The following is a 42431-nucleotide window of genomic DNA, read 5'->3' as shown; positions in this document are numbered from 1 at the left end:
CCCCCACCCCCCCCATGTCAGTCTGCCCTTTTTGCTCCCCAGGAATTCGGAGATCGCGATCTTGGCCTTCGCCCCACCGGCAGCCCCCGCCGCGCCCTTCAGTGCAGCTGCCCCAGCCAATACTGCCATCGCCGCACCGGCCATGCCGTTCAACAGCGCGCGGCCGTTGCCGCCGGCGGCCCAGGACGCCTTGCCTGCTTCGGATTCCGCCTTCTGGCTCAGGTAGCCGCCCAAGTCGCCCACGCCCTTGAACAGCAGCTGCCCACCCAGCTGCATCACCTCGGCACGCTCCTGCATCTTGCGCAGGTCAACGGCCGACAGCGCACTGTCGGTATCAAACCCGGTCGCGGTCCGATCAAGACCGGCCAAGGCACTCTCATTGCCATCGCGTACCACCACGGTGCCGGCGGCGATGTCCGAGTGGGTGGTGCTGCTGTCGTTCTTCTTCGTGCCGCCCAGCAGGCTCAGCCCCGCGCCGGCCGCGCTCCCCAGCGGGTTACTGATGCCACCGCCGCTGCTCATACCGGTGCCGATGCCACCGCCACTGGTCTTGGCGCGGGATTCGTTCTCGATGTCGACAACGGTCAGGCTGCCGGTATCCAGGCGGTTCTTCGAGGCATCGGCGGTGCTGCCGATCACACCGCCTTCCAGGTGCGTATTGCCGCCTACAGTGATGTTGAAGCCACCACTGCCGGCAACGATGCCGCTCTGTTCCTGCACGCTGCGCAGGTGGCTCTCGACCTTCTGCTGGCCGATGTTGACGCTGCCGCGGCCGCTAGGGATGCCCTGAACAAATCCCGAGACGGGCCATTGAAAGCTGATGGACGGGTGTCGCTGCGCTGTACGTCATTGATTTTCCGTCCCGTCAGATGCGCAGCGGGCCGCAAAAGTGATCGCGCCAGACTAGGGGCGGAATTGTTCAGAGGATCCCTAGCTTCTACATGTTTCTCACCCTTGTTATTTCCCTCTTAGCCATGACCCTATTTTTCTGTGAAACTTTTTTGTCGAAGGCAACAGAATTCAAGTCATCGATAATTAGTTCAACGTCTTGCTTAGCCAAGAATGGAACCCAAGAAAGCGCCAACCCTATCCAGTAGTCAGAGTCATGATTCAAGCCAATTTGAACCAAAAGAGGATATGGGAAATTCCGACCCAAATCCGAAATTACATTTTCAAATGGAAACTCAAGAAGAGTAATCGCACGCCTGAGCGCCTCCTTTCCCTCAAGGGAAAATGATACTGATGGCCCCTCAAGTCGCCACACCCCCATCCCGTCACTAAAAATGACGAGACCGTTACCCAGGATTTTTTTCTCCGGCGGAGTATTCATAAATTACATTCCAGCACCATGCTTAATATCAATCCCATAATTTTTCATTGCCTGTTCAAACTGAGCGCGAACCTCCGGACTCCAGTTCATCCAGTAGTGCCCGCTATGCTCATTGGTTATTATCTCGCCATTCTTGCCCCTGGAGAACATGCCCCCTACTAGCTCCTGGGGGTTCCCACCAATACTAGCGCCCAGCTGCTCATGAGGGGAGCCGCCCAGATTCGCCTTAGGCTTACCCACTGCAAATTTGTTTGTTTTCGGATCGAAAACAAACTCGATCGCCTTACTTCTTGTGCCAGGGAAATAGTTTTGGATTGCTGTAGACGATACAGAGCCCGGCTCCAAGGCTAGAACACCATCTACCGGGCCAGATCCCTTCCAGCTCGGACTACTCTTAACTGCTCGCTCAGTCGTCTCAGCCGCTGCATTCTGCACCGACTTCAGGATCTCCTCCGATCTGAGCACACCCTGCTTGGTCGCGGCCCCGGCGATCTCCGCGCCCACTTCACCAACGATCTTCGCTCCAGGCAACCGGATCGGGATCAGGAACGACGCTGCGCCGATGGCAGCACCATTGCCGTCGCCCTTGGCTACGCTGACGATCACGGTACCAGCGGCGCCAATGTCGCCACTGAAGGTCCCCATCATCGTCCAGCCGTCACCACCCCGGATCTTCGTTCCGCGGAGGTTGTTCAGATCATAGAATTTGAGCTGCAGGGCATCCTTGGATACGCCGGAGGACTGCAGGGATCCGATGACCTGCCCGTACAGCGCATCGTTGTTGAGAAGCTCGTTGCCATAGAGATTGAAGTTGTTGTACTCAGCTTCCGTCGCGGTGAACCCGTACGTCCCACCCATCTTGCTCAGGAACGCGGTTGCTTCGAGATCAACGTTCTCGTTGCCCACCAACCGGTTGACCTTTGCATCAACACGCGCGGCACCTTCCGTGGTCAGCCTGCGTACCGCCTCTGCTTCGCTGATACCTTCCTGGGCGGCGAACGCGGCAGCATTCATGTTGATCCACTTCACCTCGTCCGGGTGCAGCTGCCGATTGAACCGGTCCCCGGTCACCGCAATGTTGGCGCCCGTGCTTCCACCCAGAGCACCGCCCACCATCGCGCTGCCCACTTCCATCAGCGACTGGTAGTCCTCCCAGCTCAGGCTGCCCTTGTTGTTCTCGAGGAATTCCGAGATCGCGATCTTGGCCTTCTCCGCACCAGCAGCACTCACCGCGCCGTTCAGCGCATCCGCACCACCCAATGCGGCCATCGCTGCACCGGCCATGCCGTGCAGCAGCGCGCGGCCATTGCCGCCGTCGGCCCAGAACGCCTTGCCTTCTTCGGTCTCCGCCTTCTGGCTCAGGTAGCCGCCCAAGTCGCCCACGCCCTTGAACAGCAGCTGCCCACCCAGCTGCATCACCTCGGCACGCTCCTGCATCTTGCGCAGGTCAACGGCCGACAGCGCACTGTCGGTATCAAACCCGGTCGCGGTCCGATCAAGACCGGCCAAGGCACTCTCATTGCCATCGCGCACCACCACGGTGCCGGCGGCGATGTCCGAGTGGGTGGTGCTGCTGTCGTTCTTCTTCGTGCCGCCCAGCAGGCTCAGCCCCGCGCCGGCCGCGCTCCCCAGCGGGTTACTGATGCCACCGCCGCTGCTCATACCGGTGCCGATGCCACCGCCACTGGTCTTGGCGCGGGATTCGTTCTCGATGTCGACAACGGTCAGGCTGCCGGTATCCAGGCGGTTCTTCGAGGCATCGGCGGTGCTGCCGATCACGCCGCCTTCCAGGTGTGTGTTGCCGCCTACGGTGATGTTGAAGCCACCGTTGCCGGCAACGATGCCACTCTGTTCCTGCACGCTGCGCAGGTGGCTCTCGACCTTCTGCTGGCCGATGTTGACGCTGCCGCCGCTGCCATACACGAAGGTGCCGCCAGCCTGGGTCTGCTTGCTGGCGTAGTCGTCGGTGTCCTGCTCGCTGATGATGGACAGGTTGCCGCCGATGCTGGCCACCACCTTGTCACCACTCAGCTGGGCACCCTGCAGCGTGGTGTCCTTGCCACTGATGACGGTCAGGTTGCGGTCGGCGTCCACCACGGTTTCAACATGCGTGGTGCCGTTGCCGCTGCCCTTGCCCTTGGCGGTGCTGGCCGACACGTACCAACCGGTCTGCGCGCCGATGCTGAAACCGATCTCACCGCTGCCGCTCTTGTTCTTCGACGACTGCGTGTGGTCTTCCGCTTCGCTGCGCAGGGTGATGTTGTCCCGCGCGGCCAGCGCCACGTTGTCACCCTTCACCTGGCTGCCGATGATGTTCAGGTCACCGCCGGTGGCGACGATGCTGACGTCGCCCTGGCTGCGGATGGTGCTGCCCACCGCCGACTGGTCGTGGCTGGTCTGGCTGGCACTGGAGCTGGAGGCGCCGATGCCGATGCGCAGGCTCACGCCGTCGGTGGCGCCGGAAGCGCCTTGCTGCATGGCGCCGCCGACGCCAGCGGCGGCATTGGCCGCCTGCACCGCGTACAGCGCCTTCAGGCGATCATCCTGCGCATTGCCGGCCGCCTTGGCCGCACCGTAGGCGGCCAGGGCGGCATCCACCACACCGCCGGTCAAGCCGACGTTGATACCGGCACTCTTCTGCTTGGTGCTCTGGTGTACGTCAGTGGTGCCCTGTGCCGCGTCGATCACCACCTGCCCGCCCACCAGCTGCGTACCGGTCTTCGACAGCACGTCCGAACCGGTGATGTGCAGCGTGTTGCCGGCGCTCAGGTTGACCCGGCCATCGGTTGAGCCGATCAGGCTGCCCTGTGGCGCGCTCTGCTCGATCTCCAGGCCCTTTTCCAGCTTGCTCTGGCCGATGGTCAGGTTGAAGCCACCACCGCCGAACACGCCCGAGCGCTTGACGGTCTTGTCATGCTCTTCGCTGTGCGTGGAGGTGGCCGTGCCGATGGTGAGGTCGCGGGTGGCGGCCACCACCACATCACCGGTGGCAGCCACCTGCGCCGCCTGCGCGACGACGTCACGTCCGGCGCCGATGGTCACCGTCTCGCCGCTGAGCGTGGTGCCCACCACCAGACTGTCCCGGGTTGCGTCGTAAGTGGTGGTGGTCTTGCTCGACAGCAGGCCCTTCTTCCTGCGCGTGGTTTCCTGCTCCCAGCTGTGGTCCTCCTGCGCCGCCAGCAGGTTCACGTCGCGCGTAGCGGCAATGCTGATGCCGCCGTCGGTGCTGCCCACCTGCGTGGCAGTGAGGTTGGCATCGCGCCCGGCCACCAGCGCGATGTCACCGCCGGCCTGCAGCGAAGTGCCGTGCACGGTCCGTCCATGCTCTGCGTGGTCTGCGAGAAACGCTTGCCACGGCTCTGCTGCTGGCTGGTGTTGGTGGTGGTTTCGGCCTGCAGGTTGAGATCGCGCCCGGCCACCACGGCCAGGCCGTCGCCGGCCTTCAGCTGCGCGGCCTGCAGGTTCACGTCCTGCCCGGCCTGCATGCCCAGCGAGCCAGCGGCCTCGATGCCGCTGGCGTTGAGGGTTTCGCGCGTGTAGCGGTTACCGCCCCAGCCGCCCTGTTCGGTGGTGGTCAGTGCGTTGAGGCTGATGTCGTTGCCGGCCGTGGCGTGGACGCTGCCGCCGGCCTTGGCGGTCACTGCCGTCAGGTTCAGATCGTGGCCGGCGTCCAGCGACAGGCCGCCGCCCACGTCCAGCGTGGTGCGACGCAGGCTTCCATCACCCTGCATCTGCGTGGTGAGGTTGAGGTCGCGGCCGGCCTCCAGCGCCGCGTTGCCGCGGGCACGGGTCTGCGAACCGACCAGTGCCAGGTCACGTCCGGCTTCCAGCGCCAGGCTGCCGCCGCTGCGGATGCTGGCCACGTCGATGCCGCTGACACTCTTCAGGTCGCGGCCGGCCACCAGGGCCACGTTGCCGCCCTGGATCAGGCCGCTGTTGTTGAGGATGTCCTCCACGGCGGTGATGCGGGCATTGCCGCCAGCGGAAATGCCACCACGGTCGTTGAGCAGGCTGCCGGTATCGATGGTCAATCGATCATCGGCGCGGATCATGCCCTGGTTGGACACATTGCCGGCGCGGATCTCCACCGACTCGCCGGCGATGGCGGCGCCCCCCAGCTGCAGGCGGTTGGCGGTGGCCTGGGACAGGTACACCACCGGCACCAGCACCTTCTGGCCGTCCACTTCCTGGGCGACCATCCACACGATGTCTTCGTTGAGCGCGGCCACCTGTTCGGCCGACAGCGCCACGCCCACGCTCAGCTGCTGGCGCGCGGCTTCGCTCACGCCGGCATCCATCATGGCGCGGTACTGGCCCATGCCATCGCCCTGGTCGGCATCCAGGTAGCGACGCCCGGTCAGGCCGGTGATCTGTTCCATCACCAGGCGCTGCTCGTAGAAGTCGTCACCCATCCGACGCAGCTGCTTGTCGGGGTCCAGGTTCAGGCGCTGGAACATGTAGTCCGAGCCGATCCACTGCCCGAAGTTGGCGAAGCGCGGATCGGTTTCCACCAGCCAGCGCTGGTTGCCCGGATTGACCGTGTACAGGCCGCCACTGGGCAGCGACAGGCCCGGCAGCGGATTCTGCGGGCTGCCCACCACCTGCGGCGGCGGCACCGTGGTGACACGGCCAGGGCCCGGAGAGCCGGTATCACCGGCCGTGACCGCACCCTGCGCCTGCGCGCTGGCAGGCCCGGTGGCCACGCCCTGCTGTGCACCCGGTGCGCCAGCATTGCCGCCGACCGCGCCGGCGCCCTGCTGCTGGCCCAGTTCGGGTGCGTAGGCGTTGTTGCCCTGCCAACCGGCAACGTCCAGCGGTGTGCCACCGCTGTGCGCGGTGACCACGGCGTTGTTGACCTCGCGCGCTTCGATCTGCACCTTGCGGCCGGCGGTGATGCTGGCATTGCCGCCGGCCAGCGTGACCTGCTTGGTGACCGTGCTGGTGCCCAGCGCGCGGCTGCCGCCATAGATCTCGAAGTCGCAGCGGCTGGGGCAAGGCCGGTAGGTGTAGTCGATGGTCGACGTGCGCTGGACCACCTTGTAGCCGGCCAGCGCCTCGTTGTTGACCACGCCGGCCCAGTCATTGGGGTCTTCGCTGTTGGACGAGCCGCGGCCGTTGATCGAGAGGTTGCGACCGGCGGCGATGGCCGAGTTCCGGTTGTCGACCGAGCCGCCGGACATCTGCATGTCGCGACCGGAAATCAGCTGCGATGCCGCGCTGGCGGCGATGACGGTGGTGCCTTCCAGCACCAGATCCTTGTGCTCGGTCCAGACTTCCAGCACGGCACAGTCGCCCGGGCACAGCTTGCCCGGCGGTGCGGGGCCGTCGATGCCGTCGACCCTGAACGTCCCGCTGTCCGGGTCGGCAGCGCCTTCGTTGCCGCTGTAGACCTTGTGCTGGGTGACCAGCACACGACGCTCGTTGGCCACGCCCAGTGCAGCCAGGATCAGATCGTTCTCGGCCTGGATGCGCCCGGAACGGTTGCGGATCTGCTGGGCGTTGCCGCCGTTCCAGCCCTGCAGGCGGATGTCGCCCAGGCTGAAGAGCTCGCCGTCGAGGTTGTCGATGTAGTTGGCATACAGGTTGATGCGGCCGGTGGCCGCCATCAGCCCTTCGTTGTAGTCGCGTGCGACCAGCGTGTCGCCCAGGTCGCGGCCGTTGGTGATGCGCGAGGCGCGCAGTTCCAGCGCGTTGCCCATCACGGTGCCGGTGTTGGTGATGTTGGCAGCCGACACCTCCACCGTATCGCCGTCCACGCGACCGGCATTGCTGAGATCGCCGGCCGTACTCAGCGCGACACGACCACTGCCATTGCCTGCCGTGGCGTTGAACTGCCCACCAGCGGTGTTCTCGATCCGCGCCGCCGAGACTTCAAGCGTGCCCTTGCTCTCCAGGCGCCCCTGGTTGACCAGTGCGCCAGCCACGTCCAGCTTCAGCAGCCCGTTGCTCTCCAGGCGCTGGCCGTTGCCATGCACGTAATCGCCCGCCAGCGTCAGGCGCAACTCGCTGCCGCCGAACAGGCGGCCGATGCCGCTGAAGGCCTGCAGGCGTGCGCCGAGTGCTTCATAGGCGCTGATCTCGCCGCCGCCATTGGCCAAGCTGCCCAGCGTCAGCTGGCTCTGGCGACTGAGCAGCCGGCCGTTGCTGTTTTCCAGCGCGGCAAGATCCAGGCGCAGCAGGTTGCCTGCGCTGAGCTGGCCACCAACGTTGAATACCTGCGCGCCTGCGCGCTCCAGGTACAGGGTATTGGCGGCGTGGACCATGCTACCTGCGTTGTCGAGCGATGCGGTCTGCAGGCGCAGGTCGGTTCCGGCCACCAGCTTGGCCTGGCCGCCTTCGGCTCGGTTGTCCACGCTGCCTGCGGTCAGCGTCAGCGCACCACCGGTACTGCCCAGGGTGCCGCCACGGTTGTCCAGCGCAGCGGCCGATTCCAGCGACAGCTGCCCGGTGCCGTTGGCAACGATGCGGCCGCCACGGTTGCCCACTGAGGCAGCGCGGATGTTCGCAGGGCCCTGTGCTTCGATGTTGCCCTGGCTGTTGTCCAGTGCCTGGCGGATCTGCAGATCCAGCGAGGTGCCGCCGTGGACCAGGCCACGCTGGTTGGCCAGCGCACCGGCCACGTCGAGCGCGAGTTCCTGGCGGGCGTACAGGTTGCCATCCACGTTGCGCAGGTCGCCCGTGCGGCTGGTCACGCGCGCATTGCCCTCGGCGCCCAGCAGGCCATTGCTGTTGTCCAGCTGGGAGGCCAGCACCTGCAGCTGGCCGGCGCCACGCTGCACGATGGTGCCAGTGCGGTTGTCCAATGCCCCGGCAGCGTCCACGGTAAGGTTGCCGCCAGCATCGAGCCGGCCACCGGTGTTGACGATCTCCGTGCCGGCTACGCGTGCCCCGCTGCCTGCGGTGAGCGTACCGCCGCTGTTGTCGAGGCGACCGGCAACGGCCACGTCCGCCTCGCCGTTGCCGACGATCAGGCCTGCATTGCTGTTGTCCAGCGTGCCGGTCTCGATCTTCAGCACACCCGTGCCCGCATGCTCGATGCGGCCACCCTGGTTCAGCAGCTGCGCAGCCTTCAGGTGGACACTGCCAGCATTGGCGGCGATGCGCCCGCCGGTGTTGCGCAGGGCACCTGTCAGGCCAAGTTCAAAGGGATCGGTGCCGGTCTGCAGCAGTTCGCCGGTGCTGTTGTCCAGCGCGGCCGCCAACAGGCCGATGCGCGTGCCCTGCAGGCTGCCCGCATTGCGCAGCAGGTCGGTGGCACGCAGGTCGAGCAGACCGATGGCGGTCAGGCTGCCGCCGATATTGCGCCACTCACCGCTGCGCGCCTGCGCCAGCAGGGTGCCACCGGACCAAACCTGGCCACCCTCCAGCAGCAGGCTGTCGCCCAGCAGGTGAACCTGCTGGCCGGCGTTGATCTGGCCGGCGTTGCGCAGCTGCTGACGCGCATCAAGGGTGACGCTGCCGGTGCTGCCGACCTTGCCGTCGGCCAGCAGGCCCGCCACGATCACGCCGCTGTTGTCGATCTGCCCCGCCCGCAATTCGATGTCACCCGAGGCCAGCACGCGCCCGCGATTGCTGGCCTGGGCGGCCTACAGCGTGACCGTGCGCGCCTGAACGTCGGCCGCAGTGCGCAGTGCCTGCGCAGCCTGCAGCGACAGCGCGCCGCTGGCGAACAACGCCGCCTGGTTGTCCAGGTCGCCGTCGCTGCGCACCTGCAGATCAGCGGCGCTGTCGATCGTTCCCTTCAGCGTCACGCCGGCATCGGCGGACAGCACGACGCCCTGCTGCGCAAAGGCCTTGCCCGACTGCTCCAGGCTGCCGCCCGCGTGCGCGGTCAGTGTGCCGGCCGCCAACGTGCGCCCGCCCAGCACCAGGGCTTGGTCACTGCTGAGCTGCACGTTGCCGCGCTCGCTGCCCAGTTCACCCTCGCTGCGCAGTGTCCGGCCCCGCACCTGCAACGCCTGGCCGGCCACCAGGCTGCCCTGGTTGTCCAGCGAGTCGCGCACGGTGACATCGACATCGCTGACGCCATAGAGGTCGCCACGGTTGTCGATCACATCGGCCTTGGCCGTCAGTGCTCCCTTGGCGAACACGTTACCGGCGTTGTCTAGCGTCACCGCATCCAGCTGCAGCGACTGCGCACTGGACAGGTTGCCGCCGGCGCGGTTGTGCAGCGCGTCGGTGCGCACGTCAAGCGCGCCATCGCTGGCGATCACGCCGGCATTGTCCAATGTGGTGGTGCGCAGCTGTGAGCGGTCGCGACCGTAGATCACACCACTGTTGCTCAGCTCAGTGGCGCGCAGATCCATTGCCTGCTGGCCATGCAGGCGACCGTCGTTGATGACCTTCTGCACGTCCACGGCCACCACGCGTGCCAGCGCCGTGGCGGCCGCCTGCTGCCGCAGAACGCTGCCCTGAAGGGTCAGGGTGCCGCCGGCTTCAAGCCGGTTGCGGTTGTCGAGCGTGGCAACGGACAGACGGGCATCGGCTGCGCTGCCGATGATGCCGGCGTTGTGCAGCACATCGGCGTCGACCTTCAGGCCCTTGCCCCCCTGGATGCTGCCGGTGGTGCCATTGTCGATGCGTGCGTTGGACTTCAATGCCAGCAGGTCCACCGCCTGCAGCGTGCCGCTGTTGCGCAGACGATCGACCGCCAGCGCGGCCTGGCGGGCCTCAAGGGTGCCTTGGTTGTCCACGCCGCCGGCAGACAGTTCCAGCGCCTGCTCCGAGAGGATGCGTCCGGCGTTGTCCAGCTGCTGGCGCGCCTGGATCTTCAGCAGCCCGCCCGCAGACAGCTCGGCACCCTTCAGCTGGGTGATGCGGTCGGCCGCTGCACGCAGGTTGGCACCGGCACCGATGATGCCCTCGTTGTCGATGCTGGCCGCATCGAGTTCGACGTCGGCGTCGCTGTACAGCTGGCCGGCGTTGTGCAGCTGCGCGGCCTGCATCCGTACGCCCTGGTTGCCCAGCAGCAGGCCGGCGTTGTCCACCTGGCGGGCCTGCACGTCCAGCGCCTGTGCGCCCAGGCGCGCGCCCTTGTCCTGCGCCAGCGTGTCGGCGCGCACGGCAAGCCCGGCGCCTGCGGTCACCTGTGCATGGTTCTGCACCTGTGCGGCAGCCAGCGCGATGCTGCCCGCGCTCTTCGCCGTGTCAGCCAGGGTCAGCGTGCCACTGGCGTCCAGCTGCATCTGTGCGGCCTGCGCGCTGCCGGCCAGGTCCAGATTCTGGTTGGCGCGTACGGCCAACGCAGCGCCCGCCGACGTGGAACCGGCAAGCGACGCCTGCCGGGCACGAATCTGAAGATCTCCCTGCGCGTACTGGGTACCGTCGGCCTTCAGGTCACCGTCGGTTTCGATCTGCAGGCGGCCTGCAGCCGCCGTGCGTCCGCTCAGGCGGACATCGCCGGCCTGGGTCAGGATGAAGTCGCCTGCGTCGGCCACCATCTGGCCCGTGCTGCGCACACCCACGCCGGCCTCGGTGCCGACCAGGCGGATCTTGCCTGCGTACATGCCACCGAGGGCGGCAACATCCAGGCCGAACTGCGGGCGTTCGCCTTCTCCGCTGATCGCCTGCGTCGCCAGGGTCTGGGCATCGATCTGGTTGGCGCCGGTGACCACGTTCACCTGGCGCGCCCAAAGGCCCGCGTTGAGCTGCACGGCGCGCGCCAGCAGGTCGACGCCTTCCAGGTTGCCGGCATCCAGGCCGTTGCCTTCCAGGCGGATCGTTCCGCGGGACACCCGGAACGCAGACAGGCTGCCATCGTTGCCGAACACCGGGGTGCCGGTGGTCAGCGTGCCACGGGTGGTATTGATGAAGCCGCAGCCATCGTAGGTGATGCCATTGGGGTTGGCGACGATCACCGCCGCCGAGCGCCCCGCCACCTCGATGTGGCCCTGCAGGCGCGATGCGTTGGTGGATGTCACCTCGTTGAGGATCAATCGTGCCGACTGGCCCGGCTGCAGATTGCCGTTGCCCTGGATGTAGCCACCCAGCTGGGTCTGCACGGTGCTCGCGCTGTTGTTGAGGATCTGCCCCTCGCGCCCGACGTTGTAGTCCTGGAAGCGGTTGTGCGATACGCCGCCCGCGTTGGGCCGGTTGATCTGGATGACCGGCACGCCGTTCGCCGCCTGGTCGGCCCGCGCCTGCTCGCCGGCCTGTACCTGCACCTGGGCAAACGAGCTGCCCGGGGCCAGGAACGCCAGTGCCAGGGTGGCGCTCGCCATCGCGGTGCGCAGGCGCGTGGCCCAACCGGCGCCCGAAGTGGACAGGGACAGACTGCGGAATACGTTCTTCATGCCAGGTGCTTCCATCAACCCAGGGGGGAACTGCACACACAACAACCCGATCACGTCGCCACGTGGCGACGGTGCTTCCAGTCGAATCAGAACTGCCAGGACGCGCGGAATCCGATCACGTGACCGCGTGCCTCATGCTTGAGCCAAGCCGGGCGGCTCATCGGTACGCCGACGAAGCCATCCCACGCCAGTCCGCCCAGCTCGCCACGTGCACCCAGGTGGGCGCCGCTGAGGGTTCCGCCGCCGATACCCTGGCGGTCGTCGCGCTCGATGTGGCCGATATCGATGCCCACATAGGGCGCGATGGCGCGCTGTGCCATCCAGCTGATGCTGTTGCGCCAGTAGCCGCCACGGCTGCCGCCGAGTGGCACCTCGCCATCGAAGCCGTTGACGGTATAGCGGCCACCGACGCTGATGAACTCCGAGCCGTACAGCGTGTCCTTGCTCCACTGGTAGCGGAGCGCGGTGTTCCATGCCAGCGGACGCGGCCCGGATGTCAGGGCGCCACCGGCGCCGATATCCAGCGTGGTCAGCCCATAGCGGAACGTCGGCGCCAGGTCATCACGGCCCACGGCGTCATCATCGCCTCCCAGCCACGGCACGCCGCGGCGGTGCGCCAGGCGGATATCGGCCTGGACCCGCCCCAGGTACTGGCGGTGCAGCAGCGCCAGCTCGACCGAGGTGGTACGCCGGCGCTGGCCTTCGATCTCCACGCCTTCCACGTAGCTGTGCGACGACCGTTGCGCCACGCGCAGCTCGATGCCGCTGCGATAGCTCTGACCACGCACCAGCAGCCGTTCCACGGCCAGGTCGACGTTGCTGGAGGTGCCGGTGCTGGCGAACGTGTCGGCGTTGCTGGCGATGGTCTGCTTGTAGCGCGAGCTGTAGGTACTGGTGCTGAAACGCCAGTTGCCCACCGGAACCGACCACGACGCATTGAAGCCGTGGGTACCCCGGCCCTTGTCGGCACTGCCGTCGCTGCTGACGCCAACGCTGAGCAGGTCGTTGACGCGAGCCAGGTTGTCTACCCACGCGGTCGCGCCGACCTGCTGCTTTCCGGTCGCACGGCTGCTGGCATCATCCAGCGACACCGAGGCACGCCATCGCTTGCCGTGGCGGATGCTGATGACCACGTCCGACTCGCCGGGCCCTTCGCCCGGCACCAGCTCCATGTTCACGTCCTGCGACGGAACGCGCTTGAGCTGCTCCAGGCCCTGTTCCAACGCGCGCAGATTAAGCACGTCCCCCGGCCGCGCGGGAAACGCACTCTTCCACATCGAATCGGGAACCTCTTCCGCGTTGAAGCGGATCTGCCGGATCACGCCCGGCACCAGCTGCAGGCGCAGGGTTCCGCTGCCCAGGCTCTGCTCGGGCAGGCCGATGCGCGTGGTCACGTAGCCCTTGGCCAGCGCCAGATCCGAGGCACGCCGCACGATCAGCGCGATGCCCTGCTGGCCCACGCAGCGGCCACGGTAGCGGTCGAGATAGCGCTGCAGGAACGCGAACTGCGCCAGATGCGCACCGTCGAGCTGCAGCTGCTGCAGGGTGAAGCACGGTTCTTCGTCCGGCAGTGCCAGCGAATGCAGATCGGTGGCAGCGGCCGGCTGTTCGCGTGATACATCCGGCAATGCCTGCCGCTGCTCACGCTCGCGTGCCTCGCGCTCGGCGCGTTCGCGCAGTTCCTGCTGCTCGGCGAACGAGGGACTGGCCGACTGCGCATGCACGACGCCGATCAACAACAGCCCCGCAGTGCCCAGAACGGCACGCATGCTGAATCCTGCTTTTCTGTTACCCATCAACGACTTCCTTGTCCAGCATTGGTACAGACCTGAAGCTGTGAACAGACATCGTGCAGAGAGAACGTGCGGCCAGCACCGAGTCGACCGCCAACCGCTATCGGCGGGAGTGCGCGGAACTTTAGGGTCTTTGCATCCGTGCACCCATTGCGGCGATGCAGCCGAGCACCGCGCGCTGAAGGATGGGCATCCTTCAGCTGCCGTCATGCGATGTCAATCGCTCCCGTCGTCACGGCACCCGTGCGCACACCCATGCCCGCACGTCCCTGGCACCCGCCAGCCGCAACGTCTCGGCGATTTCCATCACGGTGCTGCCGGTGGTCATCACATCGTCCACGACGGTCAGCCGTGTCGGTGGCGACAAGCGCGTGCCGAATGCGTCAAAGAGATTGTCCCGGCGCTGCTCTGCGCTGCGCTCGGACTGCGGCGCGGTGTGGCGTCGTCGGTACACCCCCTGCCAGACCGGCATCGGCAGCAACCGGCACAGCTCGCCGGCCTGGTTGTAGCCGCGCTGGCGCAGGCGCCGCCCATGCAGCGGCACCGGCACCAGCGGCGCGCACGACCAGGGCGGTGGTGCGCGCTGCATCAGCTGGGCAAGCAAGCGCCCGGCCGCCAAGTCCTGGTGGAACTTGTAACGCACCAGCAGCTGATCGACGGGTGGAAGGTACAGCAGGCTGGCATGTGTGGCGGCCTGCGGCGGCGCCTCCTCGCGGCAGCTGCCGCAGACGATCAGGGCGGCGTCCGGCAACGGCAGCGCGCAACGCAGGCAGGCGCGGCCGGCCCAGGGTAGTTCGGCGAGGCAGGCGCAGCACAGGTCGAGATCATCATGGCCCGGATCGCCGCATACCAGGCAGCGCAGTGGCAGCAGCACGCGAAGCGCCGCCTGCAGGAGGCGAGTGGACTTGAACAGGACCGGCATGCACTACAGCGTGATCGCACCCCGGCCCTGGGGCCATCAGACGCTCGCCCTTCAACCCGTAGGCATCCTTACCCGTTTACGGATCACTTCACCTCGTGGGCGCCGGCGCGGCATCCACCCGCGTGCGGTACACCATGTACGGCGCCTGCCGCCGATCAACGCCGCCATTGAATCCGGCCTGCCGGTGCAGCTGGTTGGCGGTGAAGTACAGATAGCCGCCCGGCCCCATCGACAACGTATCCGGCCACAGGATGCGCGGGTCGTGCACCACGGTCGTCCAGCGTCCGTCCGCATCACGGGCATGGATGGCGTTGTGCTCGTAGTCGCTGGCATACAGCCGGCCGTTGGCGTCCATTTCCATGCCATCGGAGGCGCCCTTGTCGCAGAGGTCGACCACGGCTGCCGCCAGTGCCGCTTCACTCACCTTGGGGTCGCGCAGCAAGGCAGTGGGTACGCTGTACAGATGACGGCTGGACAACGGGGTGTAGAACAGCGTGCTGCCATCAGGCGACAACGCAATGCCATCGGCGGCTACGGTGAACGGCTGCGTCGAACCATCCGCATTGCGCAGCCGCATCTGCTGTCCTTCCACGATCGGCACGAAGGCCGGATCGGCCGAGGTGGACACATGCCCGACCAGGCGCTTGGATGCAGCCCCCGTGGCGAGATCGATCACGATGATGCCGCCGATACCGCTCAGCGACGAGTCGGTCACGTAGGCCACGCCCTCGCGGCCAACACGGAAATCGAAGCGCACATCGTTGACATAGGTGCGCGCGTCGATGACGTTGGCCGGGAACACCAGCGTCTTGGCCACGGTGTTGGTGGCAAGGTCGATCGCCACCAGTTTGGCACCGCCGGCCTGCGGTGCGGAGAATCCGGGCGCTGCAGTGTCCAACACCCAAAGCCGGCCTTGGCCATCGGCCACCACGCTCTGCACGCTGATGAAGTGTGCAGCCGGGTCGGCTCCGTCCGCGCTGTTGATGCGCGCATCCGGATAGGGAACGGCGCGGCCGTCGCGCCATTCGGCCACGCTGTAGCTCACGTCATCGCCCCAGCGCGGGAAGTTGACGAAGATGCGCCCGGTTTCTGATACCGCCACGCTGGTGGGCATGGCACCTTCGAAACGCGCCACCGGTTCGAGGGTGCCGATGCTGCGCTCGCTGGGCAGCATGGGCGCGCCGGACATCGCCAGCGCGGGGGAACTGGCCAGGGCCAGGACGGCAGCCGCCAGGCTGCGGATACGGCAGTTGATCATGGTGCTCTCGATGCGGGTCCGGGTGCAGCCCCGGTGTCGATGCATCTTCAGCGGCGCGCCGCGCATGGGGTAGACGGTGCAGCGCGGAATCAGCTTCACTGCTGGAGTGAAGATTCGAGATGATTGGTCCTGTTGATCAAGGCAATCAGTGAGGCCTATCAGCTGGCTCTGTTTTCGGCACCATCAACATCTCCGCCAACCCGCGGTAGATCGGCACGCGGCACACCAGCCCGGACACGCCGCGCGCGATCAGCACCGTGGCCAGGATCGGCAGCAGCAGATCACCGCTGTCGGTCAGCTCCAGCGAGATCACCGCCGAGGTCAGCGGGGCCTGGGTGACGCCGGTCAGGTAGGCGCACATGCCCAGCAGCACGAACGCGCGCGGGTCCACGCCCGGCATCAGTACGGCCAGGTTGTGGCCAAGGCCGGCACCGACCGCCAGCGCCGGCGAGAACAGGCCGCCGGGAATACCGGCTACGTACGATGCGAGGTTCGCCAGCAGCTTCATCAGACCGAACTCGTGGCCCACCATCGCCTGCCCCTGCACCAGGCTGCGCGCCTGTTCGTAGCCGGTGCCGAATGCGCCTTCTCCGAACGCCAGGGCCAGCAGCACCACCACCAGCCCGCAGCCTGCGGCCAGCAACACGGGATGCCGCTGCCGTAGTTGCCCGAGCCAACGGGGGCGCCCCGCCGCACTGGCCAGCACCGCGCGCGCGAACAATCCGCCCAGCAACCCGGCCACTACGCCGCACAGCAGGATCGCCAGCCAGCCCTGGCCGAGCGGCAGGCGCGCGCTCACATGGCCGAAATAGGTGTAGTTGCCCAGCAGGCCCAGCGACACCACGCCACCGACGATCACTGCGGTCAACAGGGTGCCGGAGAAGCGATGTTCGAAACGGCCACTGAGCTCCTCGATGGCGAACACGATGCCCGCCAGCGGCGTGTTGAATGCCGCGGCGATGCCCGCTGCACCACCCGCCAGCAGGAAGTGCGAGAGTTCGCGTGGATCCTTGAAGCCGAACCAGCGGCCGAACAGATACATCAGGCTCGCGCCCACATGCACCGTGGGACCTTCGCGCCCAACCGACGCGCCGCCGAGCAGCGACAGCGAGGTCAGCAACAGCTTGCCGGCCGAAACCGCTGGGGAAAGGTTGGTTTTCCGGAACGGCTCATCGGGCTTGTCCAACGCAGCGATGACCTGCGGAATGCCGCTGCCCCGCGTGGGCTTCAGCACGCCACTGGTCAGCCAGGCCAGCAACGCGAAGATGCCGGGCGTGAGCAGCAGGGCCCACCACGGCGAGCGCGCGGTGATGCGCTGGAACAGATGGAAGGCCGCGTCGCTGGCCTTGGCGAACAGGATGGCCACCAGCGCTACGGCCACAGCCCCGCCCCAGAGCGCGGCACGGCGGCGCCAGGCCTCACTGAGAACCAGCGCGGTGATGCGGCCGCGGAGGCGATGGAGATCGGTCATGCGGGCAGTTTGGACGCTGCGGAGGAAGGCGGACAGCGGCTACTGTGGCTGAAGGCCTTGCAGGATGCGGTGAAATGCCCCGACGTACATCGCTGGACGCGCAGGCGCTCCCGCCACCGGCGCTTTTGCACCCCGCACTTCCAGTACGCCGCGCGCGACCCGTTCGCGCACACGCTGGGCGTAGAAGACATCAGCAATGCCGGGGTGGCGCTGCGGGTCCAGCGACATCGCCATCCCCTCGATGCAGGCGATGTTTCGGAACTGTCCATCGCAGTGGGAACGCAGTTGCGCATCGATCCGGGCGATTGCCTTCGTCGGTCAGCGCGGCGGTGCTTTGCCGCTACTGGTCGGTGAGAGGGACATCGCTGTCAGGGCCTTCGTCCGTATCACGCAGGCAACCGTTTATCGCCAACAAGCGAACCAAGACATAGTGACCGAATGCTTCAAGCTCCTCCTTCGGCAGCATCGCCGGATCGAGCTCCCCCGCCGGGTAGTCCTTGAAGGTCACGAAGGTGTGATTCTTCCACTGCCCCGGCGCATCGGCCTGACGCAGATCATCCAGCACCACGCGCAGGCCGCCGTCAGGTAGTTCGGCCAGGCTGCACAGCACCGCGTCGCGGCGGATCGAATAGGACTGGTAGCTGTTCATGGCATGTGTTCGCGCGTCCGTATGCAGCAATGAACTTACACCGTAACGCCCGTTCATGGCGGCCGTTCAATGTAAACCTTTACCTATAAAATTAAGTTGACAGCGCTCACCAGCCCACCCACACTGCCGCCCTCGCTCCACTCGTACCCAAGGTCCGCCATGGCTGCTGCCATCCGCCACGACTGGCAACACGACGAACTGCAGGCGCTGTTCGATCTGCCGTTCCCCGAGCTGCTGTTCCGCGCCGCTGCGGTCCACCGTGAGCACTTCGACCCGGCCCAGGTACAGGTCTCCACGCTGCTGTCGGTAAAGACCGGCGGCTGCCCTGAAGACTGCGCGTACTGCCCGCAGGCACAGCGCTACACCACCGGGGTGGACGCGCAGAAGCTGATGGACACCGACGCGGTGCTGGCCAAGGCGCGCCAGGCCAAGGCCGCCGGTGCGTCGCGCTTCTGCATGGGCGCGGCGTGGCGTTCGCCGAAGGACCGCGACATTCCGAAGGTGGCGGCGATGATCGCCGGGGTGAAGGCGCTGGGCCTGGAAACCTGCGCCACGCTGGGCATGCTCAGCGGCGAGCAGGCACGTGCGCTGAAGGACGCCGGCCTGGACTACTACAACCACAACCTCGACACCGCGCCGGACTACTACGATTCGATCATCCACACGCGCCAGTACCAGGACCGCCTGGACACGCTGGAGCACGTGCGCGAGGCCGGCCTGAAGACCTGCTGCGGCGGCATTGTCGGCATGGGCGAGACGCGCGCGCAGCGCGTCGGCCTGCTGCTGGCGCTGGCCACGCTGCCGGCGCATCCCGATTCGGTGCCGATCAACAGGCTGGTGCAGGTGGCGGGTACCCCGCTGCATGGCAGTGCCGAGCTGGACCCGTTCGAGTTCGTGCGCATGATCGCGGTGGCACGCATCGCCATGCCGCGTTCGATGGTGCGGCTGTCGGCCGGGCGCGAAGCCATGAGTGACGAACTGCAGGCGCTGTGCTTCGTGGCCGGTGCCAACTCGATCTTCTACGGCGACAAGCTGCTGACCACCGGTAACCCGGAGAGCGAGCGCGACCTGGCCCTGTTCGCGCGGTTGGGCCTGCAACCGATGGCGATGCAGGTGGACGCCGAGGGCCACGACCACGGTGGCACCGTGCACGCCGATATCAGCGCCGAAGCGCCCGGCTGTGGCTGTGCTCACGCGGCCTGAGACAGGCCGCAAGCAGGCGTCGCGGCAACGCGCTACCCTAGCCGCCCCGTCGCCGCATTCAGCCGCCATGGCCCGCCCCGACCTGACCGCCCGCCTCCACGCCCAGCGCGCCCTGCGCGATGCCCAGGGCCGTCGCCGCACGCGGCGCACGGTCAACCGCCGTGATGGCGTGCGCCTGGAAGTGGACGGCCAGTGGCTGACCGGCTTCTGCAGCAATGATTATCTGGGCCTGGCCCAGCAGTTCAGCGTGGTCAACGCGCTGCAGGATGCCGCCGCACGCGAAGGCACCGGCGCGGGTGCATCGCACCTGGTCTGCGGCCACCACGCCCTGCATGACGCGCTGGAGCGCGAAGTGGCGGAGTGGCTGGGCTACCCGCGCGCGCTGCTGTTTAGTAGTGGCTTCGCCGCCAACCTGGCCGTGCAGCAGGCACTGCTGAGCGAAGAGAACGACGTCTGCGTGCAGGACAAGCTCAACCACGCCAGCCTGCTCGATGCGACGCGCCTGGCCGGTGCGCGCCTGCGCCGTTATCCGCACCTTGATGCCGAAGGCGCGATGCGCCAGCTCAAGCACGCGCCCGACGGCGCGGCGATGCTGGCCACCGATGGTGTCTTCAGCATGGATGGCGACATCGCACCGCTGCGTGCATTGTCGCTTGTGGCACGCCTGCAGCAGGCGCTGTTCTATGTGGACGATGCGCACGGCGTAGGCGTGGTCGGTGACGGCCGTGGTGCCGTGGCCGCCGCCGGGCTGGGCGTGGACGATGTGCCGCTGCAGCTGGTCACGCTGGGCAAGGCACTGGGCGGTTCCGGCGCGCTGGTGCTGGGCCGCGACGATCTGGTCGAGCACCTGGCCGAAACCGCACGCCCCTACATCTACACCACGGCGATGCCGCCACCGCTGGCCGCCGCTGCACTGGAAGCGGTGCGCCTGGCACGCCGTGACAACTGGCGCCGCTCGAAACTGACCGACCTGATCGCGCTGTTCCGCAGCGAGGCACGCCGCCATGGCCTGGACCTGATGGCTTCGGAAACGCCGATCCAGCCGCTGCTGTGTGGTGACGATCACCGCGCTGTGGCGATGTCCAAGGCACTGGAACAGGCCGGTTGGCTGGTCGGCGCGATCCGTCCGCCCACGGTGCCCGAAGGCAAGGCGCGCCTGCGTGTCACCCTGTCCGCCCTGCACACGCCGGAACAGGTGCGTGGCCTGGTGGACGCGGTCGCCAGCGCGCGCGATCGCGTGGATCTGGCGGTGCGTGACGCCGCGCCACCGCCGTTGCCTGTCTTTGCCTGAGCCAGCTGTCGTTTTCCCATGCATATCGACGTCACCGGCCAGGGGCCGGACCTGGTACTGATTCATGGCTGGGCCCTGCAGGGCGGTGTGTTCGCACCGTTGGTGCAGCGCCTGGCCGAGCGGTTCACCCTGCATCTGGTTGATCTGCCGGGCCATGGCCACAGCCGCGAAGACACCACACCGTTGCGCCTGCCATTTGTGGTCAACGCCATTGCCGCGGCCACGCCGCCGGCGGTGTGGTGCGGCTGGTCACTGGGCGGGCTGTTCGCACTGCACGCCGCCGCGACGCTGCCGAAGGTGCGCGGGCTGGCGATGATCGCGGCCACGCCGCGCTTCGTGCGCGGCCACGACTGGCCGCATGCGGTGGAGCCGGCGGTCTTCGAGCAGTTCGGGCGCGAGCTGGCGACCGATTTCGGTGGCACCCTGGAACGCTTCCTGGCGCTGGATGTGATGGGCTCGGCGCACGCCCGCGAGGAGCTGCGCACGCTGCGTCAGCGCCTGGTCGAGCGCGGCGCGCCCACCGAACGCGCTCTGCTGGAAGGCCTGCGCCTGCTGGAAAGCACCGACCTGCGCGGCGCACTGCCGACGCTGGCCAGGCCCAGCCTGTGGATCGCCGGCCAGCGCGACCGGCTGGTGTCTCCGGCGGCGATGCAGGCCGCTGCGGCATTGGCCCCGGGTGCGCAGGCGCTGACCATCGCCCATGGCGGCCACGCGCCCTTCCTCGGCCATGCCGACGAGGTGGCCAGCGCCCTGCAACACTTCGTTGCCGGCCTGTCACCGGCCGATGGCGGACAATGAGCGCCTTCCTCCATTCCACGGGATTGACGCATGGATCTGGGTATCAACGGCCGCTGGGCACTGGTCTGCGGCGCAAGCAAGGGCTTGGGCCTGGGCTGCGCGCGTGCGCTGGTGCGCGAGGGCGTCAACGTGGTGATCGTGGCCCGTGGCGAGGAGGCACTGCAGGTTGCCGCCGCAGAGCTGAGCGCCCTGCCCGGTGCCGCTGAGGTGCGCGCGGTCGCCGCCGACGTCACCACCGACGCCGGTCGTGCCGCGGCGCTGGCCGCGTGCCCGCAGGTGGACATCCTGGTCACCAATGCCGGTGGCCCGCCGCCAGGCGACTTCCGCACTTTCGAGCGCGACGACTGGATCGCCGCGCTGGACGCCAACATGCTGGCGCCGATCGCGCTGATCCGCGCCACCGTGGACGCGATGATTGCGCGTGGCTTCGGCCGCATCGTCAACATCACCTCGTCGGCGGTGAAAGCGCCGATCGACATCCTGGCGCTGTCCAACGGTGCACGCAGCGGCCTGACCGGTTTCGTCGCCGGCCTGTCGCGCCGCACCGTCGCGCACAACGTCACGATCAACAACCTGCTGCCCGGCCAGTTCGACACCGACCGCCTGCGCGCCAACTTCGCCCACGCTGCGGGCAAGGACGGCGATGCCGGCGCAGTGGCCGAACGCCGCCGCCAGCAGATTCCCGCCGGCCGCTTCGGCACGGCGGACGAATTCGGCGCCGCCTGCGCCTTCCTGTGCAGCGCACACGCCGGTTACCTCACCGGGCAGAACCTGCTGATCGACGGCGGCGCCTACCCCGGTACGTTCTAAGAGACTTTCGCAATGCCGTCCCACTTCGATGCCCGCCATGTCCGCCGCGCGTTCGCCCGCGCCGCCGCCAGCTACGACGCCGCCGCCGCCCTGCAGCGCGAGGTGCAGGCGCGGCTGGTGGAATCGCTGGACTACCTGGAAGCACGCAAGCCCGAGGTGGTGCTGGACATTGGCGCCGGAACCGGCCACGCCAGTGCGCTGATGAAGAAGCGCTGGCCGAAGGCGCAGGTGATCGCGCTGGACGTGGCACTGCCGATGCTGGACCAGGCCAAGCGGCAGGCCGGTTGGTGGAAGCCGTTCCAGCGCCTGTGCGGCGACGCCGCCGCGCTGCCGCTGGCCGACAACAGCGTGGACGTGATCTTCAGCAACCTGTGCCTGCAGTGGGTGGACGATCTGCCGGCGGTGTTCGCTGGCTTCCGTCGCGTGCTCAAGCCCGGTGGCCTGCTGCTGTGTTCCACCTTCGGCCCGGAAACCCTGATCGAACTCAACGAGGCCTTCGCGGCCGCCGATGACCGCCCGCATGTGAGCCGCTTCGCGCAGATCGCCCAGTTCGGCGATGCGTTGATGATGGCGGGCTTCCGCGACCCGGTGCTGGACCGCGATCTGTTCACCCTGACCTACGACGACCTGCCCTCGTTGATGCGCGAGCTGCGCGCGATGGGCGCGACCAATGCGCGGGTGGATCGCCGCCACACGCTGACCGGGCGTGGCCGTTTCGCTGCGGCGGCAGCGGCGTATGAACCGATGCGCCGCGCCGACGGCAAGCTGCCCAGCAGCTGGGAAGTGATCTATGCCCATGCCTGGGCACCGGACCCGGGCGCACCGATCCGCGAAGGCGGGCATGACGTGGCCTCAGTGCCGGTTTCGGCGATTCCGATCCGGCGCAAGCAGACCTGATCGCCTGGTAGTGCCGGCCGCTGGCCGGCAACCTCACGTTTCCATGATGGGCATCTGCCGGCCAGCGGCCGGCACTACCGAATGGTAGCCGCCCAAATCAGGCTCCCGCCTCAGGTATTGGCCGGCGAACTCAGCGGCGGCCGCACCAGGTCGCGGTGGAAGAAGTAGATTTCCTGCACCAGGAAGCGCCAGCTGGTGTGGAAGCTGCGGAAGCGCGTGCTGGGCGTGGACGAGGCCAGTGCATCGATGCCCAGCGCCTTGCTCAGGCGCAGCGCGCGCGCCATGTGCAGCGGGTCGCTGACGATGATCACGCGGTGCAGGTTGCGCTGGTCCATCAGCCGCTTGGCTTCCACCAGGTTCTGCACGGTGTTGCGCGAGGCAGTCTCGATCAGGATCGCATCGTCCGGCACGCCGTGCTTGAGCGCATAGCGCCGCGCCACCTGTGACTCGGAAAAGCGCGCGCCGGTACCACCATAGCCTCCGGTGAAGATCAGCAGTGGCGCGAACCGGGCCTCATAGAGATCCAGCCCATGACGGATGCGTTCTTCGAATACCGGCGACGGCTTGGCGTCATAGGCCGCCGCACCGAGCACGATGATGGCGTCGGCCTTGGCCGCCTGGTCACGCTCGCCGACCCAGACGATCCAGGCAGTCACGCCCAGCAGCCAGATCACCAGCAGGACAAACAACCGCCACAGCCAGCCCAGCAGGCCAGTGCGATGCCGGTGCCGGTCGCGGCTCACGGCGCGCCCCAGCGCAGTGCGGGAAGGTCGACGTTGCCGCCGGACAGCACCAGGCCCACGCGCAGGCCGGCAAAACGCTGCGGCTGCGCCAGCACCGCGGCGAGCACGGTCGCCGATGACGGCTCGACCACCTGCTTGAGGACCTCCCACAGCAAGCGCATCGCCGCCACCGTCGCCGCGTCATCGACCACGATCACCTCGGCGTTGGCCGCGCGCAGCAGCTCGAAGTTGGGCGCGCCGATCAGGGTGCGCAGACCGTCGCAGATCGTGTCCGGGGTGAACGGCCCCTGGCGCTCGCCAGCGGCCAACGAGCGCGCGGTGTCGTCCGCGCCGGCCGGCTCGGCCAGCACCAGCCGGGTCTGCGGGCTGGCGAGCTGCAGGGCCCGGGCGGTACCGCTGGCCAGGCCACCGCCGCCCACCGGTACCACCAGCACGTCGAACGGGCCGTCGCTATGCAGCAGCTCCAGTGCTGCGGTGCCCTGCCCGGCCATCACCGCCGGGTCCGCATAAGGATGGACCAGGGTCGCGCCGGTATCAGCCTGTACTTTGGCGCAACTGGCCTCGCGGTCAGCGACGGTCGGCGGGCAGCGCCAGAGCGTGGCGCCATGGCGGGCGATGTTGGCCAGCTTGGCCGCCACTGCACCTTCGGGCACCACCACGTGGCAGGGAATGCCACGGGTGCGCGCGGCCAGGGCCAGGGCGGCGCCGTGGTTGCCGGAGGAATGGGTGACCACGCCAGCGCCGGCGCGATCGGCATCCAGCGACCACACCGCATTGCAGGCGCCGCGGAACTTGAATGCGCCACCGCGCTGCAGATGCTCGGCCTTGAACGCCAGCTGCGCGCCGGCCAGCGCATCCAGCGTGCGCGAGCGCAGCACCGGGGTCACGCTGGCGTGCGGCGCGATCCGCGCAGCGGCAGCCAGGACATCATCGGCACGGGGCAACAGTGAATCGCTCATGACGCAAGATTAACGTATGGCTCCCTGCTGGCGACCCCGGCACAGGTCATGCCAGCATGGCAGCCTTCACCTCCATTCATCCTGGACAGTGAAGTTAAGGGCCGATTCAACGCCTGCGCATGAAGCTCACTGTACAACCCGTCCTCTGGGGGGACCCACGATGAAAACGCGCCTGATGCTTGCCGGTGGCCTGATGCTGGCCCTGACCGGCTGCACCACCTACGACTATGTCGGCGGTGGCCGCAGCGGCAGCTACTACCACGGTGCGCCGTCGGTGGAGTACCGCTACCCCGCCGGCTATCCCTACAACTACGGCTACCCGTACTACGGCGGCTATGGCGGCTACTACGGCGGCTATGGCAATCCGTACTACTCGCGCCCGATCTACCGCCCGCCGCACAACCACCGCCCGCCACCGCGCCCACCCGGCAACGGCGGCGAGAACCGCCCACCGCCGCCGTCGCGGCCGTCGTACAACGGCGGTTCGCCGTGGCGGAACATGGACTCGATGCGCCGCCCGCCGCAATCGAACAGCCAGCCCTCTGCGCCCCCGCCGCCGGCCCGTCCGGCTCCGGCGCCGAGTGCGCCAAGAATGAACGGTTCCCCCTGGCGCAACATGGATCGTGGGACGCAGCGCACAGTTGAGCGCTGAACCGTATTGCATTTCACACGGTCCAAGCCGCACTCTACGGGGCCAGTGACGGCCCGCGTCACAAAGTGACAAAAACGACACGGGCCGCCGCAAAAAGCTCTACGTCGATATCCGACAGGAACATCTGGATCCCCCCTGTTCCGGCCCTGTCGGATGTCGGCACCTCTGAAGGCAGACGGCCCCGCAGTGCGGGGCCGTTTGTTTTTGGGGCACGTTGTTCTGGTGCCGCCGCCACGGCATCCACGCATGCGTGGATCTACCCAAGGCCCGTCATCAGTAGATCCACGCCATGCGTGGATGGAGCTCTCCCGATAGCCTCCAGAAAAAAACAGGGCCGCGCAGTCCCCCGACTGCCGGCCCCCTGCTCCCCCACCGTGCGCCTGTACCGGCCCCTGTTCCAATTCCGGTCACGGGCGCCTGCGGCGCCAGCCACGGTGGGTGCTATTGGGTTATCTGCAAAAATCCTGCCAACTTTAGGGCTGATTTCGACGGAAGCCGGCCGGCGCCGACGTCGCGGCCCCGAATGGCGCTAAAATCGCCACCCCGGTGCCGCCCCGGCCGCGCCCGCCCCCAGCTGAACAGCCCCATGAACCCGTCCTTCCATCGTTACGACGTCATCGTCATCGGCGGTGGCCACGCCGGCACCGAAGCCGCGCTGGCCGCGGCCCGTACCGGCGTGCGCACCCTGCTGCTGACCCACAACATCGAAACAGTGGGCGCGATGAGCTGCAACCCGGCCATCGGCGGCATCGGCAAGGGCCATCTGGTCAAGGAAATCGACGCCCTGGGCGGTGCGATGGCGCATGCCGCCGACCGCGCCGGCATCCAGTGGCGCACGCTCAACGCCTCCAAGGGCCCAGCCGTGCGCGCCACCCGCTGCCAGGCCGACCGCAACCTGTATCGCATGGCGATCCGCGCCATCGTCGAAGGCCAGGCCAACCTGACCGTGTTCCAGGCCGCCGTCGATGACCTGGTCATTGAAGGCGACGCCGTGCGCGGGGTCATTACCCAGACCGGCCTGCGCTTCGACGCCGGGGCCGTGGTGCTGACCGCCGGCACCTTCCTGGCCGGCAAGATCCATGTCGGCCCGACCCAGTATGCCGCCGGCCGCATGGGCGACCCGCCGGCCACCACGCTGGCCGCGCGCCTGCGCGAGCGCCCGTTCCAGGTCGACCGCCTGAAGACCGGCACGCCGCCGCGCATCGATGGCCGCTCGCTGGACTACAGCGTGATGGACGAGCAGCCGGGCGATTCGCCGCGGCCGGTGATGTCCTTCCTCGGCTCGGTGGACGAGCATCCGCAGCAGGTCAGCTGCTGGATCACCCACACCACCGAGCAGACCCACCAGATCATCCGCGACGCGCTGCACCGCTCGCCGCTGTACAGCGGCCAGATCGAAGGCATCGGCCCGCGCTACTGCCCGTCCATCGAGGACAAGGTGGTGCGCTTCGCCGAAAAGGCCAGCCACCAGATCTTCGTCGAACCCGAAGGCTTGGGCATCGTCGAGATCTACCCCAACGGCATTTCCACCTCGCTGCCGTTCGACGTGCAGCTGGAGATGGTGCGCAGCATCCGTGGCTTCGAGAACGCGCACATCACCCGCCCAGGCTACGCCATCGAGTACGACTTCTTCGATCCGCGCGGGCTGAAGGCGTCTCTGGAGACCAAGCTGGTCAACGGCCTGTTCTTCGCTGGCCAGATCAACGGCACCACCGGCTATGAAGAAGCCGCCGCGCAGGGCCTGCTGGCCGGCCTCAACGCCGCACGCCAGGTGCGTGGGCTGGACGGCTGGTGCCCGCGCCGCGACGAGGCCTACCTGGGCGTGCTCGTGGATGACCTGATCACCCACGGCACCAACGAGCCGTACCGCATGTTCACCAGCCGCGCCGAGTACCGCCTGCAGCTGCGCGAGGACAATGCGGACCAGCGCCTGACCCCGACCGGCCGCGAGATGGGCCTGGTGGATGACCGTCGCTGGGGTGCGTTCGAGACCAAGCAGGCCGCTGTTGCTGCCGAGCGCGCACGCCTGGGCGCGCTGTGGGCGACCCCGGCCAATGCGCTGGGCCGCGAAGTGCAGGACACGCTGGGCGTGGCGGTCAGCCGCGAGACCAACGTGCTGGACCTGATCAAGCGCCCCGAGCTGGATTACGCGCAGCTGATGCAGGTGCCATCGCTGGGGCCGGCCGTGGCCGACGCCAAGGTGGCCGAGCAGGTGGAGATCGGCGTGAAGTACGCCGGCTACCTGGACCGCCAGCGCGAGGAGATCGAGCGCCAGCAGCGGCATGAGGCCACGCCGATCGCCGAGGCGTTCGACTATGCGACCGTGCGCGGGCTGTCGGCCGAAGCACTGCAGAAGCTGGAGCGGGTGCGCCCGCAGACCATCGGCCAGGCGCAGCGTATTCCGGGCATGACCCCGGCAGCGATCTCACTGCTGCTGGTGCACCTGGAGCGCGCGCGCCGCGGCCGCGTGGCGTAACGCGGGACCGTCCGCTTCTGGTGGGTGCCGGCCTCGGCCGGCACGAATCATCCGATAGCGACACTCCGTGCATGTGTGCCGACCAAGGTCGGCACCCACCGGAGCGGAACACGCACCCACCTTGGCGAACGCGCTACCGTGCGTCGGCACCGCCGCCCAGCACCCTGAACAACGTCACCCGGTTGCCCGCTTCCTGCTGCTGCAGCGCGATCAGGTCCTGCTGTGCGGCAAACAGGCTGCGCTGCGCATCCAGTGCCTGCAGATAGCCGTCCAGCCCGGTGCGGTAACGCGCATCGGCCAGCGTGTAGCTGCGCTGGCTGGCGGCCACCAGCGCGCGCTGTGCGTCCATCTGCACGGTCAGGTGATCGCGCGTGGCCAGCGCATCGGCTACTTCACTGAAGGCCTGCTGGATCGCTTTCTCGTACTGCGCAATGCCGATGTCCTTGCCGATCTTCGAGGCATCCAGCGAGGCCTTCAGCGCACCGGCGTGGAAGATCGGCGCGGTGATGCTGGGCGCGAACGACCAGCCACGGGTGCCGGCCGAGAACAGCGTCGACAACGCGGTGGAGCTGTGGCCGTAGTTGGCGGTCAAGGTCAACGTCGGGAAGAATGCGGCGCGCGCGGCACCGATATCGGCATTGGCCGCCTGTAGTGCGTGTTCGGCGGACAACACGTCCGGGCGCTGCAGCAGCACGCTGGACGGCAGGTTGGCCGGCAGCGGCGCCAGTGCCACGCTGCCATCCAGCGCCTGCGCGGTTGGCAGCAGGGCCGCATCCAGCGGCGCCCCCACCAGCAACTGCAATGCATCGCGATCCTGCGCCTGCTGCGTGTGCAGCTTGGCCAGCGCACCGCGCGCGGCTTCGACGCTGGTCTGTACCTGCGAGACATCCAGCCCCGAGGCCAGCCCCTGTGCATGACGGGCCTCGGTGCGCTGCAGGGTCTGCTGCTGGCTGTCCAGGGTCTGCCGGGTGAACGCCAGTGACTGCTCGTCCGCTGCCAGCGCCAGCCACGCCGCGGCCACTTCGGCCACCAGGCTGGTGCGCGCGGCGCGCTGGTTCTCGGCGCTGGCCAGCCAGTTCTGCAGGGTCTCGTTCTTCAGGCTGCGGATGCGTCCAAACAGATCCAGTTCCCAACTGCTGATACCCACCTGCACGGCATCGGATTCAGTCACCTGGGTGGCACCGGTCTCGCTGTTGGCATCGCTTACCCGCGAGCGGGTGACACTGCCGCTGGCATCCACCGACGGCAGCAGCGCCGCGCGCTGGATGCGGTACTGCGCCCGCTCCTTCTCCACCTGCAGCACGGCCACGCGCAGGTCGCGGTTGTTCTGCAGCGCCAGCGCGATCACCTGCTGCAGGCGTGGCTCAAGGAAGACTTCGCGCCAGGCTGGCACCGCAAGTGCTGGCTCGGCCTCGCCCGTGGCGACATTGCCGAATTGTGCCGGCACCGGTGCCTCGGGCCGCTGGTAATGCGGCGCCATGCTCACGCAACCACCCAGCACCGTGGTGATCATTGCGGCCGCCAGGGCGCGCAGCAGCATCGGCTTCATGGGCTTGCCTCCGGGGCAGCGGCGTGGGCCGGCGCGCGGCCCGGGAACAGGCGGCGCACGAGCAGGTAGAACAACGGCACGAAGAACATGCCCAGCACCATCGAGGCGACCGTGCCGCCGGCCACGCCGGTACCCAGCGAGCGGCGCGCGGCCGAGCCGGCGCCGGTGGCGAACACCAGCGGCAGCACGCCCATCAGGAACGCCAGCGAGGTCATCACGATCGGCCGCAGGCGCAGATAGACGGCCTGCAGGATCGCCTCGCGGGTGCTCCTGCCCTGCTGTTCAAGGATGCGCGCGAACTCGACGATCAGGATGCCGTTCTTGGCCGCCAGGCCAATCGTGGTCAGCAGGCCGACCTGGAAGTACACGTCGTTGTTGAGGCCACGCAGATTCATCATGAGCACCGCACCAAACACGCCCACCGGCACCGCCAGCATCACCGCGAACGGCACCGCCCAGCTTTCATACAGCGCGGCCAGGCACAGGAACACGAACAGCAGCGAGATGGCGTACAGCATTGGCGCCTGATTGCCCGACAGCTGTTCCTGGTAGGCCATGTCCGACCAGGCATGGCTGAAGCCTTCCGGCAGTTTGTCGGCCAGGCGCGCGATCTCGGCCATCGCCTCGCCGGAACTGACGCCGGGCGCGGGCTGGCCGGTGATCTCCATCGCCGAGATGCCGTTGTAGCGTTGCAGCGCGGCCGGCGCGCTGGACCAGTGCGCGCTGACCAGCGACGACAGCGGCACCATCTGCCCTGCCTGGTTGCGCACGCTCCAGCGCTCGATGTCCTGCGGCTGCATGCGCGCTTCGGCCGTGCCCTGGATGAACACCTTCTTGATGCGGCCCTTGTAGATGAAGTTGTTGACGAAGTCGCCACCCAAGGCCGCATTCAAGGTGTCATTGATGTCCTGCGGATTCACGCCCATCGCCTGCGCCTTGGCGTCGTCCACCTTCACTGCATACACCGGCGCGTCTTCCAGGCTGGCGTAGCGCACGTTGACCAGCTTCGGATCCCTGGCGGCCTCCTTCAACAGCGTGTTGCGCGCGGCCACGGCGGCGGCATGGCCGGCGCCGCCTTCGTCCTGCAGTTCCAGGGTGAAGCCGCCCGCGTCACCCAGGCCAAGGATGGCCGGTGGCGAGGTGATGAACACCTGCGCATCGGGCACGCTGGCCGTGGCCGCGGTCAACCGCGCGGCAATGGTGTCGGCGTCATCCTTGCGGTCATCCCAGTCCTTCAGGCGGATGAAGGCCTGGCCGACGTTCTGGCCGCTGCCGGTGACACTGAAACCAGCGGTGGCCTGGATCGACAGCACGCCGTCGTCCTTCACCGCGGCGGCACTCAGGCGATCCATCACCGCGCGGGTCTGCTCCAGGGTGGCACCGGCCGGCAGCTTCACCAGCGCGTTGAGCATGCCCTGGTCCTCGTCGGGCAGGAACGCGCCGGGGAGGTGCCACAGCAGCAGGCCGGTAGCCACGCTCAGCGCCAGGTAGAACAGTACGCCCAGCGTGCGCCGGCCAAGGAAGCCATCCACCCGGCGACGCAGGCCGTTGGACGTGCGCTCGAAACGGTGGTTGAACCAGATGAAGCACTTGCCCAGCAGGCTCGGCTCGCCGCCGTGGTCGCCATGCGGATGGCCGCCCTTGGGAATCTGGTGCAGGGTGCTGCCGCACAGCGCCGGGGTGATGGTCATCGCCACCAGCACCGACAGGACCATCGCGGCGGCAATCGTCACCGAGAACTGGCGATAGATCACGCCGGTGACACCGCTGAAGAACGCCATCGGCAGGAACACCGCGATCAGCACCAGCACGATGCCCACCAGCGCGCCGGTGATCTGGCCCATCGCCTTCAACGTGGCCGGCTTCGGCGCCAGCCCTTCGAAGGTCATCACCCGCTCCACGTTCTCCACCACCACGATGGCATCGTCCACCAGCAGGCCGATGGCCAATACCAGCGCGAACATGGTCAGCGTGTTGATCGAATAACCAAACGCGGCCAGCACGCCGAAGGTGCCCAGCAGCACCACCGGCACTGCGATGGTCGGGATCAGGGTGGCGCGCCAGTTCTGCAGGAACAGGTACATCACCAGCACCACCAGGATGACCGCCTCGATCAGGGTGATCACCACTTCCTTCAGCGAGATCGTCACGAACGGCGTGGTGGTGAACGCCACGTGGTAGGTGTAGCCGTGCGGCCAGTGCTTCTGCAACTGCTGCAGGCGGGTCTCGATGGCCTTGGACACGGCGATGGCATTGGCACCCGCATTGAGCTCGATGCCCAGCGACGCCGACGGCTTGCCGTTGAAGGTGCTGATGCTGTCGTAGCTCTCCGGGCCCAGGCCGATCGTCGCCACGTCACCCAGGTGCACCACGCTGCCGCTGGCATCGGCTTTCAGCACCACCCGCGCGAACTGTTCGGGCGTGTGCAGGCGGCTGCGCGCGGTGACCGTGGCGTCCAGCTGCTGGCCCTTCAGCGCCGGCTGGCCACCCAGCTCACCGGCCGAAACGTCGGTGTTCTGCGCCTGCAGTGCGGTCTCGATGTCCGATGGCATCAGTGCGTACTGGCGCATCTTCTCCGGGTCCAGCCAGATGCGCATGGCGTATTCCTGGCCGATCGGCTGGATGTTGCCGACACCACTGACGCGGCTGATCTGGTCGTCGATGCGCGCTTCCATGAAGTTGGCGACATCGAAGTTGTCCATGCTGCCGTCCTCGCTGGTGAACGACAGCACCTCGAAGATCGAACCACTGGACTTGGTGATGGTCAGGCCGTTCTGCTGCACCGCCTGCGGCAGCGTCGCCATCGCCGCCTGCAGTTGGTTCTGCACCTGCACCTGCGCGGTGTCCGGATTGGTGCCGGTGGCAAACACCAGGTTGACCTGCGCCGAACCATCGGAGGCGCTGGTGGAGGTCATGTACATCAGGTGGTCCAGGCTCTGCTGGGACTGCTCGATGACCTGGGTCACCGCGTTTTCCACGGTCTGCGACGAGGCACCGGTGTAGGTGGCGCGGATGGTGATGGTGGGTGGGGCGATCTGCGGGTAGCGGTCCACCGGCAGGATCAGGATCGCGAGCAGGCCGAGCAGGCTGACCGCGATGGCGATCACCCAGGCGAAGATCGGCCGGTCGATGAAGAAACGAACCATGCGCGGCAGGCCTCAGTGCGACGTTTCGTCGGTGTTGCCGGTCGGGTCGATCGCCGGCATTGCGGCCAGCTGCGCGGTGGTGGTCGCCACCGCCTGCACCTGCTGGCCAAGCGCTACCGCGCTGCCGTTGCTGACGATCACCCGTTCGCCAGCCTTCAGCCCCTGCGTGATCTGCCACTGGTTGCCCACTACCTGGCCGGTGCTGACCCGGCGCTCGACCACGCGATCCTTTGCGTCGAGCAGGCGCAGCAGCGGCTCGCCACGTTCATTGCGCAGCACCGCCTTCTGCGGCACCAGCAGGGCACGCGCATCGGTGGCCATCGGCAGCACCGCCTTCAGGTACATGCCCGGCAGCAGCAGGCCCTCCGGGTTCGGAATGACCGCGCGCAGCACCACGTTGCCGGTGCCCGGGTCGACTGCGCTGCCGACGAACTCCAGGGTGCCTTCATGCGCATAGGTGCTGCCGTCCTCCAGCAGCACCTTCACCTGTGCCTTGCCGTCGATGGCTTTCACCAGGCCGGCATCGAGCTGCCTGCGCAGCGCCAGCATCTGCGTGCTGGACTGGGTGACATCCAGATAGACCGGGTCCAACCGCTGGATGGTCGCCAGCGCCGCGTCCTGGCCGGCGGCGACCAGCGCGCCAGCGGTCACGCTGGAGGTGCCGATGCGGCCGTCGATGGGGGCGGTCACCCGGGTGTAGTCGAGGTTGATGCGGGCCGCCTGCAGCGCAGCGCGCGCGGCGATCACATTGGCCTGGGCCTGCTTCAGCGCCGAGGTGGCGTCGTCGGCGTCCTGCTTGCTCGCCGCATCCATGCCCAGCAGCGTGCGGGTGCGCTCGGCCTTCGGCTGCGCCGACAACACAGTGGCCTCGGCCTGCGCCAGCTGGCCACGCGCGGTATCGAAGGCGGCCTGGTACGGCGCCGGATCGATCTGGTAAAGCAGCTGGCCGGCCTTGACCTGCTGGCCTTCGGTGAACAACCGCTGGCGGATCAACCCACCGACCTGCGGGCGCACCTCGGACACCTCGAACGGTACGGCGCGACCGGGCAGGATCTGCTGCAGCGCCAGCGGCTGTGCGCTGGCCGTGATGACGCCCACTTCAGGGATGGCCGGGGCCTCGGACCTGCCCGCCGAGCAGGCCGCAAGGGCCAGCAGCAGGGGCAGCAACAGCGGACGGGGAGAACGGGACAGCGGGCGCAGGAGTGACATGGGGGGTGTGGGGGCCTTGCGTTGACCCGTGCACGCTGCCGTGGAACTGTGCAGAGAATATGGAGATTGTGCGACCGGCTCAGCGGGCGCTTGCTTTCGGCGCCGCATGCGCCGCTAATGGCCACGCGATGGCGAAGATTCGACTCAAATTCGGCCTGACCGCGAAGACCTTCCTCGCGATCTTCACCGCCTGCCTGCTGGTGCTGGCAGTGAACGGCATTGCCAGCCGAGTGGCGTTCCAGACCGGCTTCCTGGACTACCTCAATGACCAGGGCGATCTGCGCATGCAGCGCGTGATGCCGCACCTGCAGCGCGAGTACAGCGCACACGGCGGCTGGGAGCATCTGCGCGGCGACAGTGACCGCTGGGCGCGGCTGCTGCGCCCGGATCTGGCCCATGGGCACGAGGGGCCCGTGCCACCGCTGTCCGACCAGACCGGCGTTCCCTCCCGCCTGGGCCTGTTCGATGCACAGCATCGGTTCGTGGCCGGCAACCCGGACGCCACCAGCGACGACGAGCCGCACGCCGTGCAGGTGGACGGGCACACGGTCGGCTGGCTGGGCATGGTGCCGTTCCAGACCGTCATCGCCACCAACGACCTGAACTTCTACAACACCCAGATGCGCGCGTGGTGGGTGATCGGCATCGCGCTGCTGCTGGTGACGGTACTGCTGGCCTGGCTGGTATCGCGCGCGCTGCGCCAGCGCCTGGCCAAACTGGCGGCGGCCACCCACCGGCTCGCCGCTGGCGACTACGCCACCCGCATCGAGCGCACCAGCGATGACGAGCTGGATGCACTGGTCAACGACTTCAACCGGATGGCGCAGGCGCTGGACGACACCGAGCGCAACCGCCGTGCCTTCATCGCCGACATCTCGCACGAACTGCGCACGCCGCTGGCGGTGGTTCGTGCCGAACTGGAAGCCATCGAGGACGGCATCCGCCCGCTGGACCGCGCCAACCTCGGTGCCCTGCAGGGCGAGATCCGCCAACTGGGCAAGTTGATCGACGACCTGCACGACCTGTCGATGACCCAGTCCGGCGGCCTGGCCTACCGCTTCGCGCCGCTGGACCTGGCGGCGCTGCTGCGCAGCGAGCTCAATGGCATGCGCGTGCGCTTCTCCACGGCGGGGCTGGCGCTGGAGGAGGACCTGCCCGCCACACCGCTGCAGGTATCCGGTGACGAACGGCGCCTGCAGCAGGTGCTGGCCAACCTGCTGGAGAACGCATTGCGCTACACCCGCGCCGGGGGCCGCGTACGCGTGCAGGCAGCGCGCGTGCCTGCCGGTGTGCAGCTGATCGTGGAAGACACCGCGCCAGGCGTGCCGGCCGACAAGTGCGCGCTTCTGTTCGAGCGCTTCTACCGGGTGGAGAGCTCGCGCAACCGGGCCAGCGGCGGCAGCGGGCTGGGCCTGGCCATCAGCCACAACATCATCCTCGCCCACCACGGCCTCATCCACGCCGAGCCCTCGCCGCTGGGCGGGCTGCGCGTGGTCATTACCCTGCCGGAGCCTGCATGAGCCCGTCCCCCGCCGCGTCCGCGAAGATCCTGATCGTCGAGGATGAGCCACGCCTGGCCTCGGTGCTGCGCGACTACCTGGCCGCCGCCGGGATGACCAGCGAATGGGTGGACGATGGCGGCCAGGTGATCGACGCATTCGCGCGCTACCAGCCCGACCTGGTGCTGCTGGACCTGATGCTGCCACAGCGCGATGGCGTGGACCTGTGCCGCGAACTGTGCGCCAGCAGCGATGTACCGGTGATCATGGTCACCGCACGGGTGGAAGAGATCGACCGCCTGCTGGGCCTGGAAGTCGGTGCCGACGACTACATCTGCAAGCCGTTCAGTCCGCGCGAAGTGGTCGCACGGGTGATGGCGGTGCTGCGTCGCTACCGCCCGGACCCCGCTGCGCGGGCCAACAGCGGGCTGCATATCGACGAACCGGCAGCCCGCGCCACCTGGAACGGCAAGGGCCTGGACCTGACCCCGGTCGAATACCGCCTGCTGCGCACGCTGCTGGCCACGCCGGGCCGGATCTGGGCGCGCGACGAGCTGCTCGACCGCCTCTATCTGGACCATCGCGTGGTGGTCGACCGCACCGTCGACAGCCACGTGCGCAACCTGCGCCGCAAGCTGGCCGACGCCGGCATGGAAGGCGAACCGATCCGTTCGGTGTATGGCATGGGCTACAGCTACGAACCCTAGCCGGTAGTGCCGGCCGCTGGCCGGCAGCCTCGTGGCACGCCTGGATTTCCGTGGTTGCCATCCAGCGGCCGGCACTACCCGTGCGCACCTGCGTTACAGTCGAGCACGCTCGACATTACGAACACGACTGCATGGACGACATTCATCCGATCGCGCCGGACAAGCGCGCCGCCATCCTTTCCACCCTGGCCGACATCGAACAGCGCTACGACGTACGCGTGCTGCTGGCCTGCGAGTCGGGTAGCCGTGGCTGGGGCTTTTCCTCCCCGGACAGCGACTACGACGCACGCTTCATCTACGTGCATCGCCAGCCGTGGTATCTCAGCGTCAACGAGAGCACCGGTCCCGGCGAAGCGCAGCGCGATGTGATCGAACTGCCGATCGACGATGAGCTCGACGTCAGCGGCTGGGACCTGCGCAAGGCACTGCGGCTGGTCTCAAAATCCAATCCGACACTGATCGAATGGCTGCGTTCTCCGATCGTGTACCGGCAGGACGACGCCGCCGTGGCGCAGCTGTGGGAGGCCGCAAAGTCCTTCTATTCGCCGCTGGGCACGTGGTGGCACTACTTCAGCATGGCACGCTCGAACCATCGCGGGTACCTGCGTGGCGAGATGGTACGCACCAAGAAGTACCTGTACGTGCTGCGCCCACTGCTGGCCTGCCAGTGGATCGAGCACGAGCAGACACCTCCGCCGATGGCCTTCGAGGATCTGCTGGATCGACTGCTGCCACATGGCCCGGTGCGTGAAGCCATCGATGCCCTGCTGGTAGTGAAACGCGCCAGTGCCGAGGTCAATGCCGGACCACGCATCGCGGCGATCAGCGATTTCATCGATCGTGAGCTGGCCACCCGGACTGCGCAGGCGCCACAGCTGCCCGTTGGACACGGTGATGCGGCGTGGCTGGATGAGCTGTTCCGGCAGGTGCTGGCCAGGCACGCGCCGGCATGAAGAGCCGCAGCTGCTTCCGGTCGTGCCGGCCGCTGGCCGGCAACCGCGCGGCACGCCTGGATTTCCGTGGTTGCCGGCCAGCGGCCGGCACTACCACACGGGTATCATCGTCGCGAACGCCCTGATTTCCGGAGACACCGATGAACCCGCTGCGCCCCTTCCGCGACAAGATGCCCGTCCTCGGCGAGCGCGTGTATATCGATCCTGCCTGCACCGTCATCGGTGACGTGGAGCTGGCCGAGGACGTATCGGTGTGGCCGGGCACGGTCATCCGCGGTGATGTCAATCACGTGCGCATCGGCGCGCGCACCAACGTGCAGGATGGCACCATCATCCACGTCAGCCACCACAGCCCCTACAACAAGGCCGGCTACCCGACCCTGATCGGCGAAGGCGTGACCGTCGGCCACGGCTGCATCATCCATGCCTGCACGATCGGCGACTACAGCCTGATCGGCATGGGCGCCTGCATCCTCGACGGTGCGCGCGTCGAGCGCCATGGCTTCGTCGGCGCCGGTGCGGTGGTCGGCCCGGGCAAGGTGGTCGGCGAAGGCGAGCTGTGGGTGGGCAATCCGGCCCGCCCGGCGCGCACGCTGAGCGACAAGGAGATCGAGTCGCTGCACTACTCGGCCGACCACTACGTGCGGCTGAAGGACGAATACCTGGGCTGAGCAGCCAACGCCGCCATGCGGCTCTGCTAAAGTCTGGGCCCGACCAGGACCTGTCGAGACCCCCCATGCCTGTGGCTGCCTGCCGGAGAGGACTCCGGCGCCCACAACGAAGGCTATCGCACTGATGGCCGCACCGATGCTCGATACCTACCGCGAGGTGGTGACGCCGGAGGGTGTGCCGCTGCAGCTGCCGGCAGCCGGCCCGGTGCCACGGGCGATGGCGTGGCTGGTGGATCTGGGCGTGCGCATCGCGGTACTGGTGGTGATGTCGATTCCACTGGCACTGCTGGATTCGTTCGGCTCCGGGCTCGGCCTGGTGCTGATGTTCCTGGTGTACTGGGCCTACCCGATCGTCTGCGAAGCGCTGTGGGGTCGTACCCTCGGCAAGCGCGTGCTGGGCCTGCGCGTGCTTGCGCGCGATGGCGCGCCGGTAGGCTGGATGGCTGCCATCACCCGCAACCTGCTGCGCACCGTGGACATGCTGCCGTTCGGCTATGCACTGGGCCTGATCAGCAGCCTGTTCGATCCCCATGGCCGTCGCCTGGGCGATCTGGTGGCCGGCACCGTGGTGGTGCATGCGCCCGTGCTGTACCTGCCGCCTCCGCCCACCATCGACAGCGTGCTGGTCCCGCCGCAGCCGCTGCGACCGGAAGAGCAGGCCGCGCTGATGGCCTTCGCCGAGCGCGCGCCACGGCTGTCGGCGGCCCGCCAGCAGGAACTGGCCGGCATCGCCGAACCGCTGACCGGCACCCACGGCCAGGTCGGCGTACTGCGCCTGTATGCCATGGCCAACTGGCTGTTGGGGCGGCGATGAAGCAGGAACAGTTCGTCGCCCGCTACCAGCAGGAATGGCAGGACCTGGAACACTGGCTGCTGCTGCGTGCTGGTGCTGCGCGCCGCACGCGGCGCAAGGCCAGCGCGCTGGCAGTGGACGACGCCGCCTTCCCGCAGCGCTACCGGCGCCTATGCCAGCAGCTGGCACTGGCCCGCGAGCGCGGCTACAGCCCGCAGCTGGTGCAGCGCCTGCAGCAGTTGATGCAGCAGGGCCACAGTGTGCTGTACCGCACGCCGCCGACGCGCTGGCGCGGTGCACTGGAATTCCTGGTGGCCGACTTCCCGCTGCTGGTGCGCAGCCAGGCGCGCAGCATGTGGGTGGCACTGGCGATGTTCGCGCTGCCGGCGGTGGCCTGCTTCGTGCTGGCGCAGCTCTACCCGGACCTGATCCACATGGTGATGGACAACCGCCAGATCGCCGAGATGGAGCGCATGTACGATCCAGCGGCCGAACGCCTCGGGCGTGACAGCGGCACGGACTGGATGATGTTCGGCCACTACATCCTGAACAACATCAGCATCGCCCTGCGTACCTTCGCCAGTGGCCTGCTGGCCGGCCTGGGCACGCTGCTGGTGCTGCTGTTCAACGGCGTGATCATCGGTTCAGTGGCCGGCCACCTGCAGCACATCGGCCATGGCGATCCGTTCTGGCGCTTCGTCGCAGGCCATGGTGCGTTCGAGCTGACCGCGATCGTGATCGCCGGCGGTGCCGGCCTGCAGCTGGGCATGAAACTGCTGGCCCCCGGCCGGCGCAGCCGCCTGGATGCCCTGGTCGAAGGCGGCCGCATCGGGGCCCGGCTGTGCCTGGGCGTGGCGTTCATGCTGCTGGTGGCCGCGTTCATCGAAGCGTTCTGGTCGTCGATTGCCGAAGTGCCGGCGTGGGGCAAGTTCAGCGTGGCCGGCGTGCTGTGGGCCGGCGTGCTGCTGTGGCTGTGGCGCGGCGGGCGCGGAGGCGGCAATGCGCATTGACCGCCTGGACGTGGCGCTGCGCGCGCGCAGTGGCTGGGAAGCAATGGAGCTGGGCAGCGCCCTGTCGCGCCGCCACGCACGTGCGGTATGGGGCAGCTGGCTGCTGGCCAGTGCGCCGCTGTTCGTGATCTTCAACGCGTTGGGCTGGTGGCTGGATGCGTTCGGCTGGGCCTGGCTGGCGATGTGGTGGTGCAAGCCGCTGTTCGAGCGCGCACCGCTGTACGTGCTGTCGCGCGGCATCTTCGGTGAGCCGGTGGGCGCGCTGGCAGCGCTGCGCGCGCAGCGCAGCTGGGGCAATGCAGGCTTCTGGGGCTACCTGGGCTGGCGCCGCTTCAGCGTGCTGCGCAGCCTGTGCCTGCCGGTGAACCTGCTGGAAGGCAACGCGCCGGCCCAGCGCGGTGCACGCCGCCGCGCCGTGGCGGCCGGTGCCACGGGCGCCGCCGTCGTGCTGACCGTGGCCTGCATGGCCTTTGAAGGCGTGCTGGTGTCCGGCGCGATCGGCGCGGTGTTCATGTTCATGCCACTGGAGCTGATGTCCGAATCATGGCGTGCCGCATGGGACATGATCGGCCAGGACACGCCTGCCTGGGCGCAGCTGGGCTTCAACCTGGCGTGCTGGCTGGCATCGGTGCTGATCGGACCGTTCTATGTCGGCGCCGGCTTCGGCCTGTACTTGAACCGGCGTACGCAGATGGAAGCGTGGGATGTGGAGATCGCCCTGCGCCGCCTGCGCGAGCGGCTGCTGCCGGCAGCATCGACGCTGGCGCTGCTGCTGTGCCTTGCCCTGCCGCTGGCCTCCGCGCCAGTGCATGCGCAGGACGCGCAGACAGTCGCTGAGCAGGCCGACGGTGCCAAAGAGGACGAGGACCGTGCGGAAGAACCCGCCACTGCGGCCAACGATCCGGCCAATACGCCGACGATGATCTTCGGTGCGGCGCCGGTGGACACCGCCGGTTTCCGCCAGGCGGTGAACCGCGCCTATGAGGATCCGCTGCAGCGCCCGACCCGCCAGGTCACGCGCTGGAAGCCGATCGAACAGGCCGAGGAAAAAAAGAAGGAAGACAAGACGCTGCAGAGCGACGGCAGCAGCAAGGGCGAGCGCAGCAACCGCAAGGCCGGGATTGCCTGGCTGGCGCGCCTGGCCGAGTGGGGCCTGTGGGGCCTGCTGGGCGTCCTGCTGCTGGTGCTGTTGTTGACCGCCCGTCTGTGGCTGCCGTGGCTGCGCGGCAGTGGCCGGCGCAAGGCCGAGGCTGCACCACAGGTGGTGGTGGAACAGGTGGAGTTGCCGGTCGTGCTGCCGCCGGACGTGGCCACCCAGGCCGGCCTGCTGTGGGACCAGGGCCGGCCACGTCAGGCGCTGGCCCTGCTGTACCGCGCCAGCGTACGCACCGTGGGCGAGCGCAGCGGCATCGCGCTTCCGCCCGGTGCCACCGAAGCGCAATGCCTGCGCGCGTCGCGGCGCATGCCCGATGCCACCGACCGTGACCTGTTCGCGCGCATCGTGCGCATGTGGCAGTACGCCGCCTACGGTGGCCGCCTGCCCAGCCGCGCCGATTTCGATGCACTGGCCGACACGCTGCGCCAGCAATACCGGTGGCTGGCATGAGCCCGCGCCTGTTCTGGTCGCTGTTGCTGGGCGGGCTGGTGCTGCTCGGCGTACCGCTGACGATCCTCTTTCTGCGCACGCATGAGCGGGTGACCGAGACCGTGCAGCTGCCGCCGCAGGGCGAAGCTGGCTACAACCCGCTGTACGTGCTTGGCCAGGCACTGCGCGCCGATGGCATCGACGTGCACTCGCGGCCGCGGCTGGACCTGCAGCAGATGGCGCTGGGTCCGCGCGATACGGTGGTGCTGCTGCAGGACAGCAGCGAACTGCCGGCACCGGCGGCCAGGGCCCTGCTGGCCTGGGTCGATGGTGGTGGCCATCTGCTGGTGCGTACGCCGCCACCCGCAGAGGACGACGCCAGCAGTACGCAGGGACCGCTGCTGGACCAGCTCGGCGTGGACAGCCTGTACCAGCAGAGCGACTGCCAGCCGTTCCACGTCATCGACGATCCCAGCCATGTGGAGTTCTGCGGTGGTCGCCGCTTCACGCTGGGCTTTGCCGCCCGTACACAAGCCGAACGGCGTTGGGGCAACGAGCGCAACCTGGTGTTCGCGCGACTGCGCCACGGGCAGGGCAAGGTGAGCGTGCTGGCCGACATGGAGTTCATGCGCGGCGAGGTGGATTCGCCGGCAGCACGCCTGGCGTCGGCTGCGGGCAAGGCCAGCGACGGCCTGCACGATCTCTCGCACCGCGACCTGACCCGTTATCTGCTCGATCCGAACTACGGCAAGGGTACTTTCTGGCTGGTCTACGCCAGCCGCCCGCCGTCGCTGTGGGCGCGCCTGTTCTACCAGGGCTGGCCGGTGTGGGCGCCGCTGCTGCTGGCCCTGCTGGGCTGGCTGTGGGGCCGTTCGCAACGCTTCGGCAGCCGCCTGCCGTCGCCGGTGCTGGAACGCCGCTCGCTGCTGGAACACGTGCGTGCCAGCGGCGAGCTGCTGCTGCGCTTCGGCCACGGCGCGCGCCTGTACCACGCCGTGCTCGCCCTGTTCCTGCATCGCCTGCGCCTGCGCGCACCGGTGGCTGCAGCACTGGAGGGCGCCCCCCGCGAACAGGCCATCGCCGAACTGCTGAAGTGGCCGCAAGACCGCGTTGCCAGCGCGCTCACGCCCCCTCCGCCGCACGATTCCTCCGCCCTGCGCGAGCGCATCCGCTTGCTGCTCCAGATGAGATCCCTGCTATGACCGAAGTCCCCGAGCTGCCGGCGGCCGCCAACGCCCGCCTGATCGAACGCGTCGATGCCATCCGCGATGCCGTCGGCCACGCCTTCATTGGCCAGGCCGATGTACTGGACCAGATCCTGGTGGCGCTGCTGGCCGGTGGCCACGTGCTGATCGAGGGCGTGCCCGGGCTGGGCAAGACCCTGCTGGTGCGCGCACTGGCACAGGCCCTGGAACTGGATTACGGCCGCGTGCAGTTCACCCCCGACCTGATGCCCAGCGACGTCAGTGGCCATGCGGTGTACGACCCGAAGAGCGAGAGCTTCAGGATCCGCCGTGGCCCGGTGTTCACCAATCTGCTGTTGGCCGACGAGATCAACCGTGCGCCGGCCAAGACCCAGTCGGCACTGCTGGAAGTGATGCAGGAAGGCCAGGTGACCATCGAAGGCAAGGCGTTCACCCTGGCGCCGCCGTTCATGGCGCTGGCCACGCAGAACCCGCTGGAGCAGGAAGGCACCTACCCGCTGCCAGAGGCACAGCTGGACCGCTTCCTGCTGAAGGTGCTGATCGACTACCCGCAACTGGAG

General features: G+C 67.9%; 31 protein-coding genes and 1 pseudogene (1 of these 32 only partly in view). 17 read left to right on the top strand and 15 right to left on the bottom strand.

Features of this window, described 5'->3' with window-relative positions; translation table 11 throughout:
- The 9 genes and pseudogenes from A7X97_RS19975 to A7X97_RS19950 form a co-directional block, all read right to left on the bottom strand.
- Positions 1 to 720 (bottom strand): annotated as a pseudogene (locus tag A7X97_RS19975) (hemagglutinin repeat-containing protein); the annotation flags it as partial.
- 217 nt (positions 721 to 937) lie between these two features.
- Positions 938 to 1330 carry a hypothetical protein gene (locus tag A7X97_RS21790; protein ID WP_143592555.1) on the bottom strand — a complete coding sequence of 131 codons (393 nt, stop codon included), beginning with the start codon at positions 1328 to 1330 and terminating at the stop codon, positions 938 to 940.
- A gap of 3 nt (positions 1331 to 1333) precedes the next feature.
- A complete protein-coding gene (locus tag A7X97_RS22210; RefSeq protein WP_245885081.1) occupies positions 1334 to 4600 on the bottom strand; it encodes a hemagglutinin repeat-containing protein in 3267 nt (1088 codons plus the stop codon).
- Positions 4516 to 8889 (bottom strand): beta strand repeat-containing protein, encoded by a 4374-nt coding sequence (locus A7X97_RS22205; protein WP_245885078.1) that lies wholly within the window; start codon positions 8887 to 8889, stop codon positions 4516 to 4518. Before A7X97_RS22205 ends, A7X97_RS22210 begins: the two co-directional genes overlap by 85 nt.
- 27 nt (positions 8890 to 8916) lie before the next feature.
- Positions 8917 to 11622 carry a filamentous hemagglutinin N-terminal domain-containing protein gene (locus A7X97_RS22200; protein WP_245885076.1) on the bottom strand — a complete coding sequence of 902 codons (2706 nt, stop codon included), beginning with the start codon at positions 11620 to 11622 and terminating at the stop codon, positions 8917 to 8919.
- Between the two features lie 86 nt (positions 11623 to 11708).
- Positions 11709 to 13391, bottom strand: a complete 1683-nt coding sequence (locus A7X97_RS19965; RefSeq protein WP_245885074.1) for a ShlB/FhaC/HecB family hemolysin secretion/activation protein — start codon at positions 13389 to 13391, stop codon at positions 11709 to 11711.
- A 256-nt stretch (positions 13392 to 13647) separates the two neighbouring features.
- Positions 13648 to 14337, bottom strand: coding sequence for a ComF family protein (locus A7X97_RS19960; protein WP_088497034.1), 690 nt, complete (start codon positions 14335 to 14337; stop codon positions 13648 to 13650).
- An 88-nt stretch (positions 14338 to 14425) separates the two neighbouring features.
- Complete coding sequence (locus tag A7X97_RS19955; RefSeq protein ID WP_088497040.1) at positions 14426 to 15595, bottom strand: L-dopachrome tautomerase-related protein; 1170 nt, start codon at positions 15593 to 15595, stop codon at positions 14426 to 14428.
- 145 nt (positions 15596 to 15740) lie between these two features.
- The gene (locus tag A7X97_RS19950; RefSeq protein ID WP_072167999.1) at positions 15741 to 17066 is read right to left on the bottom strand and encodes a chloride channel protein; all 1326 of its coding nucleotides are present in this window, start codon (positions 17064 to 17066) and stop codon (positions 15741 to 15743) included.
- Here A7X97_RS19950 and A7X97_RS21785 point away from each other — a divergent pair.
- Positions 17052 to 17420, top strand: a complete 369-nt coding sequence (locus tag A7X97_RS21785) for a hypothetical protein (protein ID WP_146260264.1) — start codon at positions 17052 to 17054, stop codon at positions 17418 to 17420. The genes A7X97_RS19950 and A7X97_RS21785 overlap by 15 nt on opposite strands.
- On the opposite strand, the gene A7X97_RS19945 is transcribed toward A7X97_RS21785, so the two are convergent.
- Positions 17407 to 17715 (bottom strand): hypothetical protein, encoded by a 309-nt coding sequence (locus tag A7X97_RS19945; protein WP_072168001.1) that lies wholly within the window; start codon positions 17713 to 17715, stop codon positions 17407 to 17409. The genes A7X97_RS21785 and A7X97_RS19945 overlap by 14 nt on opposite strands.
- A 159-nt stretch (positions 17716 to 17874) precedes the next feature.
- Between A7X97_RS19945 and bioB the strand changes: the two genes are divergently transcribed.
- The 5 genes from bioB (at position 17875) to bioC (ending at position 22714) form a co-directional block, all read left to right on the top strand.
- The gene (gene bioB / locus A7X97_RS19940) at positions 17875 to 18918 is read left to right on the top strand and encodes a biotin synthase BioB (RefSeq protein WP_072168002.1); all 1044 of its coding nucleotides are present in this window, start codon (positions 17875 to 17877) and stop codon (positions 18916 to 18918) included.
- Between the two features lie 67 nt (positions 18919 to 18985).
- The gene (gene bioF, locus A7X97_RS19935) at positions 18986 to 20209 is read left to right on the top strand and encodes an 8-amino-7-oxononanoate synthase (protein WP_088497033.1); all 1224 of its coding nucleotides are present in this window, start codon (positions 18986 to 18988) and stop codon (positions 20207 to 20209) included.
- An 18-nt stretch (positions 20210 to 20227) separates the two neighbouring features.
- On the top strand, positions 20228 to 21007 hold the full coding sequence (gene bioH / locus A7X97_RS19930; protein WP_111008358.1) for a pimeloyl-ACP methyl ester esterase BioH: 780 nt from the start codon (positions 20228 to 20230) through the stop codon (positions 21005 to 21007).
- 30 nt (positions 21008 to 21037) lie between these two features.
- Positions 21038 to 21817 carry an SDR family oxidoreductase gene (locus A7X97_RS19925; protein WP_088497031.1) on the top strand — a complete coding sequence of 260 codons (780 nt, stop codon included), beginning with the start codon at positions 21038 to 21040 and terminating at the stop codon, positions 21815 to 21817.
- Positions 21818 to 21829: 12 nt separating this feature from the next.
- Positions 21830 to 22714 (top strand): malonyl-ACP O-methyltransferase BioC, encoded by an 885-nt coding sequence (gene bioC / locus A7X97_RS19920; protein WP_088497030.1) that lies wholly within the window; start codon positions 21830 to 21832, stop codon positions 22712 to 22714.
- 110 nt (positions 22715 to 22824) lie between these two features.
- Here the strand turns inward: bioC and A7X97_RS19915 are convergent, their stop codons facing one another.
- Together A7X97_RS19915 and A7X97_RS19910 are read right to left on the bottom strand one after the other, a co-directional pair.
- A complete protein-coding gene (locus A7X97_RS19915; protein ID WP_072168071.1) occupies positions 22825 to 23469 on the bottom strand; it encodes a YdcF family protein in 645 nt (214 codons plus the stop codon).
- Complete coding sequence (locus tag A7X97_RS19910; RefSeq protein WP_088497029.1) at positions 23454 to 24416, bottom strand: pyridoxal-phosphate dependent enzyme; 963 nt, start codon at positions 24414 to 24416, stop codon at positions 23454 to 23456. Before A7X97_RS19910 ends, A7X97_RS19915 begins: the two co-directional genes overlap by 16 nt.
- A 160-nt stretch (positions 24417 to 24576) precedes the next feature.
- Here A7X97_RS19910 and A7X97_RS19905 point away from each other — a divergent pair, with 160 nt between their 5' ends.
- Entirely contained in the window at positions 24577 to 25068 is a 492-nt protein-coding gene (locus tag A7X97_RS19905; RefSeq protein WP_072168008.1) for a hypothetical protein, read from the top strand.
- A 586-nt stretch (positions 25069 to 25654) separates the two neighbouring features.
- Complete coding sequence (gene mnmG, locus A7X97_RS19900; RefSeq protein ID WP_049439460.1) at positions 25655 to 27544, top strand: tRNA uridine-5-carboxymethylaminomethyl(34) synthesis enzyme MnmG; 1890 nt, start codon at positions 25655 to 25657, stop codon at positions 27542 to 27544.
- 133 nt (positions 27545 to 27677) lie between these two features.
- Here mnmG and smeC read toward each other — a convergent pair whose 3' ends face one another.
- Genes smeC through smeA form a run of 3 tightly spaced genes read right to left on the bottom strand, consistent with a single transcriptional unit; the run spans position 27678 to position 33448 of the window.
- A complete protein-coding gene (gene smeC / locus A7X97_RS19895; protein ID WP_111008357.1) occupies positions 27678 to 29093 on the bottom strand; it encodes a multidrug efflux transporter outer membrane subunit SmeC in 1416 nt (471 codons plus the stop codon).
- Positions 29090 to 32239, bottom strand: a complete 3150-nt coding sequence (smeB, locus tag A7X97_RS19890) for a multidrug efflux RND transporter permease subunit SmeB (protein ID WP_111008356.1) — start codon at positions 32237 to 32239, stop codon at positions 29090 to 29092. Before smeB ends, smeC begins: the two co-directional genes overlap by 4 nt.
- Before the next feature lie 12 nt (positions 32240 to 32251).
- Positions 32252 to 33448: a multidrug efflux RND transporter periplasmic adaptor subunit SmeA gene (gene smeA / locus A7X97_RS19885; RefSeq protein WP_111008355.1), complete on the bottom strand. Its 1197-nt coding sequence runs from the start codon at positions 33446 to 33448 to the stop codon at positions 32252 to 32254.
- A 128-nt stretch (positions 33449 to 33576) separates the two neighbouring features.
- Between smeA and baeS the strand changes: the two genes are divergently transcribed.
- The 9 genes from baeS to A7X97_RS19840 form a co-directional block, all read left to right on the top strand.
- Positions 33577 to 34968, top strand: coding sequence for a sensor histidine kinase efflux regulator BaeS (gene baeS, locus A7X97_RS19880; RefSeq protein ID WP_111008354.1), 1392 nt, complete (start codon positions 33577 to 33579; stop codon positions 34966 to 34968).
- Positions 34965 to 35654, top strand: a complete 690-nt coding sequence (locus tag A7X97_RS19875; RefSeq protein WP_111008353.1) for a response regulator — start codon at positions 34965 to 34967, stop codon at positions 35652 to 35654. The genes baeS and A7X97_RS19875 overlap by 4 nt, the downstream gene beginning before the upstream one ends.
- 131 nt (positions 35655 to 35785) lie before the next feature.
- Positions 35786 to 36607, top strand: a complete 822-nt coding sequence (locus tag A7X97_RS19870; RefSeq protein ID WP_111008352.1) for a nucleotidyltransferase domain-containing protein — start codon at positions 35786 to 35788, stop codon at positions 36605 to 36607.
- 140 nt (positions 36608 to 36747) lie between these two features.
- The gene (locus tag A7X97_RS19865; RefSeq protein ID WP_061479018.1) at positions 36748 to 37278 is read left to right on the top strand and encodes a gamma carbonic anhydrase family protein; all 531 of its coding nucleotides are present in this window, start codon (positions 36748 to 36750) and stop codon (positions 37276 to 37278) included.
- 124 nt (positions 37279 to 37402) lie between these two features.
- A complete protein-coding gene (locus A7X97_RS19860; protein ID WP_111008351.1) occupies positions 37403 to 38092 on the top strand; it encodes an RDD family protein in 690 nt (229 codons plus the stop codon).
- Positions 38089 to 39081, top strand: a complete 993-nt coding sequence (locus A7X97_RS19855; RefSeq protein WP_065177881.1) for a stage II sporulation protein M — start codon at positions 38089 to 38091, stop codon at positions 39079 to 39081. The genes A7X97_RS19860 and A7X97_RS19855 overlap by 4 nt, the downstream gene beginning before the upstream one ends.
- On the top strand, positions 39071 to 40687 hold the full coding sequence (locus A7X97_RS19850) for a DUF4129 domain-containing protein (RefSeq protein WP_111008350.1): 1617 nt from the start codon (positions 39071 to 39073) through the stop codon (positions 40685 to 40687). The genes A7X97_RS19855 and A7X97_RS19850 overlap by 11 nt, the downstream gene beginning before the upstream one ends.
- Complete coding sequence (locus A7X97_RS19845) at positions 40684 to 41868, top strand: DUF4350 domain-containing protein (protein ID WP_072168019.1); 1185 nt, start codon at positions 40684 to 40686, stop codon at positions 41866 to 41868. The genes A7X97_RS19850 and A7X97_RS19845 overlap by 4 nt, the downstream gene beginning before the upstream one ends.
- Positions 41865 to 42431 carry the 5' portion of an AAA family ATPase gene (locus A7X97_RS19840; RefSeq protein ID WP_072168020.1) on the top strand. Its footprint extends 420 nt past the window's final position, so only the first 567 of its 987 coding nucleotides appear in the window; it begins with the start codon at positions 41865 to 41867; its stop codon lies beyond the right edge, outside the window. Before A7X97_RS19845 ends, A7X97_RS19840 begins: the two co-directional genes overlap by 4 nt.

It is taken from the genome of Stenotrophomonas sepilia, assembly GCF_003244875.1.
Taxonomy (GTDB): domain Bacteria; phylum Pseudomonadota; class Gammaproteobacteria; order Xanthomonadales; family Xanthomonadaceae; genus Stenotrophomonas; species Stenotrophomonas sepilia.
Note: the sequence above shows the minus strand (reverse complement) of the source record. Positions and strands in the feature narration are given on the sequence as shown.

What these genes read in the sequence shown, in the direction of transcription:
- A7X97_RS19845 (WP_072168019.1), top strand. Translation starts at nt 40,684, where the DNA reads ATGAGCCCGCGCCTGTTCTGGTCGCTGTTGCTGGGCGGGCTGGTGCTG.
- A7X97_RS19950 (WP_072167999.1), bottom strand. Translation starts at nt 17,066, where the DNA reads ATGACCGATCTCCATCGCCTCCGCGGCCGCATCACCGCGCTGGTTCTC.
- A7X97_RS19925 (WP_088497031.1), top strand. Translation starts at nt 21,038, where the DNA reads ATGGATCTGGGTATCAACGGCCGCTGGGCACTGGTCTGCGGCGCAAGC.
- baeS (WP_111008354.1), top strand. Translation starts at nt 33,577, where the DNA reads ATGGCGAAGATTCGACTCAAATTCGGCCTGACCGCGAAGACCTTCCTC.
- A7X97_RS19860 (WP_111008351.1), top strand. Translation starts at nt 37,403, where the DNA reads ATGGCCGCACCGATGCTCGATACCTACCGCGAGGTGGTGACGCCGGAG.
- A7X97_RS19850 (WP_111008350.1), top strand. Translation starts at nt 39,071, where the DNA reads ATGCGCATTGACCGCCTGGACGTGGCGCTGCGCGCGCGCAGTGGCTGG.
- A7X97_RS19910 (WP_088497029.1), bottom strand. Translation starts at nt 24,416, where the DNA reads ATGAGCGATTCACTGTTGCCCCGTGCCGATGATGTCCTGGCTGCCGCT.
- mnmG (WP_049439460.1), top strand. Translation starts at nt 25,655, where the DNA reads ATGAACCCGTCCTTCCATCGTTACGACGTCATCGTCATCGGCGGTGGC.
- A7X97_RS19945 (WP_072168001.1), bottom strand. Translation starts at nt 17,715, where the DNA reads ATGAACAGCTACCAGTCCTATTCGATCCGCCGCGACGCGGTGCTGTGC.
- A7X97_RS19965 (WP_245885074.1), bottom strand. Translation starts at nt 13,391, where the DNA reads ATGCGTGCCGTTCTGGGCACTGCGGGGCTGTTGTTGATCGGCGTCGTG.
- A7X97_RS19865 (WP_061479018.1), top strand. Translation starts at nt 36,748, where the DNA reads ATGAACCCGCTGCGCCCCTTCCGCGACAAGATGCCCGTCCTCGGCGAG.
- A7X97_RS19955 (WP_088497040.1), bottom strand. Translation starts at nt 15,595, where the DNA reads ATGATCAACTGCCGTATCCGCAGCCTGGCGGCTGCCGTCCTGGCCCTG.
- smeC (WP_111008357.1), bottom strand. Translation starts at nt 29,093, where the DNA reads ATGAAGCCGATGCTGCTGCGCGCCCTGGCGGCCGCAATGATCACCACG.
- A7X97_RS22200 (WP_245885076.1), bottom strand. Translation starts at nt 11,622, where the DNA reads ATGAAGAACGTATTCCGCAGTCTGTCCCTGTCCACTTCGGGCGCCGGT.
- smeB (WP_111008356.1), bottom strand. Translation starts at nt 32,239, where the DNA reads ATGGTTCGTTTCTTCATCGACCGGCCGATCTTCGCCTGGGTGATCGCC.
- A7X97_RS19875 (WP_111008353.1), top strand. Translation starts at nt 34,965, where the DNA reads ATGAGCCCGTCCCCCGCCGCGTCCGCGAAGATCCTGATCGTCGAGGAT.
- bioB (WP_072168002.1), top strand. Translation starts at nt 17,875, where the DNA reads ATGGCTGCTGCCATCCGCCACGACTGGCAACACGACGAACTGCAGGCG.
- smeA (WP_111008355.1), bottom strand. Translation starts at nt 33,448, where the DNA reads ATGTCACTCCTGCGCCCGCTGTCCCGTTCTCCCCGTCCGCTGTTGCTG.
- bioF (WP_088497033.1), top strand. Translation starts at nt 18,986, where the DNA reads ATGGCCCGCCCCGACCTGACCGCCCGCCTCCACGCCCAGCGCGCCCTG.
- A7X97_RS21785 (WP_146260264.1), top strand. Translation starts at nt 17,052, where the DNA reads ATGGAGATCGGTCATGCGGGCAGTTTGGACGCTGCGGAGGAAGGCGGA.
- A7X97_RS19960 (WP_088497034.1), bottom strand. Translation starts at nt 14,337, where the DNA reads ATGCCGGTCCTGTTCAAGTCCACTCGCCTCCTGCAGGCGGCGCTTCGC.
- bioH (WP_111008358.1), top strand. Translation starts at nt 20,228, where the DNA reads ATGCATATCGACGTCACCGGCCAGGGGCCGGACCTGGTACTGATTCAT.
- A7X97_RS19855 (WP_065177881.1), top strand. Translation starts at nt 38,089, where the DNA reads ATGAAGCAGGAACAGTTCGTCGCCCGCTACCAGCAGGAATGGCAGGAC.
- bioC (WP_088497030.1), top strand. Translation starts at nt 21,830, where the DNA reads ATGCCGTCCCACTTCGATGCCCGCCATGTCCGCCGCGCGTTCGCCCGC.
- A7X97_RS19870 (WP_111008352.1), top strand. Translation starts at nt 35,786, where the DNA reads ATGGACGACATTCATCCGATCGCGCCGGACAAGCGCGCCGCCATCCTT.
- A7X97_RS21790 (WP_143592555.1), bottom strand. Translation starts at nt 1,330, where the DNA reads ATGAATACTCCGCCGGAGAAAAAAATCCTGGGTAACGGTCTCGTCATT.
- A7X97_RS19905 (WP_072168008.1), top strand. Translation starts at nt 24,577, where the DNA reads ATGAAAACGCGCCTGATGCTTGCCGGTGGCCTGATGCTGGCCCTGACC.